Origin of the sequence: Croceicoccus sediminis (assembly GCF_007570835.1) — a bacterium.
In the GTDB taxonomy this organism is placed as follows: Bacteria; Pseudomonadota; Alphaproteobacteria; order Sphingomonadales; family Sphingomonadaceae; genus Croceicoccus; species Croceicoccus sediminis.
Genome location: NZ_SUNC01000004.1, coordinates 1 through 57,671, shown reverse-complemented (window position 1 = coordinate 57,671; position 57,671 = coordinate 1). Strand labels below are relative to the sequence as shown.

Here is a 57,671-nt window from a genome sequence, read left to right as displayed (position 1 = left end):
AGATAATCAATAAATAGAAATTTATTATCTGCATTTAAAAACTGCACATACTTAAATTCTTAGAATTAAAATAAATATAAAAATAATCTATTGAAATAATGTAATTACAAAAGGGATGGGGAAGATGAACCGATTAGGTGTTAGTGCTTTGTTGGTTGGTGTTGCGGCATCAGCTTTTCTGAGTTCCAGCCCGGTGATGGCGCAGGCTGTCTCGCTCAATGGCTCCGACGAAAATGGTCAGGGCGAAATCATCGTTACGGCACGCAAGAAGTCGGAACGTCTGCTCGACGTTCCTGTTGCGATCACCGCCCTTGACGGCGAAGCGCTTGCTGAAAAGGGCATTTCGGACCTGTCGGCCGTGGGCACTCTGCTTCCGCAGGTTCGGTTCGAAACTGTTGGCGGCGGCGGTAACGGGGCAACCTTCGCGATCCGCGGCATCGGTTCGGCGTCGGGCGACAAGGGCATCGAGCAGACGGTTGCCGTCAACATCGATGGCGTCCAGTCGAGCCGTGGACGCATCTCGGTCCTGTCCTTCTTCGACGTGGAGCAGGTCGAGGTGCTGAAGGGGCCTCAGGCGCTTTATTTCGGCAAGAACAGCCCGGGCGGTGTTATCTCGGTCAAGACAGCCGGGCCGGGCGATGTCGTCGAAGGGTATGCCCGCGCAGGATACGAGTTCAACGCGGATGAGCGCTTTATCGAAGCCGCGGTTGGCGGCCCCATATCCGATGCATTCGGGGTTCGCGTTGCGGCGAGGGCGTCGAAGACCGACGGCTGGATCAAGAATGTCGCGCAGCCAATCGATAGCCCATTCGATCCCGGTGTCATCCTGCGGCCATCGGCCGACAAGCTGCCGAGCAGCCGACAATACCTTGGCCGTATCACTTTGGCTCTCACGCCCAGCGAAAACTTCGATGCGTCGCTCAAGATTTTCGCCGCAGATGTGAAGCAGAACAACGAACTTGGCCCCATGGAGACGGTCTGCACCGGGGAACACGCCTCGTCATATGGCGTGATTGACCCGTTCAGCGACTGTAAGCTGGATGGCCGAACGTCCAACGGCGCTTTGCCATCTGCATATGCAGGCGATGGCTGGCCTGGATCGCGCGACGGGACGCCGTACAACGATACCAAGGCCTACCTGTCGTCTCTGACCATGAATTACTATGGCGAGAATTTTACAATCACGTCGGTGACCGGTGCCTACAAACTGGATTCCAAGGGGTTCGATAACTACGACGGCACGATCTACGCGCGCCTTACGGGATACACTTTCGAAGATACGAAGGCCCTGTCTCAGGAGCTTCGTGTTTCGACCGATTTCGAATCCAGTGTGAATGCTACTGTCGGTGCGTTCTTCGAAACGCAGAAACGATCATCGGGTGGTGTCGGCGGTGCGGGTTTGAATAGCGCCGATTCCAACGGCTTCTACGCGCTATGGGATCGGACCGAGGAAGCCAGGGGCAAGACGTATTCTGCATTCGGCCAGATCGATTGGGAAATCACCGACGCGCTCGAGCTGTCCGGCGGCGTTCGCTATACCAAGGAGACGAAGAAGGGCGCGGTCACCAACGACTATGTCAACCAAGATCAGATGCTCGGCCCGAATTTTCCGGCCTCGGCAATTCTCCTTCCGGAGGGCGTGACTTTGCGTCCCAAGCGTACCGACGACAACTGGTCGCCGGAGGTATCGCTTACCTACAAACCCAATACCGACCTGATGATCTATGCGGCCTATCGCACCGGCTTCAAATCCGGCGGTATCTCCGCAACAAGCGTGTTGGGCGCTACATCGACCGCCGAAAATCTGGTCTTCAGGCCCGAGAAGGCGAAGGGCGGGGAAGTGGGCATGAAGGCTCAGCTCCTCAACCGCAAGCTCACGCTGATCGGTGCAATCTATCGGTATACCTTCACCGACCTTCAGCAGGCCACTTTCAATGCAGGGCCTCCCGCCACGTTCTCGATCAATAACGCCGGTCGGTCGAGAACGACCGGTGTCGAGCTGGAAGGCAACTTCCGGGCTACTTCCGACCTGACCCTGTCCGGTGCAGTCGCTTATAACGACGGCAAGTATCTCGAATTCCTCGGAGCGCCTTGTTACGCCGGGCAGACGGCCCAACTGGGATGTGTCGGCGGTCAACAGGACCTGAGCGGTGCGCAGCTTCCCTACAATCCCAAGTGGAGCGCGAACGCGGGATTTCAGCTCGACAAGCCGGTGAGCGACACCATGATGGTCGGCTTCAGTGGGCGGGCGACGTACAATGGCAAGGTCTGGGCAAACACGACCAACAATCCGCTCGCTCGCCAGGATGATTACATCCGTCTTGATGGTGGTCTGAAGCTCTATCCCGATGGCAAGCGGTGGGAGCTTGCTCTCATTGGCCGCAATCTCACGAACGAGCGATATGCAGTCTACGCGACGGACAAGCCTGGCGGTCCGGCCAGCGGCGGGGAAATCCTCGCTGTTACCAACCGTCCGCGCGAAGTGATGCTGCAGGGCACCGTCCGTTTCTAGCGATGATCGTGGAGGGTCGGTTGGATCGCATGATCGAGCCGACCCTCTTCATGGTGCAGGTATCTACACGTAGGGCGATGCTGCACTAATCTGCATAGGTGCGGTCGGGTATGATATCGCCCCGTTCGAATTCGAACGATGGCAGCTTCTTCCCGTGGACCGACATATCTTGAAGCTGCGGATTGAGGCGCGTGGAATGCTGTCGGCTGCAAGGGTACCCAAATTGCCGGTTCCTGCCAGATTTCTTGTGGCATTTCTGACTTGCCTTGACGAACCGGCGCATGACAAAGGCCATCGGTGGCGGATGCGTGAAAACTAGGGGCCAATGTGAAAGCTAGCGATACGAAGCAGTCGAAGCAAAAGGCGGACGACGATGGGAACGTTGAACGTCGTCGCCCCTATGCGCGGACTTTCGACAAGCGTCGGCGAGAGATCCTGTCGACGGCCTGGACGATGATCGCGGAGGCCGGTGGCTCCGAATTCACGCTGCAGGAGTTGAGTGAGCGATGTGACGTGGCGCTTCGCACGATCTACAATGCATTCGGTGACAAGGATGGTGTCGTCGCGGCAGCGGCTGCTGCTCATCACAGTGACACGCTCGAAGTCTTCGAGTTCGATGATCGAGAGGTCTGGAGCCTGTCCGAGGCCATCTGCATGACGCGGCGCATCGCACAGGAGACGGTCCGCTTTCCGGGGTGGTCGCAAGTCACTTCGGAAATGTATTTCTCTCCGCGGGGCCCGGTGAAGCTCTTCGCCTCGCTTCAGCAGATGCCAACATCGATTCTGAGGGCGTGGCTGCGTTCCGACCAGGTAGACTTGAAGCTCTTGCGCGCATTCGGGCAGCAGGCGCTTGAGGCGTCGCACGCCGACGCGCAGTGGGGGGTAGTGGCGAACTGGTGCGCGGGCAGGATCGACGAAGCGCAGGTCGAAGACCTCATGGTCGATAACTTTCTCGTCGTCGCAATGTCGTTCGGCAACCGCGCTGGTCGCTCTCTCGCGAAAAAGATGGTGCTCGACAAATAATCATATTGGCTTGGGCGGGGCGTGTGATCGCAGCCTGTGAGCCGGGGCCTTGATTGTCGTTTCCGTTGAGCTTGCTCTTTCGGGCAGTGATTAGCGGGAAAAATCCCAGTTTTGCTCGACGTCGTGTACCGGAAAGCCAACTGCTTTTCCGATCGATTCCGCCTTTCCGTCAAATTAAACGAACAGCCCATGTCGGGCAGGGAAGATGCATGTCTGTGTAATATAGGTTGCATGTCCATGCAAAAAATATACAGTTGCCCACACGGTCAACACGCAGTGCGTCGGCGCTCGATGCGGCTTCTGCTGACGTCTGACTGAATGAGAAGAACAAAAGTGGGAGAAGATAGATGGTAGGGATCTGCCGCGAAGTCGCTTGCGTGCGCTATGCGAAGCATCTGCTTTTATCGACTGTGGGTTTGGTGGGCCTGACGGCATCGCCTGCCTTGGCGCAAAACTCGGATCCGTCGGTTATCGAGGATGGAAGCGGGGACCTTACGGAAATCATCGTTACCGCGCGTCAGAGGGGGGAAACCCTCATCGAAGTTCCCGTGGCCGTTACGGCCATCGGTGCAGACGAGCTTCAGCAGTTCGGTACGACCGACATCCGCGACATTTCAAAGCTCGCCCCCTCGTTGAGCATCGACAGGAGCGGTAGCGGCAATGGCGGTATCGTATCGTTGCGCGGGGTCAGCACGTCGAGCGGGCAGGTCGGTTTCGATCAGGCGGTTGCCATCGCGGTTGACGGGGTCATGGTGGGCCGTGCGCGCATCCTCGCCCAAGGGCTTTTCGATGTCGGCCAGATCGAAGTGCTGAAAGGGCCACAGGCGCTCTTCTTCGGCAAGAACAGCCCCGGCGGCGTAATCTCGATCAAGTCGGCCGGACCGACCGATACGCTGTCGGGCTATGTCCGCACCAGTTACGAATTCGTGGGGGACGAAGCGCTCGTCGAAGGGGCTGTCGGCGGCCCGCTTTCGGAAGAACTGGGCGCCAGGGTTGCCCTCCGCTATCGCAATCTGAAAGGGTATTTTTTCAATACCTCCGAAGGTTACACCGATGCGACTTACCCGTTCGCAGCGGTCACTCCGCCGCCGGGACCGGGTAAGGACCGTGCCGGCGAAAGGGAAGTGCTGGGCCGTGTCACGCTTCGTTACGAGCCTGCCTCGACCGATCTCGACGCGACCTTGAAACTGTCGATCGCGGATCAGTCTGGCGATGGTCCCGCCTATGGCGCACAGCCGTTCTATTGCGATGGTGCAACTACGGGCATCACTTACGGCGCAGCCGACTCCTATGGCGAATGCAAGTTCGACAAGTACTTTTCGCGCAGTTCGTTCAATCCCCTGATCGCCGACACGATGCCCATGCTGAAGGTGGACCCCTTCAACGATATCGAGATGTACCTGGGCTCGCTCGCGGTGAACTACAGTTTTGCCGATCTGACGCTAACATCGGTTTCGGGGTATTTCGATTATACATCGCGCACCGCCGACAACTACGATGCTACCTCGTTCAATCAGCTCTATTCTGCAGAGGACGAAGGGTACAAGGCATTCAGCCAGGAGTTCCGGCTGCTGAGCGACTTCGCAGGGCCGCTGAATTTCCTCTTGGGCCTGTATTATCAGGACACCAGCCTCGATTTTGATACCAGTGTCGGCATCCTCGGCCTCGGTCCCGATCCCGAAGGGCGGTATTACAGCTGGCAGCGTCAGGGTTATACCGACGGCAAGACCTATTCCGCGTTCGGCCAGCTGGTTTTCGACATTACCGATCAACTCGAACTGGCCGGCGGCGTACGCTATACGAGCGAAAAGAAGGTTTCGAGCATGCGCCACATCTACGCGCGGCCCGAACTGGCCGGTACGCTTCTGGCGCCGACGAGCAGGGTATTCTCGGACGTCTTCAAGGATGACAATTTCTCGCCCGAAGCGACCTTGAGTTTCCGGCCCAATTCCGACCTGACGGCCTATGTCGCCTACAAGACGGGCTACAAGTCGGGTGGCTTCGGTTTGAGTGTCTCGCTCATCCCGGCGACGATCACTGAAGACGCGATCACGTACGATTCGGAAAAGGTCAAAGGGTTCGAGATTGGGCTCAAGTCGCAATTGCTTGATCGTCGTCTGACCCTCAATCTTGCCGCATACAATTACAAGTACGACAATCTGCAGGTGAACTCGTTCAACGCGGACACGACATCCTTCACGATCAACAATGCCGCGTCCGCAAGAGTGAAGGGCATCGAGGCGGAGGCACAGTTCCGCGTCAACGACGTGCTCAGAATGTATGCTGCGGTGGCGTACAACCACGCCCGGTATCTCGATTACGTGACAGGGTGTTACAACACCCAGGGCTTTGACGACGGCTGTAATGTTCCCGTCGCGAACGGTGCGGACGGGATTGCGGGAACGGCCGACGATGTCTTTGGCCAGGACCTTACCGGCGCACCCCTTTCACGCGCACCGGATTGGGCGATCAGCACGGGCTTCGATGCGACGGTTCCCCTGTCGTCCGATTTCAACTTCGTGCTGGCGGGCAACGCGCGTTACAGTGATAGTTACTCCGGCGTCGAGAACGGAAACCCGCGCGGCGTTCAACCCAGCTTCTGGCTGTTCGATGCCAGTGCGCGCCTCGTTTCCGAAGCCGATGGATGGAACATCGGTGTCATCGGCAGGAATATCGGAAACGAATTCTACAGCGGTGGTTACCTGTTTGAGAAACCCGGCGCATCCGGTTTGAACCAGATTGCCGGAACCCCTGCGCGAGGGCGGCAGATTCTCGTCGAACTGGGTTTCGATTTCTAACGATGATGAAGGTCAGCGACGAAGGGCAATTTGCCCCTCTGTTCGATCCGATCGCTCTGGGCGGTGTCATGCTTTCCAACAGGATATGCATGGCGCCGCTCACGCGCCACCGATCCGGGCTGGACGGGGTGCCAAGCGATCTCAATGTCGAACATTACCGGCAACGAGCAAGCGCTGGGCTGATCGTGACCGAGGGTATCTATCCGGCACCGATGGGTCGGGGCTATCTCTTCACGCCGGGCCTGCACACCGACGCCCAGGAGCTTGCCTGGTCCAAAGTGACAGCCGCGGTACACGAGGCGGGCGGCAAGATCTTCGGTCAGATCATGCATGTGGGTCGATTGTCCGATCCGCTCCTGCTTGACGGCGAACTACCGCTGGCGCCCTCTGCGGTGAGGCCCGATCCAACGGCGCGGCACTATACGGTGAACTGCCCACGACCCAAGCGGCCTTACACCACGCCGCGTGCCATGACGCATCGCGAAGTCCTGGCCGCTATCGACGAGTTTGCGAACTGTGCGGTCCGAGCCCGTAGAGCGGGTTTCGACGGAGTGGAACTACACGCCGCATCTGGTTACCTGCCCATGCAGTTCTTGTCGCCCAATACGAACCGGCGCGATGATGAATGGGGCGGCACTGCTGAGAAACGGTGCAATTTCGTGTTGGCCTGCGTCGATGCGATGATTGCCGTGACCAGTTCCGATTTCGTGGCGGTGAAGATAGGCCCCGGCTGGACCTTCCATGACGTGTTCGATGACGATCCGCTCTCAACGTACAGCCATCTCGTTCGCGCGCTTTCAGCGCGGTCGATCGCCTATCTGCAGATTGCCGATTACGGGATGGACTGGGATGTCTATGGCTCGTTGAGGCCCCTGTTCGACGGGCCGGCCATGTACTGCGCAGGCTTTACCCGGTCGAGCGCCAAGACCGCGCTGCAATCCGGTGGAGCCGATCTAATCGCGTTCGGGCAGGCATTCATTTCGAATCCCGACCTTGTCGATCGCTATCGTCATGGCTGGCGCATTTCACGGCCCGATCTTGCCACCTACTATACGCAAGGGGCGGAGGGTTACACCGACTATCCGAACTTCGCGGACTGCGACCCCCGCGATCTACTGCCGGTGGACTCCGCCCCGATACCCATATCGGCCGAAACGACCGGTTGATGGCAGAGCCCAGACCGGCTGGCGAATGTCACGTCTATCCGCAGTCAGCCGCCTGGTTCGCGGTCGCAAGCCTTGCCGCGCTCTACATCATCTCGATCGTGGACCGGATCATCTTCGTCATCCTGGCGGACAGGATATCGGTGTCGCTCGCGCTGAGCGATGCGCAGATGGGGTTGATACTCGGCCTGGCATTCGCAGTCGTCTATTCCCTTGCCGGATTACCGCTCGCCCATTGGCTGGATACCCGGCCGCGAAAGCTGCTTGTGGCGGGGGGTGTGGTGTTCTGGGGCGGCATGACGCTGCTCTCGTCGTTTGCAAACGACTTCTGGACGCTGCTCTTGTGCCGGTCGGGCCTCGCCTTTGGTGAAGCTGTGCTGACGCCCGCAGCGATCTCCCTGATCGGAGACATGTTCTCGAAAGAGCGGCGGACATTGCCAACCTCCATCTATGCCTCGATCGGAGGCATCTTCGGAACGGGCGCATTCACGATAGGCGCGGTGGTCGTGGCAATCGCAGCGTCGCTGGCGATCACGACGGGATGGGAGGTTTGGCGCACGGCCCTCATAATCCTGTCGGCACCCACGATCATGATGGGGGTATTCTTTTATCTGACGGTGAAGGAGCCACCGCGGCAGACCGGTCGCGCTGGCACGACGACAGCGGGTATGCGGGAGTTCCTGCAATTTCTCTCCCGGAACCGGACTTTCTATTTTCCCTTTTACGCGGGGTTCGGACTTGTCTGTTGTTTCAATTATGGGCTGGTGTCTTGGGTGCCCACGATCTTTCTACGTGAATATGACGTGGACCCGACGGAGAGCAGCTTCGTTTTCGGCCTGCTCGGTATCGTCGGTGGCGGCATCGGGGCGTTGATCGTGCCGCAGATCGCCATGCGGATCGAGCGCCGGTGGCCGGGGAAGGGGATAACGGCGACGCTCTTTCTGCTTAGCGTCTTCCTGGCACCGGTTGCGACACTCATGCCGATGACGAACAGCGCGCTGATGCTTTATGCCTGCGCGTTCTTTTCGGTGCTGTTTTCGTCGACATGGTTCGTACTGGGTGCTTTGGCGATCCAGTTCTATGCAGCAGGTGCCTATACCGCGCGTCTCATGGCGCTCTACCTGCTTGCATCCAGCCTTTTCGGATTATCGCTTGGACCCGTCGCGCTCATCGCTTTTGCCGAGGGGTGGGACTGGGGCGAACGCCCACTCAGTCACGGCCTTGCAGTGCTGGGTTTTTGCACCATTCCTGTCGCAATCGCGATGCAGGCCTTGGCCCATCGCGCGCGTTCACAGGTGACTTGAATTGAGGCTCTATTCCAGTTTGGCATGGCGATGCCGGGGCGACGGCCTGGTCGCCGCCCCGAATGCCTCATTCACCCCGCCGATGTCGTCGCAGGATCCCAGACCAACTTCACTTCGTCGACCGACGCCGTAATGCCGCCAGTGATGGTCGTGGCCATTCCGGGATCGAGGTCGAATTCCGGAATGCGTTTCAGCCATTCCTCAAGCGCGATGCGCATTTCGGTCCGCGCAAGCAGCGCGCCGGGGCAACGGTGCGGACCGGTGCCGAAAGTCACATGCCGCGCGCCGTGGCGATTGAAATCGACCTTCATCGGTTCCGGATTAGCTTGTTCGTCGAGGCCGCCGAGTACGGTTGCCAACGCCACCATCTCGCCGCGCTTCAGTTCGGCGCCGTGATAGTTCATGTCCTTCGCCACTTCGCGCCCGATGGTGACCAGGGGGAAACGCCGGAACAATTCCTCGACCCCGGCAGGGACGAGCTCGGGATTATCCACCAGCTGTTTCCGGTGAGAGGGATTGCGGGCCAGAAACACGATCGCGAAATCGAGGAAATTGACCACGGTGTCGACGCCTGCGATCAGGACTTGCACGGCCAGCTGATTGGCTGCGTCAACCTCGATGTCATTGTCGCCAACCTTGCCATTCGCAATCCTGCTCAACAGGTCGTCTTGCGGATTTTCTCGCCGCGCCAGGACATGGACGATCATGTATTCCTTCAGGCGGGCGATGCCGTCTTCCATCGTGATGCTGCCATCGGGCCGGGTCAGGTCATCGGACCATTTCTTGAGCTTGGCAGAATCTTCGAGCGGCAGGCCGAACATCGTCATGAAGACCTGGATCGGAAGGATGCCGGCAAACTCCTTCTGGAAGTCGCAGTGGCCTTTCAGGCGAAACGCCTCGATCAGATCGGCCGTCAATTGCCTGATGTCGGATTCTAGGTGCCGGATCGCGCGTGGCGCAAAGCCGGAATTCAGCACATTGCGGTATCCGCGATGCTCCGGCGGATCGAGAGTCGTGGGCAGCAGCCCCTTGTGCTGCTCACCGACTTCCTTGGGCAGGAGGATGACGCGGCTCGAGAACAAGTCATGGTCGGAGAAAATCTCGTCCAGGAGGTCGATGCGGGTCGCGATCCAGTGTCCGCCATTGTGCGGGGTCCAGACCATTTCGGGCAGACCGTCGGCGTGCAGCTTTTTCCATGCACCGTAAAAGTCCTCGCGCCCGCCCTCGGGTGCGAAGACGTCGAAGTCCACGATCTGCTCTGGTCGGACGTTTGACGGATAATCCACGTTTGCTGTGGCCACGTTCATTTGTCTTCTCCCAATTTCTGTTGCTGCCCGACTGCGACCGTTCGTCACGGCGATCGGGCAAGTGCATTCACTCTTGCGGCGGTAGTTCGACGATCAGTCCGTCCATCTCCGCCTTGAGTTCGATCTGGCAGGAAAGGCGCGAGTTGCTGCGCTTGCACTCGGAGCTTTCGAGCAGCTCGCTTTCCATTTCGTTCGCTGTACCGGTCACGGGGAGCCATTGATCCGCGATATAGACGTGACAGGTGGCGCAAGCGCAGGCGCCGCCGCATTCGGCCTCGATTTCGTCGATGTCGCCCTGGACCGCCGCCTCCATCAACGTGAGGCCGCCGAATGCGGTGATCGTGCGATCCGGCTTGGTGTCCGATTTGAATGTGATCTTCAAGAAACCCCTCCAACATCTGAGCTTCGTTTTTGTTATTTTTCAGGAGTGCCTGCTCTGCGGCAATCAATCGAAACCCGCAGGTTCCGTTAGGTGAAAGCTATGCCAGATCGGGTGTCGAAACAAGCAATTTTGCTTAAAAACTTTCTGGAAATTGCCGGAAATCTTGCTCTTATGCAAGAATATAGCAAGCTGAAAAATTTATAAAATCGTTTTTAAATAGATAGATAAGCTCTAAAGGTAGGAAAATTCGCAATCTGATGCACCCTTCAAAAAGGTGCACTATCATGCAATCTCTTGACCTGTGCTGTCAGGGGCCGCATAACTGGCTTCGATAATTGATGGGGCGGGGTTCAGCCGCGCCTCCGAAGTTTTGTTATGGGTGAGGAATCAATGCAGCCGCAGACGCGAGAACGGATCAACGCGCAGATCCGCGACGAGATGGAACGGGACCACTTTCCCGAAGGATTTCCCACTCTCCCGGAAATACCGGGCGGACGTTACACCGACCCGGATTTCTACGATCTCGAGGTCGAGCATCTCTGGAAGAAGTCGTGGCTTTGCGCGGTTCGTGCGGACGAGATTCCAAATACGGGCGATCACACCCTGTTCGAACGGATCGGCGCTTCCGTCGTCATCGTTCGTGGCGAAGACGGTAAGGTCCGCGCCTTCCACAACACTTGCCGCCATCGCGGTGCACCGCTTGTCGAGGCCGCCGGCTCGCAAAAGCGTCTGATCTGCCGCTACCATGCGTGGTCCTACGATCTGGCCGGGAATCTGAAAACGGTTCCGGAAGAATACGACTTCGGCGATTTCGACAAGTGCGCCCGCGGCCTCCTGCCGGTGTCATGCGAAGTCTGGGATGGTTGGGTGTTCATCAACTTCGATACCGAGGCAGGTCCATTGATGGACCATCTTGCCTCGATCCATCCCGATCTGCGGGATCTGTCGATGGACAATCTGCGGGTGAAGGGCCGGCTGAACTATCGGATCAGCTGCAACTGGAAGGCCGCATACGACGCCTTTCTGGAGGCGTATCACGTTAAGGCGATCCACCCGAAAACGGTCGCGATGCTTCTCGATCCGGCCGGGACGGCGATTGGCCTGTTTACCGGAGGCCATACCAGGATGGCGCTGCCAAAGCGGTTCAATCGCGGTGGCGGGACCTGGGGGACCGAGGCCGACAACTACGACATTCCCACCGTGCCGGAAGTGTTCAGGGAGAACAACGTTGCCTACGGCATCTTTCCCAACACAGTGAGCCCGTTCGATTCCGCCGGCTTCCCGCTCATCTCGTTCTGGCCGGTAAGCAAGGACGAATGCGAGTGCGAGCTGATCTTCATCGGCGCAGGCTCCGAAGACGAAAACTCGGAAAATTCGGAATACTGGAAGGAGTTCGTGAAGAACTACGACATCATCCAGATGGAAGACTTCCAGTTCCTGTCCGGCATCCAGAAATCCCTGAACTCAGGGGCCTTCACCGGCATGCAGCTCTGTTATCAGGAGCGACGCATCTACTGGTTTCACGAGCAGATCGATCGAGCCATCGGTGAAGACCGTATCCCGGAAAATCTCCGGGTCGAGAAGCTCCTTTCCGATTTTGTCGAACGTTAGGATGGCTCGCGCCGTCCACCATCCTGCCGCTCGATGCCGCAAGGTGTCCAAGGCGTTGCTTCCCTGCGTTGGGAAGGGAGCGGCTTGTCGTTCTGAATCAGGGCTGATGCATCATGATTGAAGGTATCCATCACATCGGAATCGGCGTTCCAGACCTTGATGCCGCGATTGCCTTCTACTGCGATGTCTTGGGCATGGAGGATGAATGGGGTGCCGATATTGATGGCACCGACGTTCAGTCCGATGCCGTTATCGGCCTGCCCAACGTCACGGCCCGTATGCGGATGGTGCGAAGCGGATCATGCCGTGTCGAGTTATGGGAATACGCCAATCCGGCGCCCGCGTCGTTCGATCAAAGCTATCCTGCGTCCAACCGGGGCATCACCCATTTCTGCCTACAGGTTTCGGATATTGCGAGCGAACACGCCAGGCTCAGCGCCGAGGGAATGACTTTCGCCGGACCGCCCGTGGCCATGGAAGGGATGACTGCCGTCTACGGCCGCGACCCCTTCGGAAACATCATCGAGATATACGAAGAAACCGGCGCAGGCTGACACTTGCCAGCGCCAAGAGGGAAGAGGGATATCACTGTGGGTAGACTGCAAGGAAAGACGGCACTGGTCGTCGGCGCAGCCGGTGCCGGAAATATGGGCCAGTGCATCGCCAGGCGCTTTGCGAGCGAAGGTGCGACGGTTGCCGTTGCGGGGCGTAACAAGGAAGAGCTTGATCAGCTTGCCGCCGATATCGATGGAAAAGCCATCTATTGTGATTTCTCCGACCATGACAGCATCGCTCAGATGGTCTCCGCCGCCAAAAGCATGGACGGGGGCCTGGACATAGCGGTGAATGCAACGGGCTGGGGCCTGTTGAAGCCTTTTCTCGAGACGACGGATGAAGATCTCGACCGCATGTACAAGTTGCAGCTTCGCGGGCCTTTCCAGTTTCTTCAGGCTCTCGTCACGGCGTTCAACGACAACGGATCTTTCATCCAGATCAGTTCTGCGACGGCAAGCATCATGTTCCACGATCACGCGGCCTACATGGCGACCAAGGCGGGAACCGATCATCTGGTGCGTACGGTCGCGAACGAGTTCGGCGACAGGGGCCTTCGCTTCAACAGCGTTTCTCCGGGCGTAACTGCGACCCCGATGACGGCCAGTGCGCAAGAGGTTCCCGGTTTGATGGAAGCGTTCGAGGCATCGTACCCAACCGGTCGATACGGCACCTCCCAGGACATCGCCGCCGCCTGTGTTTTTCTGGCCAGTGACGAGTGTTTCATGACGGGCGAGAACTTGCAGGTAAACGGCGGCCTGTGCCTGCGCGGCAATCCCAGCAAGGCGGAAATCGAGCGTTCGGTGGCCGAACACGCCTGAAGGCTAACATCCGTCCAATAACGACATAAGATAACGGAGAGCGAACATGATCAAACATATCGGACTGCTGAAGCGCAATCCCAATCTGTCTCACGAGGAGTTCCGGAACCACTACGAAAAGGTACACGCCAAGATCGGCGAAAAGTACCTGAAGGGGCGGGTCGAGCGTTACCTTCGGCGCTATCTCACTCCTTTGGTCGACCCGACTTATGGCGTTACCGAAGACCAGCCATACGACATCGTAATGGAACTCTGGTTCGCGGACGAAGCTGCCTACCAGGATACCCTGGCGCATATCACTACGCCTGAAGCCAGCGCGGAAATCATCGCGGACGAGGAATATCTTTTCGATCGCTCCGCCAACAGGTTCTTCACCGTCACCGAGACGGAATCAGAATTCGCATAAGGGAGGATGAGAATGAGCCTTCCCGATCTGCCGCCGCGCCAGATTGCCTATTTCGTCGAGGATGCGAAGGCTGCGGCCATTCGGCACCATCGCATGTTTGGTTCCGGGCCCTATTACCTTTCCGAGCATATACCTCTGGCCACCTCCCTGCACAGGGGTGTTCAAAGACCGCTCGACCACACTTCCGCGTATGGTCAGTGGGGCGAAGTGATGATCGAGTTCGTGCAGCAGAATAACGCCGGGCCGTCGGCGTTCCACGATATGTATCCCGAGCGATCGGGCCGGTTCGGCCTGCACCACGTGGCCTTGTTCGTGGATTCGATCGAGCAGGAGATCGGTCGCTTCGAGGCAGAGGGATATGCAATCGCTCTCGACGCAGCGATGAATGACGGGTTCCGGTTCGCTTTTGTCGACACTTCGGCTTCGCTTGGCCACATGCTCGAGCTCTATGAACCGCAAGACGTGCTGACGCAGTTTTACGGAATGGTTGCTCAGTCTGCCGGTGATTTCTCCAAAGGTGAAATCATAGATATCAGCATGGCTTGAGTAACTAGGTTTCGTTTGAGCGCTGCGCTGAAAACCACAATGCCACAGAGCTAGCTCAGATTTCCTGCCTCTTGCTCTCCCTTGAGGCAGACTGCCCGGCCAGCACAACTGTGCTGGCCGGGACTTTTCCCTTAATGTCAGATATCGAATAGCGAAAACTGGGACACGCTGCGACGACATCCGGCAAGGAACTGGACGTCGAGGCTTATCGCGCGTCGCGCATGATTTCCGGGCCCTTCCACCTGTTCAATTGCAGCTGGGAGAACGACGGGGCAGGCGTCCTTATCCTCACCAGCGCGGAACGTGCGCGCTATCTGCGCCAGAAGCCGGTGATGCTTGCAGGTGCCGCGTTGGCCCTGCCGGGTGCCGCACTGCTTATCAGCACCCTCATATGGGTCCGCTCTGTCACTGGCTGGCTGGTCCTGCCCGCTGTTGGCATCGCAATCCCCGCGCTGGCGGCCCGCGGCCCAGTCGCCTGGCCACACTTTGGCATACAGTTTCTCGGCGTGCAGGCTTCGATCAGCGTCTGGCAGCAATTCGGCTACCTGTTCTCCACCGGCGGAGTCGGGCCCGGCCAGCTATCGGACACGGCGGCGGGATGGGCGTTACCAACCTGAGTGGGTGGCGGGTAAGCCGCGGGAAGCCAACCTCAACTCGATTTGGGTTCGGAATAATTGGACCTGACCAGTCACTCTGTGCTGGACGCACAGCAGGCTACATAGCATTCTAACCTAGACAGAAATTCAAGGTTTCCTGCGGTTTTCGATGCCGAAGGATGGGGGTTCGAATCCCTTCACCCGCTCCAGCGCCGCTGACTTCTGCGAGGATCGCGAGCGGGTTGGCCTGCGCGATTTTTCCCCGTCGCTCTATTTCTGGGTGTTGATCAACCGGTCGACGAGGTTCTTGTCCGACACCTCTTCGCCGGTCAGTGCCATGGCCAGCAGTTCGCCGCCCACGATCGTCGGGGCAAAGACGAAGTCGGGCTGAACTCTGCGAACCTTTTCGAGATTGCGCGTGTTGTTGACGGCGACCACCGTCTTCGGCGTGCCCTCCAGCTCTTTCGCGGCGAGCACCACGAAGGCGTTGGTTGCATCGTCTTCGCCCAGGGCCATGATCGCTTCGGCAGTTGCGCCGGAAGCATTTTTCAGCGTGTCGATATCGGTCGGATTGCCGACAATGACATCGGCATCGTCGGGAATGTCGTCGCTCTTGGCGTCGAGAATGAAAAGCACGTTCTTTCCGCGCTTGTGCAGCTCGCGATAGGTGTTGATCGCCAGGTTGGATCGGCTGGCGATGACGTAGTGGCCCGACATCTTCATGGTTCGTTTCTTTCCAACGAGGAAGTTACGCATCCGGTTCTGCAGGAATGGGAGCAGCACCGTGCTGATGGCAGTGGCGAATACCGTGAGGCCCAGGATGATGAGCGAAATGACATAGAGGCGCGCGCCAGATGTCGTCGGGTAGATGTCGCCGTAACCCACCGTCGACATGGTCACGATGGTAAAATAGAAGGCCGTGCCCAGATCCTTGATCGGCTCGGAAAACTGGGTTCCCATCATCACGCTGCCCAGAACGCCGTAGGCGATCACGAGCACGAGGCTGCCCACAGAGAAGATCGACGCTGCGGCGACGCTGGTATGGTTGAACTGGCCCCGGAAGACATAGAGGGCGACGAGCAGCACCACTTCCAGCAGGCCGAGCAGCACATGCGTGTCTAATGCGGTGAGCCATAGCGCGATATTGATCGCCATCAGCAGCGTCACCACCACCCACGCCAGGCGCGAGCGCAAGGCGAGGCCGATCGACATGATCACCATGAAAACGCCCGATACCGTCCGGTGCGCTCCGCTCAGCAGGTCGGACAAGAGTATGTTCGACAGGTTCTGGAGGTTTGCGATGGACAGGCCGTTCACACGCAGGTCGCTCCACAAGCTGCCCAACTGGATCAAGCCCATCGCCAGTACGCCAGCCGCGATCAGAAAATGCGATAATTGCCGGAATCGCGCCGTCATTCCCGAGGGGGCGAGAGGCGATCGCTGCATGAGCTGTTCGTGTCCGTCGCTCACGCGCAATTCTACTCCACCCGACATCGCGTCATTGCGATCTGCCTATTCGAGCCTCACCCACCGCGCCGGGGGCCGGTGGAGCAGCTACGCGCCCTGCTTAGCTCAAAACCTGACGGGTCGGAACCGCCACGGGGCGCGAGGTTCGGCACAATCCCCGGACGATGCATCTTTCCGAAAAGATCACCGCCTGTCGCGGGCCAGCAAAGGAAGTTTGACCGCCACGCTACGAAAGAGGCATGCGTTGAAGATGAGGCTGGCAGGGTGACGCGAATTTGATCGATCTGGACACGACCCAATGGATGATCGTCGTGGCGCTTCATCTCGCCGTGATCTTCAGGGCGATCCTGCTCGACGGGCGCGATTCCTATGCACGAGCGGCGTGGTTGCTGCTGCTGATTTCCGTTCCCGTGGCAGGCGTCGTTCTTTACCTTCTTTTCGGCGAGCCATGGATTTCGAAAAGCTTCCGACAGCGTTGCAAACGTATCGAGGAAGAGCTGCAATCCTTCGCCCCTCGCTTGGCCCAAGGCGGCGGGGCGACCGGCTTGACCGCCAATGCGTTCCGGACGTTCGAGGCGGCATCCGGCTGGCCGGTTTCTACCGGGAACACGGCACGTCTTACTCCCGATTCCGACACGGCGATCGACATGCTCGTGGCGGATATTGATGCGGCGGAAGACAGGGTTCACCTGTCGTTCTATATCTGGCTTGGTGACAACAACGGCACGAAAGTGGTGGAGGCGGTCTGCCGCGCTGCTCGGCGAGGCGTGACCTGCCGTGTTGCGGCCGATGCGATCGGTTCGCGCGCATTGATCCGCTCCGCCCACTGGACATCGATGCGCGAGGCCGGCGCGCATCTGTGCAGCTTGCTCGAAGTTCCTCTTGGGCTGGGCATCCTGGTGGGGCGCCGCACCGATCTGCGTAACCACCGCAAGATCGCGGTCATCGACGGGCGCATCACTTATGGCGGAAGTCAGAACTGCGCCGATCCTGCCTTCCTCGTCAAACGACGCTTTGCCCCGTGGGTCGATATCCTCGTGCGCTTCGAAGGGCCCGTGGCGCGGCAGGCCGACCTTATCTTCGCTGCGGCATGGACCCTCGAAACGGGGGAGGATCTGCGTCCGGTCATGGGCAGTGATCCACCGGCGCCATCGGCCGACGGGTTCGCCGCCATCGCGACCGGCACGGGGCCGCTTTCGTCGCGCGGTACGATGACCGACATGTTCGTGTCCGTGCTCGCCGAAACTCAGGCCAAGGTGACTATCACGACCCCCTATTTCGCGCCCGATCCGCCACTGATCGCCGCGATCGTCGCGGCTGCGCGGCGCGGTGTCGAGGTCCGCATCATCTTCCCGCGTCGGAACGACAGCCGGATCGTCGGCGCGATCAGCCGGGCCTATTACCCGGTGCTCGCGCGGGCCGGGGTTCGCATCTTCGAATATTGCGGAGGAATGCTGCACGCCAAGACGCTCGTCTCCGATGGGAGTCTCGTGCTGATCGGTTCGTCCAACATGGACCGCCGCAGCCTCGATCTCAATTTCGAGAACAGCATCCTTTGCCAGTCTGCCGACCTTGCCGCACAAGTGCTGGATCGTCAGTCTCGCTGGCTCGAAAATGCAGTCGAGATCGACCGCGATGCCGCCACCGGTCGCCCGATCCCGCGCCGGTTTGCCGACAATTTCCTGACGATCGTCGCGGCGGTATTCTAAAGCGGCCTTGCCGATGGCTCGAATTGTTGCCGGGTCGATCTAGCACGATCCGGGTTTCAGCCCCCCCCCCCCCCGAAGATAATTTTCCTTGTTGCAGACACCGGGCACAGTTTATCGCACCGCCATATGGCTCTTGAATTGATCGCGACCCAGAATACCCCCGCTGCGAAAGCGACAACCGCGGCATCGGGTGCGGGTGGGCCGCCGGTGCTGAGCGATCTGACCGGTTTTTTCAACGCCAGCCATTTTTGGGGCGCCTTCGCGCTCGGCATCCTGTTCCTGGTGTTCGGCTTCGTCTTGCGCTGGGTCGTGCGCCGAGCGCTCGTCACGGTGATCGATCACGATCCGAAGGAGCGGATCGATCGCATGACGATCAGCTTCGTCCAGCACCTTGCGACTTTCATCATGTGGGTCGTTCTGGCGCTGTTGTACTCGCATCTCGTCCCCTCGCTGAACAAGTTGACCACATCGCTTCTTGCAGGGGTCAGCATCGTGTCGGTCGTGATCGGATTTGCCGCGCAGTCGACGCTGGGCAATCTGGTTTCGGGCATCAGCCTCGTCATCTACAAGCCATTCCGCCGCGGCGACCGGTTGCAGCTGACGACCCCGACGGGGCTTGAAACGGGGATCGTGGAGGATCTGTCGCTCGGCTACACCGTGCTGCGAACTTTCGATAATCGGCGGATCGTCATTTCCAACGGGACGATTTCGAACCAGATCATGATCAACCTGACTTCGATCGATCTCAGGGTCATGATGTCGCTGCCATTCTCGATCGGCTACAGCTCCGACATCGACAAGGCCCGCCAGATCGCCCTTGAACTGGCGCAGGCGCATGGTGACGTGCAGGAGATCGTCGGGTGTCCGGTGATCAACCTCGGCGGGTCGAGCGTGGACCTTTCTCTTCGCGCGTGGTGCCCGGATGCGGGAACTGCCGCATCGGTCGAACACGACTTGCTCGAACAGATCAAGAAACGGTTCGACGAAGCCGGGATCGAAATCCCCTATTCCTATCAGAACGTCGTGTTGAGCGGACAGCTCGACGCAACGGATGCACCGTCGAGTGAAACGCCTCCGCCGGTTTCGGATCGGTGAGCCTGTTCGCTGGCGCTGCCTTCACTTTCCTGACCGGGATTATCGCATCGCGCGGATGGAAATCCGGGGGAGGGCATGAACCGTCCCGATGCAGATAGAACAATTTCTTGCGCAATATGGCCTCTGGGCGCTTGGCGCAGGTGCGGGGCTTGAGGGGGAAACGGCCACCATTCTTGGCGGAATGCTGGTGCACCGGGGTCTGTTCTCGTTCATCCCGGCCGTTCTTGCGGCATCGCTTGGTTCGTTTCTGGCAGACCAGTTCTTCTTCACCTTGGGGCGCCGTTTTCGCGACTCCGCTTACGTTCGCAAGGTGAGTGCAAGGCCGGGCTTCAAGCGGGCGCTGTTGGTGTTCGAACGGCATCCGGTGGGTTTCGTTTTCGCTTTCCGCTTTCTTTACGGCCTGCGCACGATCAGCCCTTTGGCAATCGGTACGACCAACCTTCGTGGATCCCGATTTGCCATCATCAATGCAGCGGCCGCTCTGTTGTGGGGCGTGATCTTTGTTACGCTGGGGTATTTTTTCGGGCAGGCGATCGAAGCTCTGTTCGGGCGGGTGCATTTGTCATTTGTCGTTCTCGCAGTCCTCGCCGCGCTCGCTTTGTTCGTCATGGCACGGAGTATCGTCCGTCGCATGAATGCGCGGCGCCGTTAGGGGTAGTCCAGTCCCCCATCAAGGAACGCGACCCCCGCGCCCGGCAAAACTGACAATTTAGCGCCCTATGAATTTTCTCGTTCTCATTTAAGTTTGCGGAGAAGGGCGCGGCGTGCGTCTTTCGACTTGAGCAGGGAGAGGGGAGAACTTCCGTCCGCAATGGATAACGAGCGAGCGAGAGATGAAGGTATTGATCACGGCGCTGCCGTCGAAGATCTTTCGCGCCGTTATCACGGGGCGCTCCTGCGCTATTTCGCAAGACGCGGGATCGACCCCGAAAGCGCGCACGATCTGGTTCAGGAAGTGTTCGCCAGGCTGGTCCGCCATGGCGCGCTTGACGGCGTTGCTAATCCGCAGGGGTACCTGTTCGCGGCGGCGGGCAACATCGCCATGGACTATTTCCGGCGCAGAAGCGTGCGGCGCGAATACCTGCAGACCGCTCAAGGCGAAGCACAGGCCAACAATGACGAGTTTACCCCGGCACGGATCGCAGAGGGGCGCGAGGAGCTGGGCGCGGTGGTTTCCGCGCTCAACGAAATGCCGACGCGGATGCGCAACGTCTTCATCCTCGCGCGGCTGGAAGACATGCCGCGAAGCGCCATTGCCGAACAGCTGGGTATCTCGAAGCGGCTTGTCGAACTCCAGATCACACAGGCAACCGCATGGCTTGCCGAAAAGCTTGAGCGAATGAGATGAGCGCGGTGCAGATCAGGCGTCCGGGACGACCGGCCGAGGCCAGCAATACGGCGGCGAAATGGGTCTTGCTGCAGGAGCAGAGCCCGCTCAGCACAGCGGATCAGGACCGGCTGGCAAACTGGCTGGGCGAGGATGAGGCGCACATCGTCGCCTATGACAATGCCCTGCACGCGTTGGACGCGATGGCACGGCATGCTGGTGAGCCTGAACTGCTGGAAATGCGGCAGTCGGCCCTGGCGGCCAGCGGCGGGGGGCAGCAAACCGTCCGCAGGTGGGTGAGCGCGATTACCGCGATTGCGGCATCGGTCGCGCTATGGGCGATCTGGGCCGGTCACCAGCAGCCCTTGGTCAGCACGCCGAAGCCCGAGATCGGCCAGGTGGTCCATGCCCCGGTCGATGTCTATCGCACGGCGCTGGGCGAGCGGAAATCGATCGTCTTGCCGGACCGGTCGGTCGCGACACTGGACACCGGAAGCGAGTTGCGGGTCGATTTCGGCGGCACGGCGCGCGCGATCCATCTCGTGAAAGGCCAAGCCCTTTTCGAAGTGGCGCATGGCGATCCGCGCCCGTTCGAGGTCTATGCCAAGGGCCAGTTGATCACGGCGACGGGCACGACTTTCAATGTGCGTATCGAAGGAGAGGACGTGGAGGTCGCGATGATCGAAGGCTCGGTCCGCGTCCGCGCCGCGCCGGGGCCTGACGCCGCGAAGGTCGGACAGCCGATCCGCGAACTTTCGCTGTCGGCAGGGGAATCCCTGGTGATCGAGCCGATCGGGCCGCTTGCCGTCACGCCGATTGACACGCGGCAGGTGGCGACCTGGAAAGGCGGGTTGCTGGTATTCAACGACACGCCGCTTCACGAGGCGGTGGCGGAGGTCAACCGCTACACCGCAAAGCCGATCACGATCGCCGACCGCAAGATCGGCGATTACCGCGTGACAGGTGTTTTCCAGTCGAACGATCCCGAACATTTTTCGCAGGCCCTGCGCGAAATGTTTCCCATCGAAGTCATGCACGCCGAAAACGGAGCGCCGCGCCTTACCCTGCGCAATTAGGCCGAGACCTGGCCAGATGAATTTGGTGACGTTGTTTTGCCGAGGCTTCCCTGAAGCTTCGAGCCGATATCAAGAATAAAAAAGTCAGGAAGATGATGCAGGCGAAATCCAAGCTACTCGGAGCGCTCTGGTACTTTCAGATCGTCAATTACATCGACCGCATCGCGATCAGCTTTGCCGCGCCGGCGATCATGGTCGGTATGGCGCTGAGCTACGAGGAGTTCGGGCTCGTGCTGTCGTCGTTCTCTATCGGTTACATGATGGGCCATCTGCCGGGCGGCATGTTCGCGGATCGCTGGGGCGTACGGCCTGTCCTGATCATCACCCCGATCCTGTGGGCTCTTTTCACCGGCCTCACCGGCCTTGTCGCGACGCTTGGTGCCTTTGTCTTCGTCCGGCTGCTGTTTGGGCTTTCGGAGGGGCTGTCCAATTCCAGCGTGTTCAAGGCAATCGGTGATAATTTCACTTCTGTAGAGCGTAGCCGCGCGCTGGCGTTCTCTACGTCTGCACTGGCGATTGCGCCGATGATCGCCGGGCCGATCGTCGGCTTCCTTCTGGGAATTCTGGATTGGCGGTGGTTATTCGGATTTCTCGCCATTCCGGCCCTGATCGCGTGTGCGATCAACTACTTCCTCATCCCGGCCCAGCGCACGGTCAGGCCGGTCGCTAATTCGGAGAATGGCGCGAGCTTGCGTCAAATCGCCATGAATCGGCACCTCTGGATTATCGGCGGCATGTTCGTGTTCTTCAATATCGCCTATTGGGGATACCTCGGCTGGATGCCTTCCTACCTTTCTTCCGCGCATGGCATCGAGATCAAGGAGCTGGGTCTGCTCGGTTCGGTGCCGTATTTCTTCGCGCTGGTCGGACTGCTGGTGTCGGGCTGGCTGGGAAGCGCGATCCTTTATCATTACAGGGCGCACATGCAGATCGCATGCTACCTGGGTGCGGCCCTGTCGCTGTACCTGGCCTACTCCGCTCCGAGCCTCGCCATATCGGTTGCCGGGCTCTCGGGCGCGGCATTCTTCCTTTATGGCAGCTTCACTTCGCTGGGCGCTATCGTCCTGGAACTGGCACCTGAAGGGGGCAACGGTGCCTTTATCGGGGCGATAAATACAATGGGCCAGTTTGGCGGCGCGCTCGCCCCTTGGATAATCGGGCGCCTGGTCAGTTCGACCGGCAATTTCGCATGGGGATTCACATTCATGGCCGCCGCGCTGGTGCTGGCCGCGGCCTTGCTGGCGACCCTCATTCCCTCTCTGCGCGCGAGGATGGCGGTTGCTGCATAGCGGCTGCGCGCTGCACTGTATTCGCCTGACACGATGAGGTGCCGCGACGGCGCGGCGGCTTTGACACGCCTGCGATGCGGGGGGTATCAATTTTCTTTGCGGTCCGGCCGCCGTCATGCGTCGTGTCATGCAGTCCAGAGAAAACTCGGACTTGAGGGAGAGGAATGATGAGGTTCACCAAAGACAACCTCCGTATGCGCGCCGCTTTCATGGCAGCGTGCGCCAGCCTGGCAGTTGTTCCGGGTGTCGCCAGTGCGCAGCAGGCCGAAAGGCGGGTCAGCTACACCATCGCGGCACAGGATCTAGGCACGGCGCTGACCGATCTGGCGCGGCAGAGCGGGAAGGAAATTTACTTCCGAAGCGACCTGACACGCGGCATGCGGGCAAGGGCGCTCAACGGCACGATGACGGTCGAAGAAGGTTTGTCCCGCCTGCTTCAGGGAACGGGCCTCACCTACCGCAAGACAAGCGCCGGATCGATCGTGGTCGAAGCGATGCAGGCCAGTGTCGCAGCGCCCGCTCCGACAGCGTCCGAGGCCGAGCCGGTCATCGGGCGCGAGATCATCGTCACCGCGAACAAGCGCGAGCAGCGCCTGAACGACGTCGGCCTGACCGTGCAGGTGCTTTCAGGCGAAACACTGCGCGAGCGTCAGGTGACTTCGCTGCAGGACATCGCGAACTCGGTGCCCGGTCTTACTTATGCGAACACCGCGACGAATACGCCGGTCTTCACCTTGCGCGGCGTCGGCTTCAACGAAGCGTCGATCGGCGCGATTGCCGCGGTTACCGTCTATCAGGACCAGGCACCGCTGGCGTTTTCGGTGCTCGCCAGCCACTCGGCCTACGATCTTGAGCGGATCGAGGTGCTGAAAGGGCCGCAGGGAACGCTTTTCGGTCAGAACTCGACCGGCGGTGCCATCAACTACGTCACGGCCAAGCCGACCAACAGCATGGCCGCCGGAATGCAGGTCAGCTACGGCCGCTTCAACGAGGTGAATGCCGAGGGTTATGTCAGCGGGCCCTTGACCGACAAGCTGAAAGCCCGGCTCGCCATGCGGACCGAGCAAGGGGATGCCTGGCAGGTCAGCCGCAGCCGTCCCGATGGCCCTGACGGTCGCAACGGCAAGACCCGCAACGTCATGGGCCGCCTCCTGCTCGATTTCGAGCCTTCGGAAACCGTGCGCATTCAGGCGAACGTCAATGGGTGGATCGACGACAGCGACCCGCTGGCGGCACAGTTCATCGGCCTCCACATCACCCGTCCGCCGGGATTTGGTTTCATCACCGATTATGCCGACGCCTATCCGGTGACAGACAATCCGCGAGACGCCGACTGGGACGTGGATTCGATTTCCGGCCGGACGCGGATGGCGCACGGATCGCTGCGCGCCGATATCGAGCTGGGCGGCGACGTCACGCTGACCTCGCTCACTTCGGCTGCGACCTACAAGACGCACAAGGTGGTCGATTACGACGGCACCCCGTTCTCTGCGGGTCAGTACGACCAGGTCGGGCACATCAAGACGATCAACCAGGAACTCCGCCTCAGCAACGGTGGTGCATCGGACGTGCGCTGGATCGTGGGCGGCAATGCCGAGCGTTCCAAGACCGACCAGAGCGGCGACGGTGACTTCTCCGCCTCGTCCAACACCCTGTTCCTTGGCGCGGTGCTGGGATATCCGATCAGCCAGTCGACCTTCAGCAATACCCAGAAGATCACGAACCTCGCGGTCTTTGGAAACGTGGAATACGACGTCGTGCCCACGGTCACCCTGAAGGGCGGGTTGCGCTATACCGACAGCAAGAACAAGGGCCGGACCTGCAACGCCGATTTCTCAGGTGAGCCGAACAATACTGGCGGCTTTTTCTACGACATCGTTCTGGGCGGCGCCTATGGCACCTATCCGGTCGGCACGTGCTTTCTGGCCAACGATCTTGGCGAGACGATTAACGGGGTAGAGCCCGGCGCGCCCGGCGAATATGCCGACACGCTGCACGAGGATAACCTGTCGTGGCGGGCCGGTATCGACTGGAAACCCAGCCGTGACCTCCTGTTCTATGCCAACGCGGCAAAGGGCTACAAGGCGGGGTCCTTCGCGACCGCTTCGGGAAGTTCGTTCCGCAACATGCTGCCTGTGCGGCAGGAGTCGCTGATGGCTTACGAAGGCGGCTTCAAGGCAACGCTGCTGGACCGTATTCTCCAGTTGAACGGTGCCGCGTTCTATTACGACTACAAGGACAAGCAGGTCCGCGGAAAGTTCATCGCACCGCCGTTCGGCACGCTCGACGCGGTGCTGAACATTCCAGAGGCTTCGATCCGGGGCGGGGAGCTTGAGTTGAGCTTCCGTCCGGTGGAGGGGCTGACGATCGATAGCGCGGTCACTTATGTCGACGGCAAGATCGACAGCTACACCGGCATCAACGGCGCGAACGTCGCCGGCGATTTTGCCGGGACGCGGCTTCCGTTCACGCCGAAATGGCAGTTCAGCATCAACCCGACCTTCAACGTTCCAGTCTCCGATGCCACGTCGCTCTACGTAGGCGGCAGCGTCAACTACAAGTCCGACACCACGACCGTCATCGGCGGCGACGAAAACCCGGTCAATGCCGATCCGGCAGACCTTATCCAGAACCGCCTGCCAAGCTATACGCTTGTCGACGTTCGTGCCGGGATGACGTTCAATGATGGGCGTTTGCGCATCGGTGCCTATGGCAAGAACATATTCAACGAATATTACGTTCTGAACGTGCGAAACGCCTCCGATACGGCGGCGCGGTATCTTGGCAAGGCGAAGACTTACGGGGTCCAGCTCAGCTACACCTACTGACCGAAAGGCGCGCGCTCATCGGGCCGGTAACGGACCGAAGGCTTGAACGGCTGGCATGCACGATACCGGTGCATGCCAGCCCTATCGGGAGATCGATGAATGGACGCAGCATCCGTGCGCGAACTGGCCCGGCGCTTTTTCGATTGCATAGAACAGGGCGACATCGAGGGCTTTGCCGCCTGCTACGCGCCGGACGTCGAAATCTGGCACAACACGGACGGGGAGACCCAGAATCTCGAGGCCAATCGCGTTGGCATCACCGGCATGGTGTCGCGGATTGCGGACCGCGTTTACGACGATCGCCGGGTCGAGGTGTTTCCCGGCGGTTTCGTGCAGCAGCACGTCCTGCGCGGCACGCGCGTGCATGATGGCGCAAGGTTGAATATGCCGGCCTGCGTCGTCTGTGCGGTTGCCGATGGCAGGATCACCCGCGTCGACGAGTATTTCGATTCCGCGCAGCTTGCCGAGTTCCGCAAGGGGGTCTGAGGGGACCGGCGGACTTTGTCCAGGCGGGCAGGGCAGGGCGGGGGCAAGCGCGTCGCCACACACCTGCCACCCCGTGCCAGCCCGTTATTTTTTCAGCGCTTCCAGAAGCTTTTCAGCCGCCGGTTCACTGGAAGGCGGGTTCTGCCCCGTGATCAGCAGTCCGTCCTGCACCACGTAAGGCTCGAAAACGCCTTGCTTAGAAAAGGTGCCACCCTGTTCGATCAGCACGTCTTCGAGCAGGAAGGGGACGACATCGGTAAGGCCGACGGCCTCTTCCTCCTGGTTCGTGAAGCCGGTGACCTTGCGCCCCTTGACGATCGGATCACCACTGGGTGCGGTGACGTTTTTCAGAACGGCGGGCGCGTGGCAGACAAGCGCGACGGGTTTGTCCGCGGCGAGGGCATTCTCGATAATGGCCTTCGAAACCGGGCTTTGCGCAAGGTCCCATAGTGGGCCGTGACCGCCCGGATAGAAGACGCCGTCGAATTTCGAGACGTCGATGGTGTCGAGCTTTTCGGTCGAGGCGAGTTGCGCCTGTGCGGCCTCGTCATTCTTGAAACGGTTGGTGGCATCGGTCTGCGCGTCGGGTTCGTCGGACTTGGGATCGAGCGGCGGCTGACCGCCCGCCGGACTGGCGAGCGTGATCTCGTGGCCTGCGTCCTTGAGGACATAATAGGGTGCAGCGAATTCTTCGAGCCAGAAGCCGGTTTTCTTGCCCGTGTCTCCCAGCTTGTCGTGGCTGGTCAAAACCATCAGGATTTTCATTCGCTCGGTTCCTTTTTGTCGGGCTGGGGCATGGGTTGCATAAGCGCCCCTTGCCTGACGAACCCTTGATCGGGCCTGCGGTTTCCGCGTTTCGATATTATCCCCACCGAAACCGAAAGGGAGTGGGCGAAAACGGCGGTACCGCCCTGCGTGGCGCGCCGGGGTTGCGTTCGCTAAGCGGGCGTTGTTCCGCCACGCCTTGGCCAGTTTGTCCTCGCCGTCCGGATAGAAACGGATGTCCCGATCGTTAGAGGGGCAACCAATTCAGGAGATCATCATGAAAATTCTCGTCGCAGGGGCCGCCGGCGCCATCGGAAACAAGCTGGTTAAGGAGCTTGCCGATGGCGGTCACCAGGTGACCGGCCTCGTCCATTCCGAGGATAAGGTCGCGCGTGTCAGGGACGCTGGGGGCGTTCCGGTCGTCGCCGATATTACGGACAAGTCGACGCTGCGCGAACCCGTTTCGAATGCTGATGTCGTCGTTTTCGCTGCGGGCAGTGGCGGCAAGGCGGTCGGGGAAGTCGATCGCGATGGGGCGATCAATCTGGTCGACGCGGCGCAAGACGCGGGCGTCGGGCGCTTCGTGATGCTGAGTTCGATGGCGGCGGGAGAGCCTGACCGCGGACCGGACGAACTGCGCGATTATCTTGTCGCCAAGGGCGCAGCCGACGATTACCTGAGAGCCAGTTCGCTGCGCCATGTAATCGTGCGCCCCACAAGCCTGACCGATGATGGCGGAACCGGAAAGGTCAGGATCGCCGCCACGGATAAACTGCCGAGCGGAGAGATCGCGCGCTCCGACGTCGCCGCGACGCTTGCTGCCTGCACGACGGACGATGCTCCAGAAAATCTCACGTTCGAATTGATCGCGGGCGAAGAGCCGATTGTCTCCGCCGTCTCGTCGCTTGCTGATTAGAAGGGGCGCGGCGGGGCCAGAGGATGGCGGATGTGCCGCCCTGTCGCTCAGCTCGATCGGCGCGTCGAAGATAGTTACAGAAAAAACAAAATAATCTTGCACGTAGAGTAGCGGGATAGCATTCCTGCTTCCAGCGTTGGAGAGGCGCAGCATGGCTTTGTACGCACGGGTCATGCTGCGATCAGCTGAAAAAGAAGGAGCGAAGGATGGCGGACGATATGGCGGATGAAACCAAGGATCTTCCCCACGCTCCTGGCCCGGCGGGTGGCTGGGGATCGATGAAAGGCATCGCCAGTATCTACGGCGAAACCTGGGCATCGCCCGGTGCGCTGGACAGCCTGCGCCGCCTGAACAAGCCGAAGGGCGTCATGTGCGTTTCCTGCGCGTGGCCGAAGCCTGCAAACTACTCGGCCTTCGAATTTTGCGAGAACGGCGCCAAGGCGACCTTGTGGGAAGCGACGCATGATCGCTGCACCCCGGAATTCTTCGCAGCAGAGGGGCATACCGTCGCCGAACTTCGCGAGTGGTCCGATCACGAGCTGGAGCTTTCGGGCCGTCTGACGCACCCGATGAGGTACGACGCGGCATCGGATCGTTATGTCCCGATTGAATGGAACGACGCGTTTGCCCAAATCGGCGCGATCCTGCGCGACCTGCCGCGTGAAGACGTTGTCTTCTACGCGTCCGGACATGCGGGGCTTGAGGCGAGCTATCTCTATGCCTTGCTGGCGCGTGCCTATGGCAACAACAACCTGCCGCAAAGCAGCAACATGTGTCACGAGACCACATCGGTTGGCCTGACCAAGGTGATCGGTTCGCCGGTGGGCACAGTCACTTTCGACGACCTGGATCAGACCGACTGCTTCTTCTACTTCGGCCAGAACCCGGGCACCAACAGCCCGCGTTTCCTCCATAATCTCAAGGCCCTGAAGGATCGTGGCGGCAAGATCGTCACTTTCAACCCGGTGATCGAACAGGGCCTGGTCTCGTTCGTCGATCCGCAGAACCCGCTTGCGATGGTGACCGGCAAGGAGACGATCATCTCCGACCAGTATCACCAGTTGCAGTCGGGCGGCGACGTCGGCGCGATCCTGGGTCTGTGCAAGGTCGTGGTCGAGGCGGACGACAAGGCGCGGGCCGATGGCACGAAGGCGGTGATCGACCACGACTTCATCGAACAGCACACCACCGGTTTCGACGAATTTGTCACATTTTGCCGCGATGCGAAATGGGCCGATATCGAAAAGTCGAGCGGGCTGACCGAAGCGGCGCTGCGCGATGCGGCGCAGGTCTATATCGATTCCGAAAAGACCATCGGCGTCTATGGCATGGGCTTTACCCAGCACACGCACGGCGCGCTGAACATCGCGATGATGGTCAACCTGCTGCTGCTCAAGGGCAATATCGGCCGTCCCGGCACCGGGTGCTGTCCCGTGCGCGGCCATTCGAATGTGCAGGGCCAGCGTACCGTCGGCATCGCCGAAAAGGCGCATCTCGTGCCGCTCGACAAGTTGAAGCAGCTGTTCGATTTCGACCCGCCGACGAAGGACGGCATGCACGTCGTCGATGCGGTCCAGGGCCTGATCGATGGCAAGGTGCGCGGCTTCATCTCGCTTGGCGGTAATCTCGTGCGCGCGGTGCCGGATCAGAAGCGGATGGAGAAGGGCTGGGCCGCACAGGACCTGACCGTGATGGTTTCGACCAAGCTCAACCGCAGCCACCTCTATCCCGGCAAGGCGGCCTATATCCTGCCCTGCCTGGGCCGGTCCGAGATCGACGAGCAGGCGACCGGCAATCAGGCAGTGACCAGCGAGGACAGTTTCTCGATGATCAATGGCTCCATCGGGCATCGCCCGCCGGCTTCCGAACACCTGAAGAGTGAACTTGCCATCGTGACCGGCATTGCGAAGGCTGCGCTAGACCCCAATCCGAAGCTGAAGTGGGACGAATGGACCGGCGACTATTCGCTGGTGCGCGACCTGATCGAGGCGACATATCCCCATGACTTCCACGATTTCAACAAGCGCATGTTCGAACCCGGCGGTTTCTGGCGCGGCAATCCGGCGGCCGAGCGCGTCTGGAAAACGGACAGCGGCAAGGCGGTCATCACCACCCCGGCGCAGCTGACCTCGCTGGGCTTTGCGGACAAGCCCGGGCGTTATCGCCTCTTGACCATGCGGTCGAACGACCAGTTCAATACGACCGTCTACGGCTATTCGGACCGCTTCCGCGGGATCGAAGGCACGCGCGACGTGGTCCTGATGAACCCGGACGATATTGCCGAAGCAGGCCTTTCCGATGGCGATACCGTCCGGCTGGTCACCGATTACGACGGAGATGACGTGGAGCGGCAACTGGGCGGGCTGAAGCTCGTCGCCTACAAGCTGCCGCGCGGCACGATCGCGGGCTATTACCCCGAATGCAACGTGCTGGTCCCCATCACACATCACGACGAGATTTCGAAAACACCGGCCTCCAAGTCCGTCCCGGTGCGGATAGAAGCGGGCTGAGCCGCGGTTCTGAAAAGCCTTTAGGAAAGGGCCTGTCAGCGTGATTCCGTCAGGGGTACAAATGGCCGCCATCGGGCTGCTGGCGCTTGGCGTCCTATGCGCTGTCTACATGGTGCGGGAAATGCTGCGCCATCCGCCAAGCATGACGGTCATGCGCTTCGTATGGCCTCTGTGCGCCCTTTTCGGCGGGCCGCTTCTGATCTGGTTCTACCGGACTTATGCGGCGCCGGGGGGCGAAAAGGGGCCGTTCGCGGCGACTGTCGCCAAGGGCACACTGCATTGCGGCGCCGGCTGCGCGCTGGCCGATCTTTTCTGCGAAAACCTTGCCCACTACGTGCCGGGCGTGCTGACCTTTTTCGGGCTCGGCACGATCTGGTCGACCGAGATTTTCGCCCAGTGGACGCTGGACTACGTGGTCGCATTGCTGACCGGCATCGTGTTCCAGTATTTCGCCATCGTACCGATGCGCGACCTTTCACCGGGTGAGGGGATAAAGGCCGCAGCCAAGGCGGACGTCCTCTCGCTCACAAGTTGGCAGGTCGGCATGTACGGCTTCATGGGGCTGGCGCATTTCGTGCTGTTTCCCGCGTGGTTCGGGCAAAGTATCGATGCGGGAAGCCCGGTATTCTGGGCGGCGATGCAGGTGGCCATGCTGGCAGGCTTTGCCACCGCATATCTGCCGAATTGGTGGCTGATCCGGTCCGGCCTCAAGGAAGAGATGTAACCGCGCCGCTCTTGGGATCAGCCATGCTGCCTGAAACCTGCGGGATGGCCGTCCTGCGGACCTTCGGCCGGTTCCAGCTTGCCCAGTGCGTTGACGATGGACAACAAGCTGATGATCAGGGCCGGGATGAAAAGACCGGCATGCAGCCCGACGTTCAGGGTCAGCAGGCCCCCTGCCGCCGCCCCCGAAAGGATCGCGCCCCAGATGCTGAGCGGTTGAAGGACTTGCCGCCACTCCCCGCGCCCGGAGATGGCATCGGCAATATCCGAGGCGATCGTTACGATTGCGCCAGTCACAAAGGTAAGAACGGTATAGCCGTCACGCCCCTGAAGCGCCCGGTTGATCATCCCCATGCCCAGCGCCAAAAGCAGCAGGACCGGATAATCGGACCATCCGGCCAAAACTCCGGCAAGGGCGAACCACACGACACCGGCCACGCCCGCCAATGCCGCACTTTCCCGGCGGCGCGTGCCGTTGTTGATCAGGCGGGCGATAAAGGCTCCCGCCATGAAGGCCAGCACGACGACGGTCACCAGACGGGCCAGCGAAAAGTCGCCCGAAACGACGTCCGCGACCACTTTGGTCGAATTTCCACTCATGAAAGAGGGGAAGGCCCGGACCGCCCCGGCCAGCGCCAGAAAGCCAGCCGCGTCTACCCAGCCGGCCACGAAGTTCAGCGTGAAGACGGCATGACTGCGCGTGATCACGGATCGTGGCGATTAATGATTGGCGGCATCATGGGGCATCGCGCTGGTGCCAGGTGTGCCATGCATGCGGGCGCTCAGATCGGACATGATGTACCATGTGCCGCCCGCCATGATCGTCAGCAGCGCGGCCGAAAACAGCACGAGAAGCAGGTCTTCGCGGGACTGATTGCCGGAAAAACTGAGATGCAGGAAATTGCGCAAATGCGTGATGATCTGAAGCAGCGCGGCCACGCAGATCAGGACGATCGCTATCGTCGAGGGCAAGTCGGAAAGCACGGCCACAAAGGCCCCGGCGGTTAGCAGCAAGCTGGCTACGAAACCGACGGCGTAGCTCTTGATCTCCTCGCGGGCGCCCTGTTCCGGGCTGAGCTCTCCTGTGTTCGGTTTTGTCATGCGAGCGGCACCAGGAATACGAAGGAGAAGATCCCGACCCAGATCAGGTCGAGAAAGTGCCAGAACACGCCCAGCATCGAAAGGCGGACCTTCACGACATCGTCCAGCCCGCGGAACGCGATTTGCGCAACCGAGGTCAGGATCCAGAGAATCCCGGAAAAGACGTGAAATCCATGCAGGCCGACCAGCAACCAGTACGAACTGAGCCAGCCGCTGGCCTGCGGCACGCCGCCCTTGCCGGCCTGCGTGATGAAGTCCTTCACTTCAAAGAACAGGAAACCCGCGCCGAGCAAGGCACAAACCAGAAGCCAGGCGATGACTTTACCGCGGCCGTGTTCGTACTTCACGGCCAGCGAAACCCCGCCATAGGCGACGCCGCCAAACAGCAGGAACCCGGTCTGGATCGCCACGCTCTTGATGTCGAAAAGGTCGCTGGGGCCCGGTCCGCCCGCTATGCCGATGGGATCGAGGTACGAGGCATAGCTTGCGAACAGGATCCCGAAAATGATGAGATCGCTCATCAGGAAGACCCAGAAGCCGAACACCGTGCTTTCGGCCTGCTCGTGCGCTTCGGCGTGCCCGTCACCCAGGTTGAGGCCGGGATAAAGCTTGTTCTCACTCATCCGGCAAACTCCGAAATGTCGGGAACGCCTCTATTCCGCTCGCTTTCCTCCTCGGCACGCGTGATCGGGGCGAGGGTGGTTGCCAGATGGCGGAAACGCTGATCGGTTTCGCGCACCTCGGCAGCGGAGATGACTTTGGGTTCGATCACGCGCATGCCGCGAAGGGCAAGGACGCCGGGGATGGCAAGAAAACTCAGGATCACGAGCCACCAGATATGCCATATCGCCGCAAAGCCGAGGGCGAAGGCAGCGCCTGCAATCAGCAGGCCATGCGCGGTGTTCGCGGGCATTTCGATGTCGCAATATTGCTGGGGCGCCTTCCACGGGTCGCCCGCGCGCTTACGCTCGCCCCAGTCGTCTCGCGCCGCGACGTAGGGGATGCGCGGGAACGTCCATTCGGGGACGGGGGCAGGCGTCGACCATTCCAGCGTCGATCCGTTCCAGGGATCTCCGCCCGGCACGGCCAGCGCCATACGGTTGCGATAGCTGGTGAAGAACGTCCAGAACAGGCTGGTAAGCGCGCACAGCATCAGCACCGCGCCGAAGGCGGCAATATACATCCACGGCATGAAATCGGGGTTCTGGAACGTAGGGGAACGGCGCGGCATTCCCATCAGCCCCAGTACGTAGAGCGGCAGGAACGTGAACACGAAACCGCCCACGAACAGGAAGGCCGTACGCCGTCCCCAGGTTTCATCGAGCCGAAAGCCGAAGGCCTTGGGAAACCAGTAATGGATGCCCGCAAGCATCCCGTAGAGCACGCCCGGGATGATCACGTTGTGGAAGTGCGCGACCAGGAACGTCGTATTGTGAACCTGGTAATCGATGGACGGATTGGCGAGAATGATGCCCGACAGTCCGCCGATCACGAACAGCAGGAAAAAGCCCGTCAGGTAGACGATCGGCGCAGTGATCCGCACGCGGCCGCGCCACATCGTCGCCATCCAGTCGTAGATCTTCACGCCGGTCGGGATGCCGATGATCATCGTGGCAATGCCGAAGGCGATGTTGACCCCGGCGCTCTGCCCCATGGTGAAGAAGTGGTGCAGCCAGACGGTGAAGCTGATCACCGCGATGCTCATGCTGGCGATTACCAGCGAGGTGTAGCCGTAGAGCCGTTTGCCCGAATAAGTCGAACTGATTTCCGAAAACACGCCAAAGGCCGGCAGGACCAGGATGTAGACTTCCGGGTGGCCGAACATCCAGAAGATGTTGGCGTAATTCATCATGTTGCCGCCAGCAGCGTTGGTGAAGAAGTGGAAACCGGCATAGCGGTCCAGCATCAGCATCCCGCTCGACACCGTCAGCGCGGGCATGGCGTAGATCAGCATGATGGCAACGCACAGGCTCGTCCAGCAGAACAGCGGCATGCGCATGAAATGCATGCCCGGTGCGCGTTCCTTGAAGATGGTGACGGCGAAATTCATGCCCGTCAGCGTCGAGCCCATGCCCGATATCAGGATCGCCCAAAGCCAGTAATCGACCCCTTCGCCGGGGCTGAAATCGATGCCGGTATAGGGCGGATACATCGTCCACCCACCCGTGCCGAACTGGCCGATCAGCAGCGAGATCATGACCAGTCCCGCGCCCGCCGCGGTCAGGCCCAGGCTGACCTGGTTCAGGACTGGAAAGGCCATGTCGCGCGCGCCCAGTTGCTGCGGCAGCACGAAGTTGATGAGGCCGATCAACAGCGGCATTGCCACGAAAAAGATCATGATCGTGCCGTGCGTACTGAACAGCTGGGCAAAGTGGTCGGGCGCGACCAGGCCGACCTTGTGCTCCTGCGTCAGGGTGCCCAGCGCGGTCGCCTGTTGGGCGCGGATGACGAAACCTTCGATCACGCCGCGCGCCAGCATGACGAGGCCCAGCACGATATACATGATGCCGATCTTCTTCGCGTCCGGCGATGTCAGCCAGTTGCGATAGAGCGGCCCCCACCAGCGCATGTAAGTCAGCAGGGCCAGCGTCGCGATAGCGCCCAGCACGAGCACGCTGGCCGCGCCCGCACCGATTATCGTGCTGCTGTTCACGTCCCGCAAAAGATCGGTGTAGGGCGTGACGTTCCAGTTCAGGTTGCCGAAGATGGGGCTGGTATCCTGGCTCACTTTTCGCCCCCTCCGGTTCCCTCGGCGGGCAAACCGGTGCCGCCCCAGTCCGCGTGCCGCTTACCGTCGCCGCGCCCGTGATACTTGGCCACGATCTGATCGAATATGCCTTGCCGGCCCAATGTCATCATGACCGGCTGAGCGTTTCTTTCCAGCCCCAGTTCCTCACGCGCGTCGGCCAGTGCGGACTGTCGGCGCAGGATTGCGTAAGTCGCCTCGTCCAGCGTCAACTCGCTCGACCCGCCTGCAGCCCAAGCCGCATAATCGGCAGGCTCCAAAGCGCGAACGGTGAATTTCTGCAGGCCGAACCCATCGCCGTTGAACTGCGTATTCTCTCCCTCGGCGACACCCGTGCGGCTGGCGGAGAAATTCAGTTTCGTCGTCATGCCGGGCATCGCGTAAATCTGGCCGGTGAGCGATGAAATTAGCAGGCTCTGCATCACCGTGTCGGTCGTCAGTGTCAGTTCGACCGGGCGTCCGACCGGAACGGCCAGTTCGTTGACCGTGGCGATGCCTTCTTCGGGATAGATGAAGACCCATTTCCAATCGAGCCCGATCACCTGCACCTGCAAGGGGTCGGGCCCTTGCGCGCGATAGGGATCGAGCTTTTCGGTCGAATACCAGAGCCAGCTTGCCAGCACGAGGACGACCACCACCGGCACGCCCCAAAGGGCCCATTCGAGCGCCTTTGAAAATTCCCATTCGGGCGTGTAGTCGCCCTTCGGCTTCGCATAGCGATAGCGCCACAGGATGAAGGGCACGCCGATCAGCACGGGCAGGATCACCACCATGGTGATCCCAACCACGCGTAGAAGGTGGGAGAATTGCTCCTCCGCTACCGGGCCCATCGGCTGCAGGAAGCTTTGTTCCATGCCGGACGACGCATGCGCCGCGCCGGCCGTCATCATGGCAAGGCACAGGCCTGCAACGATCCTGCCGGGATGAAAAGAGCCCACTATCAAAGTCCTAAGCAGAGGCGGTGATCGATCGGGCCAGCGCCCTCGATCCCGCATCCCGGGAGGCCCCGGCCACTTAGCTGGCTGCGGGGGTTGCTGCCGAACCGGAAAGCTTGCTCTCGATCCGGGTTGCCGCTTCTTGCAGGCCTTCCATATCATTGGCGGTCAGCGCATCGCGTGCGGATGCGACGTCTTCGGAAAGACCGGCGCGCATGTCTTCGGGGAATTCGACGATGTTGTCGTTGATCACCCGGTCGAGGTCTTCGAGCGCGACCGCTGCTTCCGAAGACGCGAGATCGCCCGAGGCAAGCCGGAGGGCAAGTTCCTTCGCTTCGGCCTGTGCCTGACCTTGCGTAACGGGGCCGACTTCGACGCCGGGCTGATCGCTCATCGATGCGTCCGTTTCTCCCTGATCCTGCGCGGTGGGATCGCCGCAGGCGGCCAGCGAAAGAGCAAGCATCAGCGGCACGGCAATCGTGGCAGGTCGTAGGTTCCGAAACATTTTCATCATTTCCTCAGCTTGCGGACCGATGCCGCCTTCAGTTTTCAGCAAGGTTAGCGACGGGACAATTCATCGCAAGAAATTGTTCCGCAGCAGATCGACGACTTCGCGGGTGCGCCCATCGAGGACCGCCTTTATTCCGAACATCGCGGTCGAGGCAACCTGCGACGCCTCGATCTTGGGCGGCATCACCAGTTCCATCTGGTTGACCTTCACTTCCAGCAGTGCCGGGCCATCGTGCCGAAGCCAGCCGTCCATCGCCGCCTCTAGGTCGTTGGCGTTGGCGACATGCCAGCCCGCGATGCCGCACGCTTCGGCAAGCTTTGCGAATTCGGGATTGTGCATCCCGGTGAAGTGATCGACGAGACCTTCGACACGCTGCTCCATTTCGACGAAGCCGAGCGTGTCGTTGCGGAACACGACCAGTTTCAGCGGAATTTTTTCCTGCACCAGCGTCAGCAGGTCGCCCATCAACATGGTCAAACCGCCATCGCCGCACATGGCGATGACCTGGCGATCGGGATAGGCCAGCTTTGCGCCCATCGCCTGCGGGAAACCGTTTGCCATCGTGCCGTGCAACAGACTGTTGAGGAAGCGCCGCTTGCCGTTGGCCTTCAGGTGCCGAAGCATCCAGACCATGGCAGTGCCGACATCCGACACGAAGATGGCATCGCTGTCCGCTTTGTCGTCCAGCATGTTGGCGACGAACTGCGGGTGGATCAGTTCGGGATCGCTTTCCTTGCCCTGCTTCTGATAGCCTTCGAGGTCTTCCTGCCACTGTTTCTGGTGCGTCTTGAGATGCTCGTCGCTCGACTTTGCGGCGACCAGATCAAGCAGGGCGGCCATCGTCGTCTTCGCATCGCCGACCAGGCCCAGGTGGATGGCCGAGCGCCTGCCAAGGTGCGTGGGATCGATGTCGATCTGCGCGATCTTCTTCGATTCCGGATAGTACTGCGTATAGGCAAAGTCGCAGCCCAGCGTGATGACCAGGTTCGCTTCCTCCAGCGCCTCTACCCCGGCCTTGTTGCCGAGGATGCCGTTGACGCCGACGTTGAACGGATTGTCAGGCTCCAGGAATTCCTTCGCACGCGTGGTGTGCACCATCGGTGCTTTCACCTTGTCGCAAAAGGCGATGATTTCCGCGCGGGCGTCACGCGCCCCGATACCGGCATAGACGGACACCTTGTCCGCCGCATCGACCAACGCGGCCAGTTCGGCCATTTCCGCATCGCTCGGCCGGCAGACGGGCTGCGGGCGATAGACCTGCCAGTCCATCGCATCGTCGTCCGTTTCGGTGAACATGTCGCCGTTGACGATGACCACCGCAACGCCGCGCTTGGTAAGGGCGGCCTGCGCCGCCTTCGTCACGATCCGGCGGGCCTGCGAGGGGTGGGAGATGTATTCGCAGAAGTGCGAATGTTGTTCGTAGATCTTCTTCTGGTCCACTTCCTGCGGAAAGTTGAACCCGCTTTCCGTGCGGGCGACGTCGGACGCGATGAGCAGGACCGGCGCACCGTTGCGGTGGCTTTCGTAAATCCCGTTGACGAAGTGCAGTGAGCCGGGTCCGCATGTCCCGGCGCAAACGGACAGTTCGCCCGTCATATAGGATTCCCCGCCTGCGGCGAAGGCCCCGGCCTCTTCATGGCGCACACCGACCCAGCGCAAATCGCTTTTCGCCACCGCGTTGGTGAAGTGGTTGATCGTGTCGCCGGGAATTCCGTAGACACGCTTCGCGCCTGCCTTCTGCAGGGCATCCACCACGATTTGCGCCACGGTTTTCGACATAGAAATTCCCTTATCTTGAACGGCAGGCCTGGCTGCCACGGGTAGACTGCGGACGGTTCAGCCGGTTCGTCGGGCGACGATTGCCCCATCCTTCAGCGCTAAAGTCGTTCCTCGCGGGAGAGGTTCCCAGCCATCGGGGTTTAACGGCACAGACGCGAATAGGTGAAGCGGGCCGGAGATCTCCCCGATGCCGGCGCCCCGCGAATTCCAGCTGCTTCCGCAGTCCGAATGGTCGAAAGACCGGATGTTAAGACCGGGCTCACGCCGTTCGCTAAGGCCCGTCGGCGTTTCGAAGCGGCGCCTGTCGGCGTGGACGAACAGGTATTCGCCATCGAAGAACAGGAAATTGGCACTTCCCAATTCGCGCATATCGTCCGCGAACCGGGTGAAGACCGCGAACCGCGTGTCGATATCGGTTTCGGCCACGCTCAGGCGATCGAGCAGGAGCAGGAAAGCGAGTTCGGAATCGGTGTCGCCTATTCTTGTCGCGATAAGGGCGCGCGTGTCGGCGCGATCTTCGATGCCGGGCAATTCGCCATTGTGCGCAAAGGCGTTGCGCCTGCCGCTTACGACCCTGTCGAAAGGATGCGTGTTCGCCAGTTCCGGTTCACCCGCTGTTGCGCGCCGGACATGAGCCATCAGTTGCTTGCACGGGCGTTCGTTGCGCACGACCATGCGGGACAGTTCGCTGGTCGCCGCAGGGTCCGGTTCGCGGAAAAGGTAGGCGTCACGATCCTGCGCGAAAAGGATGCCCCAGCCATCACGATTGCGATGCTTCTCGCCGCCCTCTGCGGCAAACAGGTCGAGTTCGTAGCGGACCGTGTGCGGGGCCGACGCACTCATGGCAAAAAGTTCACACAAACAATCGACCTTCCGGAATTAGCCGGCAACAATCCGGTTTGGTCTGAAACCAATTTACGTAAAACTCAAGCAGAAAAATCCCCACACCCGATGGCCCTTGCAGGCGGCGAAGACGGGCAATAACCCTTGGTATTGCATAATTTTCAGACAGCGCGAATCGATCCGTCGCTGAAAGGAGTAGGACTATCTTGGGCAATCCGGCTGATGACATGGGCGCGCCGATAGAGCTTGGCGTGGATGCGAGCGATGTCGCGAGGGCGATCTTCTGGGCCAGCCAGACGATGTCGGTGGCCGGACGAGATGGGACGATTACGCTGACCCTGGCCAAGTGGCTGCCCGCCTATCACGCGCCGCGCGGGGCCATCGACCGGCTGGCCGGACTTGAGTTCAGGGCCGACGGAAAGATCTGCCGGTGGCAGCGCGATCCGGAAAATCCCTATTGCTTCGTCGTCGAACTGCCCGACGGTGCCCAGCGCCTGCAGATCACGCATCAATCGCTCTCTCCCACGCAGGGCAATCAGGGCCGCATCATGGTCAGCGACGAGATCGTGCGATTTCATTGGGAAGAATGCCTGCTCTATCCCGCCGACGCGCCGATCGACGATATCCTGATCGAGCCTTCGCTGAGATTGCCGGAGGGCTGGGACTGGGCCTGTGCGATGGCGACGGGCGGGCAGGCACGGACGGGGCCGGACAATTCGATGCTGCGGTTCCCGCCGGTGGATGTGCGTACCTTGGTGGATTCGCCGGTCCTTGCCGGGATGCATGCCCACCGCGAAAAGCTGGACGAGGATATCGAACTGCTGATCGTCGCCGACCGCGCGGACCAGTTGCCGCAAGGGACCGACGAGCTGGCCTGCCACCAACGCCTCATCGCCGAAGCCGACGCCCTTTTTGAACGACGGCCGTTCGGCAGGTATTACTTCCTCATGGCCTGTTCCGACTATGTCGGGAACATGGGGCTGGAGCATGAAAGCTGCAGCGAAGAGGGCGTGCGCGCCACCTATTTCAGCAACTGGCAAAGCTCGACGACAGAGCGCGACCTTTTGCCGCACGAATATGTCCACGCCTGGGTGGGCAAGTACCGCGTGCCGGCGGGCAACTACCAATCCGATTTCAGCCACATGAGCAACGAGCTCATGTGGGTCTACGAAGGGCTGACGCAGTATTACGGCCATGTGCTGGCCGCCCGGTGCGGGCTGATTTCGCCGGACCTGACCCGCGAGGCGTTCGCCCTGATCTTTGCCACGTACGACAATCGCCCGGGTCGCACATGGCGCCCGCTGGCGGATACCGACAACGACCCGATCTTCACGGCGCGCGAAGTGCAGCCCTGGCAGAGCTGGCAAAGGTCGGAGGACTACTACTCCGAAGGGCTGCTTATCTGGCTGGAGGTGGACACGATCATCCGCAAGGGCTCGGGCGGCGAACGCTCGCTGGACGACCTGATGCGCACCTTCTTCGCGCCGAAGGAAGAGAATTCCGGCAAGGAACGTATGAAGCCAGCGCCCTATCGGCGGGAAGAACTCGTTGCCGCGCTGAACGACCTGCACGATCATGACTGGGCCGCGTTCTTCGCATCCCGCGTGGATGGCATCGCGCCCCACGCACCTTATTCGGGGATCGAGAATGGCGGCTATCGGCTTGTCTGGACCGATCGCCCATCCGGCTGGCTATCCGACGATCAGATCCATCATTCCTACTTCGATTTCTCCTACTCGATCGGCGTCAAGATGGGCCTGGGAGCAAGAGTGCTCGATGTCTTGTGGGACGGACCCGCCTTTCAGGCCGGGATGGTCAAAGGCATGGAGATCCTTTCGGTTGGCGGGGTCGTCTATTCGCACGCTGCCATGCAGGACGAACTTGACCGCTGCGCCGACGGGGGCGGGCGCGTGGAGCTGGTCGTGAAACGCCTCGACACCGTCAAGACGCTCACCATCGAGTGTCCGACGGGGCAGCGTTATCCCACGCTTGAGGCAATCGGCGGCGAACCGCGCCTGCTCGACGCGATCCTGGCATCGCGGGCCGGGTAAACCTTTCGGGTTGATCCAGCTGGCCCGTGCGCGGCCGTCGGCGGGTGTAGCTACCCCGCCGCGCCATCACCCCACGGGCCGGAACGTATCGGGATCCGCCATGCGCCAGTATTCGGCGAAAGCGGTATTGTCCGGCTCGTGCAGCAACTGGCCCGGTGCCAGTTCATGGACGACCTGCGACCACGGGATCATTTCGGCATTGTTCTTCCACTGGCGCAAGTGGCGCGGCGTGAAATCGTCGGGGCTCTCAAGACCGCAGGCCACGACGATGTCGTGAAGGCTATCCAGCGTCTTCGACTGGAAATTGGCGACGCGCTGGGCCTTGTCCTCGATCACCAGGCCGCGCTGCCGCGCCGGGGAACTGGTTGCGACGCCGGTGGGGCAGGTCCCCGTGTGGCACCGAAGCGACTGGACGCAGCCCAGCGAGAACATGAACGCACGCGCCGCATTGCACCAGTTCGCGCCCAGCGCCGCGTTCATCGCGATGGACGAACCGGAGAAGACCTTCTCCGATGCGGCAAGCTTGATCTTGTCCTTCAGGCCCGTGCCGATCAGCGCGTTGTTGACATAGTACAGCCCGATGCGAAGCGGCAGGCCGACGTGGTCCGACAGTTCCAGCGGAGCCGCGCCAGTGCCGCCGCCGCCGCCATCGACGACAATGAAGTCGAGCGTGATGCCGCTGTCGAGCATGGCCTTGCAGATCGCGAAGATTTCGTGCGGCATGCCGACGCACAGCTTGATGCCAACCGGCTTCCCGCCCGAGAGTTCGCGCATCTTGGCGGCAAATTCCAGCATCTCGCGCGGGGTTGAAAACGCAGAGTGTCCGGGCGGCGAGAGGCAATCCTGGTGCGCGGGCACTTGCCGTGTATTGGCGATTTCCTCTGTCACCTTGGCTGCGGGCAGCAACCCGCCATGGCCCGGCTTTGCCCCTTGGCTCAGCTTGATTTCGGTCATCTTGACCTGTTCGTGCTGCGATTTCTCGCGAAAGGCATCAGGGTCGAAATTGCCGTCCTTGTCCCGCGCGCCGAAATAGCCCGAGCCAAGTTCCCATACGATGTCGCCGCCGTGTTTCAGGTGATAGGGGGAAAGCCCACCTTCGCCGGTGTCGTGATAAAAACCACCGATCTTCGCACCCATGTTCAGCGCCTCGATCGCGTGATTGCCAAGCGCGCCGAAGCTCATCGCACTGATATTGAGCCGGGCTGCGTCGTAGGGTTTGCTGCACTGATCGGTTCCCACTTTTACCCGCGTGCGTTTTGCCGCCTTGGGGTTGGGATTGATCGAATGGCAGAGCGCCTCGTACTCTTCGGAATAGACGTCCAACTCGGTGCCGAAGGGGTGGGCGTCCTCTTGGTTCTTGGCGCGTGCGTAAACGAGCGAGCGGGACACCCGGTCATAGGGCCGCCCTTCGAGCGGGCCTTCCACGATATAGCTGCGCAGGAACGGGCGAAGATCCTCGAACAGCCAGCGAAAGCGTGCGGTCAGCGGGTAGTTGCGCCGCAACGAATGGGTCGTCTGCACCATGTCATAAAGGGCGATCAGCAGCAGTGGCCCGACGATGACAAGGCCCCAGAAGAACGCGCTGTGTACCAGTAGGCCCAGCGCGAGAAGGGCGATGAGCAGGATAAAAGGTATCCAGAAGCCGAGATTTCGCTGAAGCCCGTGGTCTGCGAAAAGCCCTCTTCCGATCATGTCGTTACCTTCATCCTTGTTAGTCCGAGCGTTAACTAGCTGCTATTGGCCGGAAATAGAAGCCGGATGAGATTTTGGCCTGCGAAGCCATGTTCTGGCGGGTAAAAACCATCTGCTCCCCAAGACGGAACCGTTCTGATGACAGGAGCAATAAGGACAAGGGCCTAGCCTGTCATAGACCCCCGATTCGTTCGCGAGGACTAATCGAGGCCCTTCGGCAAGAGAAAGGACATGGCGATGGGCAGGCGCTGCCAGCAGCGGTGGGAAATTCGGGTGGCGGGTTGCTACCGCTCACCGGCGGGTGCCGACATGTTCGTATCGGTAACCGACATTTCGCAGCTGGGCTGTCGGGTCGCGAATCCTTCGCGTAACCTGTTCATCGGCGACAGGGTCACGATGTTCGTCGACGGGCTGGACCCGCACGAAGCCGAAGTGCGCTGGCTCGATCGCGGGGTCGAGGCCGGTTTCCGTTTTATGGAACCGGTCGACGATGAGCAGCTGCACCTGCTGGTCGCCCATTGCGCGGGCCGCGCGAAACTCGCCCCGCCGCAATGGCGGGACGATGCAGAGTGCGAGCGCGCCCCTTAACCGATCAGCGGATCGGGCAGTCCGGGTTCAGGCGGAAGTTGAGGTAATTGTCGACCGAGCGCATGAGATCGTCGAACTCATGCTCGAAAAAGTGGTTCGCGCGCGGAATCTCGTCGTGGTGGATCGTGATGTGCTTTTGCGTGCGAAGCTTGTCGACCAGCTTCTGTACGGCGCCGGGCGTGACGACCGTGTCGGCCGCACCCTGGATGATGATGCCCGAAGCGGGGCAGGGCGCCAGGAACGAGAAATCGTACATGTTTGCCGGCGGCGCGATCGAGATGAAGCCGCGAATTTCAGGACGGCGCATCAGGAGCTGCATCCCGATCAGCGCACCGAAGCTGACGCCCGCGACCCAGGTGACTTGCGCCTCAGGGTGGACGGTCTGAACCCAGTCGAGCGCCGCCGCGGCATCGGACAGTTCGCCGATACCGTTGTCGAAGCTGCCCTGACTGCGGCCGACGCCGCGGAAATTGAAGCGCAGAACGGCAAAGCCGCGCGCCGCGAAATCCTTGAACAGCGCCTGCGTGATACGTTCGTTCATCGTACCGCCGCCCTGGGGGTGCGGATGCAGGATCAGCGCCAGCGGTGCACGCGGGCGCGGAGCGGGATGGAAGCGGCCTTCAAGGCGACCTTCGGGACCGGGAAAAATGACGGAGGGCATGGAACCTCGTGAATTCGGGGCGATCTCCGGCACGCAGGAAAGGGCCGGAAGTGACAATTCGATGGTGCCTATATAGAAATCGCGGGCGTATTGACAATCTTGGTGACAATCACACCCGAAATAGACGTCGCCCTGTACGATCCCGGAGCAGTTTTTTCAGCAATGAAGCGCATTTATCTCGACCACGCGGCCACCGCACCGATCCTGCCGGAAGCGCGCGAGGCGATGTTGGCGGGCCTCGCGCTCGATGCCAATCCGTCGAGCCCGCATGCGGCGGGCCGCGCGGCGCGCCGTGCGCTCGAAAATGCGCGAGAGCGGGTCAAGGCAACGCTTGGCTGGTCCGGAGAGGTCATCTTCACCAGCGGGGCGAGCGAAGCGCTGATGCTGGCACTGACCCGCACGCATGCCCTGCGCCGTGCGGTTTCGGCGGTAGAGCACGAGGCCGTGACACGCCATGCCACGGGCGCGCGGGTGCTTGGCGTCGATCCGCGCGGGCTGATCGATGCCGATGCGCTGGGCGATGTGTCCGACACGCTTGTCGCCGTGCAGCAGGTGAACAACGAAACCGGCGTGATCCAGCCGCTGGGCTCCATCGCCGATGCGGTGCGTGCCTCTGGCGGCCTGCTCCTGGCCGACTGTGCACAGAGCGCGGGGAAGATCGCGTTGCCCGATTGCGACATGGCCGCGATCAGTGCGCACAAATTCGGTGGTCCGCCGGGAATCGGTGCCTTGCTGGTGCGGGATTTCGCACTTCTGGCCCCGACCGGCGGGCAGGAACGCGGCTATCGCGGCGGGACAGAGAACGTGGCTGGCGCGATGGCGATGGCCGCTGCGCTGGAGGCGGGAAACGCCTGGATGGGCGAGGCGCTGCGCCTGCGGGCAAAGCTGGAGGATGCCGTGATCGACGCAGGCGGACAGGTGATCGCGGCGGACAGCCCGCGCATCGCGACGATCGGGTCCATTCGTATTCCGGGCCTAGGATCGGCGGTTCAGCTCATCCGGCTGGACGGGGCAGGGATCGCGGTTTCGGCCGGAAGCGCCTGTTCGTCAGGCTCGCTCAAGGCAAGCCGCGTGCTGACGGCCATGGGCATGGACGAGAAAGCGGCCAGCGAAGTCATCCGCGTCTCGATCGGCCCCGATACGACGGAGGCACATATCGATGCCTTCCTGGAAGTCTGGACGAAGCTCGCCGCGCAAGTACGGACCAGCGCATGATCTATCTCGATTACCAGGCGACGACCCCGCTCGCTCCCGAAGCGCGCGATGCCATGATGCGCTGGCTCGACGGGCCGGACGGCACGGGTTTCGGCAATCCGCATAGCCCGCACCGGCTGGGCCGACAGGCGGCTGCCGCCGTCGATCTTGCGCGTGAACGCGTGGGCGCGCTGTTCCCACCGGGCGGGAAAGTCTTTTTCACCGGATCGGCGACCGAGGCGCTCAACACGGTCATTCGCGGGTGTGAGCCGGTAAGGGAAGGGGCGGGCATCGCCGTATCCGCCATCGAACATGCTGCCGTGTGGGACACCGCTCGCGCGCTTCCCAACGCCTTTCACGAGATACCTGTCGATCACGCGGGGCTGGTCGAACCCGAAGGCTCCTTGCCGGACGGCGTCGGCCTTGTCGCCGTCATGCAGGTCAATAACGAGATTGGTACGATCCAGCCGGTTGCCGAACTGGCCCGCGCGGCAAAGGCAGCAGGCGCTCTTTTTGTTTGCGATGCGGTGCAGGCGGCGGGGCGCATCCCTATCGCCCATGCAGACGCGATCGCGGTTTCCGCGCACAAGCTGCACGGGCCCAAGGGCATTGGTGCGCTTTGGCTGCGCGATGGGGTCGAGGTGGCGCCGCTGATCACTGGTGGGGGGCAGGAAGGCGGTTTGCGGTCGGGCACGCTCAGCCCCGCCCTATGCGCCGGGTTCGGCGCGGCGGCAAAACTCGCGAAAGAGCGCATGCAGGCCGATGCCGAACATATCGAGGCGCTCTGGCAGCGCGCGATGCAAGTGTTCGACGGCTGGACCCTGAACGGTAGTGCCGATGCGCGGTGGCATGGCAACCTGAACCTGCGGCGCGATGGGCTCGACGTTGCAAGACTAATGTCCGATGTCCGAAACGTCGCTTTTTCGGCAGGTTCCGCTTGCGCTTCCGGCTCTGGAAAGCCGAGCCGGGTCTTGCAGGCGATCGGATTGAGTGACAAACATGTTAAAAATTCGATCCGGCTGGGTTTCGGACGCTACACGGGAATGGATGACCTCGAAGAGGCGGCAGCATCAATCAACGCTGCAGCAACTGCGCAGGGAATTTGAACGCATGGTTCGGATCAATTTCACAACGGCAGAGGGCGAGAAGGTCGCCGCCGACGGCTCTGCGGGCGAGAGCCTGCTGACGGTCGCCCAGGTCGCGGGCATGCCGCTCGAAGGGACGTGCGAGGGCCAGATGGCCTGTTCGACCTGTCACGTGGTGGTCGCGCCCGATTGGTTCGGCAACCTCAAGCCCGCAACCGAGGACGAAGAAGACATGCTCGACCTCGCCGCAGGGGTGCAGGGGACGAGCAGGCTGGCTTGCCAGATCCTCCTTGACGAAACGCTTGACGGGCTGGAAGTCGCGATCCCCGCGCACGTTCACAACGTGCAGCGTTGACCTGCCGGGCGGACGTTTTTTCTTTATAATGTGAGATTGTTTTCACCGCTCACGCGCGTGATTAACTAAAATTGTCATGAGATCGGGGCTGTCGCTAGACGCTGCGACGGGCGCCTCCATCTTAAGATTCCTGCCGCTTGGGCTGGTTAACCGTCCGTTGAGAGCTGGTTCTGCGCCCGTTTGGTCGCCAGATTTCATTAACCAATCTGCGCAAGCATAAGCCGCAAGCATTCCTTGATCGCCTCCGGGCGAAAAGAGGAGCATGTTCAATGCGCCCTCTTGCAACGGTTCGAAAACCCTCGGCATTCTTGCCGCAGGTGCCGCCGTTCTGGCTCTCGCCACCCCTGGCGAGGCAGAGGCGCGTTCGGCCGGTTCCGCGATTATTGCCACCGCCGTCGCCAACGTTTCGCACGCGACCGGGTGTAACCGCTTTGCCGCCGCCAGCTATACGACGGCGCAAACAGCGGGCACCGCCGCACTGATCAGCCGCCCGCGCAAGCGTGCGATGACCGCGCTTGAAAAGATGCGCATGCAGCAGGCAAACCCGCAGCCCGCGGTGATGACCGGTAGCGTGACCCCGCGTCCGACCTACATGCCCGCGATCGCCATGCGTGCAAGCGGCATGGCCGCCCCCCAGAACGCCGCCGCGGCCAAGCCGGTTCCTGCTGCGGAATTCGGGATCAGCTGCGCGACGACTTTCGACGCCGCACGTCCCGGCATCGGTCGCAAGAGCTTCGATTTTCTCGAAAGCCGCATCCTGCCGATTTCCACCACGTCGTTCGACGCGGACTGGAACCGGGTGGCGGGCAAGGGTGTCGCCGCCGCATCGCTCGTTGCCGCAGACAGCGGTGCGGGTTCGATGGAAGACCGGATCGCGGGCGTGAACCGCTGGGTCAACCGCAAGGTCGCCTACGTTTCGGATGCCAAGCTTTACGGCAAGGCCGATTACTGGGCCAGCGCGCGTGAAACGCTGCGTGCCGGGAAGGGCGACTGCGAGGACTATGCCATCGCGAAGATGGAAATCCTTGCCGCCATGGGCGTGTCACGCGATGACATGTACCTGACGATTGCCCGCGACCTTGTCCGCCGCGACGATCACGCCGTCCTGATCGTAAAACTCAACGGTCGCGCCATCATGCTGGACAACGCCAGCGACGCGCTGCTCGATGGCGACCGGGCCAACGATTATCGCCCGATCATGTCGTTCAAGAAGAACGCCAGCTACCTTCACGGATATTGAGAACTGACCGCGTCGGTTTCGGCAGGGCTTACTTTTCGGTCAGGGCCGTATCGAGGCCACGCGTGATCGGCTTCAGCAGGTAGCGCAGGACGCTCTTGCGACCTGTGATAATCTCTACCTCGCAGATCATGCCCGGCATGATCGCCAGTCTCTGGCCGCCATGCGCGATATAGGCGCGATCGGTCTCGATCTGGGCGAGGTAAAAGCTTTCGCGCAGGTCCTCGTCATAGACGCTGTCCGCGCTGACTTGCCGGACTTTCCCGCGAAGACCGCCATAAATCGAGAAGTCGAACGCGGTCACCTTCACGTTGGCGGGATCGCCCACCTTGATGAAGGCGATGTCGGAGGGACGTATCTTCGCCTCTACCAGAAGCCTGTCGCCCGTAGGGACGACCTGCATGATCGTTTCGCCCGGTGACACGAAGCCCCCGACGGTCGAAACCTGCAAATCGTTGACGATACCGTCGACGGGGGCACGGAGCTCGTTGCGCGAAACGCGCGCTTCGGCGCCCTTTATCGACTGTTCGTTCACCGCGATGCGGGTCGCCAGTTCGCTGCGTTCGTTGAGAGCCTGTTGCTGAAAATCGAGCCGGGCACCCGACAGGTCCGCCTGGGCTTCGCTGACGGCGGCGCGGGCGCGTTGTACGCCCTGGCGCGCGGCGGCGAGGCGGCCCTGGATATCGACGACATCACGCTGGGCGGTGAGCAGTTCGGTCTGCGGAACGATGCCCTGCTTCGCCAGAGGGGCGAGCATGTTGACTTGCTGCTGCGCCAGCTTGAGATTGCTTTCCAGCGACTGTGCCGTGGCCTCGCCTTCGCGCAAGTCGCGGCGGCGTTGTTCTACCGCGGCGGACAGCGCCTGCTGGCGGCTGCGCGCGGCGGCCAGACGGACCTGTTGCAGGCGTTGTTCCTCTGCACAGACGCTGCCGGGTTGGCATCCTTCACCTTCGCCCGATGCTTCCTGCCGAAGCCGTTCGGAGCGGGCGGAGAGCCGATCGGTTTCCGTCAGGAGCTGGCCCAGCTGGCTTGCGCTTTCGCTGTCGTTCAGGCGGACCAGCAATTGCCCGCGCTTCACCTGTTCACCGTTCTGGACCAGGATTTCGTCGACAGTGGCCGGATCGGCGGCCTGCACGACCTGCACCTTGCTGTTCGGGATGACCTTGCCCTGGCCGCGGGTGATGTCATCAAGCGGCGCGAACGCGGCCCAGATGAGCAACAGGAAGATGCCGACCGCCGCTGCGACGATCAGCCTGCGGCTGGCATCGAGCCGTTCCCAGTGTGCCTTCATGTTGGAGATCATGCGCCTGGATCCGCGCTTTCCATATCAAGGTCGGTAACGAGACCGGGCTTGGCCAATGCGGCCGAGGCGGTCGGGGTTACCTCCGGCTTTTCAGCCGAATGTTCGTCCCCGTGCTTTGCCACCAATTGGCGATACTTGCCCGTCTTGGGCAGTTCGAGTCGCCAGCCCTTCGTCGTGTCCAGCCTTCCGCCGATGTCCATCTGGGCGTGGCGGTCCTTGACGTCCGGCGCGATGGTGAGGCCGTTTTCGTAGAGCCCGGTCGACGTGTCGAGACCTTCCTCGATCTCTGCCATCCGAACGCTCGGGATCGTTTCGCGCGCGCTGTACCGGGCGCTGAAAGCCTGAGAGCGGCCCAGCGAGCCGTTGAAGCGGTAGAAGATATGGCGGCCCAGTTGCCGCACCTTGCCCAGCGAATAGGCCCAGCGCGGGACCACATAATCGGCATGGTAGTGCGTTGCCGAACCCACGCTTTGTTCGACATGCCCGGCCAGCGCCGATCGCGCCACGCGGCCTGCCTGTGCCCATGCCCCTGCAGCGGGGCGACGGCCAAGCGATCCGTCGCAGGTAAAGCTGAACTGGCAGACGCGCTGATCCGAACCTTGATAGACGACGCCGCAGACCGAGTTGGGGTAGGCGGGATGGCTGACGCGGTTGAGCACGACTTGCGCGACGGCGCGCTTGCCCTCTTCAGGTTCGAAACCGGCTTCATAATAGATCGCTTGCGTCAGGCAGCGTTCCGCATTGGCGGGAACCGCTGCAGGCTTGAACCCGCGCATTCTTTCAACCGGAAGATCGGAGAAGCGGATTTCGGCGTTGCGTTCGATCGCGTTGTCACCCTTGGCGACAAGTTCGCTCCGGCTACCTTCGGTCAGTGCCGCGACGGCGCGTTTTTGCGCAGCGACACGGTCTGTTTTCAACGGGACAGCCTTGGCCTCACCCGTCAGTCCGCCGGGCATGAAGGTCGTGCCGCCCAGGAAGAGCAGCGGCGCAGCAGCCAGGACGCCAAGCAGCACTACGCGAACGCCCAAGCGGCGCGGCGCGTTTGGCTCGGCAGGGCCGGGCTTAGCTGCGGGTGTCGATACCGGCACTTTTGATGACCTCGTCTTTCTGGCCGTCGGCAACGATCTGACCATCGCTCACGACTATGACTCTATTGCAAAGTGCAAATAGCGCGGGACGATGGGTCGCCACAATAAGCGTCTGCGTAGGTGTCAGGCTTTGTGACAGTGAGTCGATAAACAGTTTTTCGGTCTGCGAATCCATGGCGCCTGTCGGCTCGTCCATGAAAAGCAGCTGGCTCGGCGCAACAAAGGCACGCGCAAGGGCAAGGAAATTGCGCTGCCCGCCCGAAAGCGAACGACCGCCTTCACCAACCGCGCGGTCGAAACCGCCGGCATCGCGCGACAGGAAACGATCTGCCCCGACCTTGCGCAGCGCCTCGATCAGTTGCTGTTCGGTGGCCCGGCTTCCGGCAAGGGCAAGATTGTCCTTGATGGTGCCGGAAAACAGGCTGGAATCCTGTGCGACGAACCGGAAATTGCGGCGAATGTCGTGGGGGCGGTACTGGCGTGCGTCGATCCCGTCGATCAACACCGCACCCTCGTCGGGCTGAAACAGGCCGCAAATCACGCGGCCCAACGTCGACTTGCCCGCGGCAACGCGCCCGATGATCGCAATGCGCTCACCCGGACGGATGGTGAGATTGACGTCCTTCAGGGAAGGTACGCTCGACCCCGGATAGGCGAAATTCACGTTCTGAAGCCGGATGTTCGCGCTGCGCACCTGTGGGGGCAGGGCGCTGCTGCCCATCTTGCGCTCATCCTGGCCGTCCCAGAGATGTTCGATGGAATCGAGCGTCTCGCTCGCCTGTTTCCAGCGAGTGAGGAGGTAGGCAAGCTGCCCGGCAGGGGCGAGAGCGCGAGAGGCGAGCATGACGATGGCGATGATCGCGCCCATCGAAATGACGCCTGCATCGAACAGGTAATAGCCGCCGATCACCAGCGAGATGGTCGAAATCTGCTGAAACGTGGAGGCGGCACCGATAGCGGTTGCGTTCACTTCGCGCAGGCGTTTTTGCGAACGGCTGGCCATGTCGGAAATGCGGCGCCAACGGCCAAGCATCTCGCCTTCGCCCGCGATGCTTTTAAGAGTTTCCAGACCGGCGATGGATTCGACCAGCTGGGTCTGCTGCAGGCCGTAATCGGCCTGGGCGTCACGCGCGCTGTCAGTAATTTTCCGTTGAAGCCGAATGCCGAGCAGGATCATGCCGGTGATGATAACCAGCGGGATCAGGGCAAGCGGTCCAGCGATGATCGCAATGAAGCCAATGAAAATGAACAGGAAAAAGACGTCGACGAACAGGACGATCGTCGTCGATGCGAAGAAATCGCGAACGACGGCATATTCGCTGACCCGCGCGACGAGGTTGCCGGTGTGTCCGGTCTTTGACGCCAGGGGCATCGACATGACGCGCGAATAGATTTTCTGCGACAAGCTGATGTCGAGGTCGCGGCTGATCTCGTCGAGGACGTTCGTGCGCGCCTTGCGCAGCGCAAACTCCAGCGCGAACGCGATGAACACGCCGATGGCGAGGACCCACAGGCTTGCTGTCGCCTGGTTCGGGATCACGCGGTCGTAGACGTTCATCGTGAAGATCGGCAGCGCGACCGCAAGCAGGTTGATGATGACCGAAGCGGTTATGACCGGCCAGAATTCCCGGCGGCGGCGCGCGATTTCGGACCAGAACCAGTGGCTCCGGGCGCGTTGGTGCCAAGGCTGTCCCGCGTCGCGCAGGGTGGCCGGATCGCCTTCGACCGAAAGGATGGTGAAGGGGCCCGAAGCCTTGAAATCGCTTACGGGCCGCCAGGTGTCTTCAGTTTCGCCAGGATGCCAGGCAAGAACGTCGTCGCCTTCCCTGTCGAGCAGGACGGTGAGTTCTTGCGCTGCATTGCGCAGGATCATTGGGTAATAGGATTTCGCGACGGGCAGGCGCTTTGCCGAGCTTTCGTCGTAATTCAGTCCGAGCAGGGCGAGCGCAGGCTGTGCCTGGTGCCAGGGCAGCGTGCCATCAGCCGCAAAGGCCAGCGACGAGGCCAGCGTTGCCGGGGCGAAAGGCGTGTCGAAATGACGGGCAAGCCGGGCCAGGCAGACGATCAGAGGATCGACCTGCCTGGCCTGCTTTTCCCCGGCGGATTGCGGGGGCAATTCAAACTTCTCCGGCGCAGCGGAATTCATCGAAAACCTCGATCCCGGAAACTGCGCGCGGCAGTTCCCTTACTTCGGATATACGCGGCTCTCGCGTTCGGCCGGAATGTGCGGGCCGTAATCGAAACGCTCACGTTCATTTTCACCTGCACCATAGTGCGGCGGAACCGAAAGCGCTTCAAGGAAGCGATTGGTAGCTGCCAGAGTTTGGTACTGTGCGAAAATTTCCGAGAAACGGGCGGTCTCAAGACGGACCTGCACGTTATAACGGGTGTTCTGCGCGTCGAGCACGTCGAGCAGCGAACGGCGGCCGACGTTGAACTGGCTCTGATACGAATCCAGCAGGTTGTCGGTCACCGTGCTCTGCGTGGCGAGTTCGCCGACGATGCGGCGCTGCGTTTCAAGGCCGTTCCAGGCCATGCGAACGTCTTCTTCGGCTTCGCGTTCACGCGTGTGCAGGCGGAAGCGTGCCTCGCTCGAACGGCGGACCATTTCCTGGTACTTGGCATGGTTGATGCCGCCGTCGAAGATGTTCCAGCGCAGGTATGCGCGGGCCATCAGGTCGCTGGTATTGCCGCGGAAACCGTCGATGTCTTCACCCGTGCGGGCATAAGCTTCGACCCCGATGGTCGGGAGCAGGTCGCCCTTGGCGCTATCGGCCAGGGCACGCGCTGCATCGACGTCGGCCTTCGCCTCAAGGACGAGGGGGTTGCGCGTGCGGGCAAGTCCGATGGCGTCCGCTTCGCTCGACGGCAGCATGGCCGACAGGTCGGGCGGGGTCATCACGTTGTCGATCGACAGGCCGGTCAGCGACTGCAGGCGGATCTTCGCGTTCTGAAGCGTTTCGGCTGCCTCTGCCTCACGGATGAGAGCTGCCTGAAGGCGTTCTTCGGCCTGCTGACGATCGGCGATGGAGATCGAACCCTGCTCGACGCCCTGGTTCAGGCTGCCGACGAGTTCGCGATGGAACATGGTGTTGTCCATCGATGCCGCCATGACGCGCTGTTGAAGCATGACGTCGAGATACTGGCGTGCGATCTGAAGTCCGACGAATTCGGAGCGTTCAAGAACGCGCAGCGATGCACCATCGACGCGCGATGCCTGGCGGAGCAGTTCACCGCGGCGGCGGCCGAAGTCGATCACCGTCCAGTCGACGCGTACCTGAGCCTCCTTGGGGTAAAGCCAGTCGTCCGAAATGCCGAGCGAACGGCGCGTCGGGTTTTCCAGCTTGCGTGCACCAATGTTGCCCTCGATGTCGACGCGCGGAGCGTAGAGGCCCTGTGCCTGCTTGCGCTCGAACTGGATGGCTTCCTTGTTCATCTGCGCCTGGCTGATTTCCGGGTTGGAATCGACGCCGACGGCGACGGCTTCGCCAAGCGAGATCGGTGCACCCTGTGCAAGGGCAGTGCCGGACACCGAGGCGCTGAGAAGGCCCGCGGCGACGGCGGCGAACTTGAGATAGGTCTTCATGTCCGTCCCCCCTTACTGGACGTTGATTTCGACGCGGCGGTTCTGAAGCTCGCGGACACCGTCCGCGGTCGGAACGCGCAGGTTCGTTTCACCGAACGCGGAGCTCGAAATGGCCGAGTCCATGATCCCGCGCGAGGTGAGATAGGCATTGACCGCGTCGTTACGGCGACCGGCGAGGCCCATGTTGTAGCCGTCCGAACCCGAAGTGTCGGTATAGCCGCCAAGCTCGACCGAGACCGAGGCGCAGTCGGAGAGGCCGGCGATCGCACTGTCGAGCGTGTTGGCCGCCTCGGGCGTGATTTCGGACGAATCCCAGTCGAAGAACACGATGAAGCTGCCGGTGTTGCAGACGGCCGGCGGCGGCGGCGGGGGAGGCGGCGGCGGCGGAGCCGGCGGCATCATCCAGCGCATGTAGGCCGCATCGCACTTGCGGATCGAATCCGCGTCGCGAAGGTCGTTCTTCATGAAGCCGATCGCGATCGCACACTGCACTTTCGCTTCGGACGCCCACATGTAGCGGGTGTCGGTCGAATTGACGATGGCCGGATCGAGCGTCGCGGCAAGCGACGCATCGTAGCGCATCTCAAGCTCGGAGCGGAGCGTGTCGTCGTCCAGCGTTTGAAGGTCGACAGCTTCCTGCGCGAAGGCAGGCATGGATACGACCGTTGCCAGAACGGATGCGCCCGCCAGGACTTGCCAGGTTTTCATTTTTTAAGGCCCCCTATTACCTTAGGAACTTAATCAGGCTGCTGCGACTGCGAGGTGGGCGGCATCATCCGCACCATCCGGCAGTGCCGCCATCTGGAAGTGCTGCCCTGCAACCCCACTGTTCAGCAGCGCTTCCATGATCTCGGTTCCTACCGGAGCGGCGTGAGCCGATTCCGAAGCGTTGTCAACAACATGGTTCACCAGAGCAGAGATGTCGTCGGTAGCCGTGACTTCCTGCAATGCAACGCGCACCGCATCCATCGAACCGGTGTGCTGGACACCTTCCGAACCATCATCGGCAGGAACGCCGATGTTGAGCAGTGCGTCGAGTACAGCCGCGCTGACACCGCCGGCCGCCGCGTGATCCGCGCCGCCGAAGTCGGCACCCGCTTCCGACGACTGGCCGAGTTCGGCAGCTTCCATCTTCGGCGCGTCGTTTGCCGCTTCGAAAGTGGAGTGCGAAGCCGCGGCGGCATCGTCGGAGATGTGGTTGCTGTGTTCGGGCATTGCCTTGCTCGCGCTCTGTTCGGGCATGTTCGCCATGGGCGAGACATGTGACAGATCGAGGTCGACTGGAGTGATGGCGTTCACAGCCATGGCGAAATCGATGTCCGTTGGCTCGAAATTAACCATTTCCGGGCCATCGAAAAGCGGCGTCGTGTCGAGTGCGGTCGAAACCAGCAGGCCGGGCACGGCTGCGGCAAGCAGCGCGGCTTCGGCCTGGCGGGTCTGGCTGTCGCCCGGCTCGCCCTCGTAATCGGAGGACGTTGCGAAGCCCACGTCGGCCAGCAGGTGCTCCTCGCCGTCCATGACGAAGCTGCCTTCGCCGAACACGATCGCATCGCCGTCTGCCGTGCGATAGCCCTGGCTATCCGTGGTCAGCGAAATTTCGGTGATACCGAGATCCCCGACCGGGACAGCGTCGCCGTTGGCCATCCAAACGCCGAAGCCGTCAAGCTCGTCGCCGGACAGAACGCCGTCGTCATTGCCGTCGTATTGGACTGCAATCGCCGCAAGGTCGGTCACGCCGTCGCTGCCGAAGACGAACTCTTCCGCGCCGGTGACTTCGCCATCGCCGTTGGTGTCGTGGAACAGGATGCCGTCGTCGCCGGCAACCCAGGCCGTGGCGACAGTGCCTTGGCCGTAGTCGTAAGTCATGCCGCCTTCGAGGCCGGTCAGTTCGATGCCGTCACCGTCGAGGTCGAGCACGACGGGCGGAACGACTTCCGGGTTGACGAACAGGGTCTGGCTGAAGCTGTCGCCATCGCTGTCGGTGACGGTCACGTCGAGGTCGAGCGACAGCGATTCCGAATTCTCGGTCTCGCGGATGACGCCGATGTCGAGGATCTTCAGAACGTCGTTGTCGTTCGTGCGGCTGTTGTTGGCAGTCGTGTAGGACGCCGCTGCGGTATCGAATGCATCGAGATCGCCGTTGAACTCGTACGCACTGCCGCTCAGCCCTTCGGTCGAAGTGACAAGCTGCACACCCACGATCTGATAGTTATCGGGGATGCCTGGCAGGTTGATGTAGTCGTCCTGTTCGATGACGATCAGGGCCTGGTTGCCTGACACCGTCGGGTACGGCGAACCGGCCTGGTCGCCCGGTGTAAAGATGTCGACCGCATCGACGATGAGCGAGACCGTCTGGTAAGAGCCGGGGTTTGCCGGATCGGCAAGCTTCAGCACGACAACGACATCTTCACCGTTGTACTGGTCAAGCAGGAAGTAGGTGCCGATCGCCGTCGTCAGCGTGTTGTTCGCCCCCGGTACGTTGCCCGGATCGGTGTTATAGAACGTGAAGTCGAGCACTTCGCCCGGCTGCACTGCGTTGCCGTTCACACCGATGGCGGCGGACGAAATTGCGACATAGCCGGAAGTTCCGCCGAATTGCCCGTCGGATTGAACTGTGATGTTGTTGTAGATGCTCGTGAACTGCGCATAGAAGTCGGTGTCGAACTGGGCGTTGGCCACTTCGAACTGACCGGCGCCGTTGAACGGGTTCGTCGGGCTGTTGTAGAACGCGATCGTAGAGTCCGACTGGACAGTATCGATCGAGTAGCTCTGGATCGGAGCGTCCAGAACAACCGAATATTCACCATTCGCCTTGTCGAACGTGACCGTCGCGTAAGTCGAGACGTCGTTGTCACCGGTCTGCGGATCGTCCGGGTTCGGCGCGTAGCTGAAGTACACGTTGTACACTTCGGTATTCGCACTGGCCGAGATGAACTGGATACCATCGGCATAGACCGATTCGTCGATCAAGATCGCGCCGCCGCCGACGGTGCCGCTGAACGCGGTCAGGTCGATCTCGAAGTTTTCGATCGTGTCGTAGGTGTTGTATTCGTCGGCGCCGATCGAATATTCGAACGAGCCTGTGAACGTATTCGGAGCGTTGTCCGGATCCGTCCGGAATGCGGCGGTCTTGCTTTCGAAGACCGGGATATCGTCATCGAACGTGATCTGAAGCGTGCCGCCAGCGGTGTCGCCATCGTTGTCGGTGGCAGTAAAGTTGAGCGTCGCGGTGGCGTCATTCTCCGTATTGCTGCCGTCGTCGATGTGAAGGACGTTCTGCAGAAGCTGCACGGCGAAGTCGCCCGTATCTTCGTTCAGCGTGACCGAGAACAGGTTCGTGCCGATGCGGGTTGCATCGTCGCTGGTCGTGATCTCTGCGTAGAGCACACCGTTGGCGAAGTTGTAGGTGACGGTTTCCTGACCGATGGCGGCACTTTCGCCATCCATGTCATCGAAGAAACTGACATATCCGCCGTCGGCGCCGAAGCTGACGTCCAGGGTGCCTTCGAACAGAGTCTGGTCGCCATCCGAACCGCCGACATCATCGCCCGCAGCGTTGTCGTCTGCAGCGGCGGTGAGGCCGTCGTCATCCACGGTCGCGGTCGCGTTCGTGACCGAGGGGCCATCATCGAAGAAGGTGACCGCATCGCCGACCTGGACAGTGCCCTCGTCGGTATCGCCGTCGTTGTCGGTGATCGTGACCG

Annotated in this window: 47 protein-coding genes and 1 pseudogene; 28 read left to right on the top strand and 20 right to left on the bottom strand. The window is 61.1% G+C overall.

What is annotated here, in order from left to right; genetic code table 11:
- Positions 1-196 precede the first annotated feature (196 nt).
- The 5 genes from FAX90_RS13395 to FAX90_RS13375 all read left to right on the top strand — a co-directional run bounded on the left by FAX90_RS13395 (position 197) and on the right by FAX90_RS13375 (position 8,800).
- Positions 197-2,512: a TonB-dependent receptor gene (locus FAX90_RS13395; protein WP_170234986.1), complete on the top strand. Its 2,316-nt coding sequence runs from the start codon at positions 197-199 to the stop codon at positions 2,510-2,512.
- A gap of 327 nt (positions 2,513-2,839) precedes the next feature.
- Entirely contained in the window at positions 2,840-3,535 is a 696-nt protein-coding gene (locus tag FAX90_RS13390; protein ID WP_144097933.1) for a TetR/AcrR family transcriptional regulator, read from the top strand.
- Positions 3,536-3,945: 410 nt separating this feature from the next.
- The gene (locus FAX90_RS13385; protein WP_170234985.1) at positions 3,946-6,333 is read left to right on the top strand and encodes a TonB-dependent receptor; all 2,388 of its coding nucleotides are present in this window, start codon (positions 3,946-3,948) and stop codon (positions 6,331-6,333) included.
- A gap of 5 nt (positions 6,334-6,338) precedes the next feature.
- A complete protein-coding gene (locus FAX90_RS13380; protein WP_144098216.1) occupies positions 6,339-7,499 on the top strand; it encodes an alkene reductase in 1,161 nt (386 codons plus the stop codon).
- Complete coding sequence (locus tag FAX90_RS13375) at positions 7,499-8,800, top strand: MFS transporter (RefSeq protein ID WP_144097931.1); 1,302 nt, start codon at positions 7,499-7,501, stop codon at positions 8,798-8,800. The genes FAX90_RS13380 and FAX90_RS13375 overlap by 1 nt, the downstream gene beginning before the upstream one ends.
- A 71-nt stretch (positions 8,801-8,871) precedes the next feature.
- Here the strand turns inward: FAX90_RS13375 and FAX90_RS13370 are convergent, their stop codons facing one another.
- Together FAX90_RS13370 and FAX90_RS13365 are read right to left on the bottom strand one after the other, a co-directional pair.
- On the bottom strand, positions 8,872-10,107 hold the full coding sequence (locus FAX90_RS13370; RefSeq protein WP_144097930.1) for a cytochrome P450: 1,236 nt from the start codon (positions 10,105-10,107) through the stop codon (positions 8,872-8,874).
- 67 nt (positions 10,108-10,174) lie between these two features.
- The gene (locus tag FAX90_RS13365) at positions 10,175-10,489 is read right to left on the bottom strand and encodes a 2Fe-2S iron-sulfur cluster-binding protein (RefSeq protein ID WP_240704914.1); all 315 of its coding nucleotides are present in this window, start codon (positions 10,487-10,489) and stop codon (positions 10,175-10,177) included.
- Positions 10,490-10,879: 390 nt separating this feature from the next.
- Between FAX90_RS13365 and FAX90_RS13360 the strand changes: the two genes are divergently transcribed.
- From FAX90_RS13360 to FAX90_RS13335, 6 genes are all read left to right on the top strand, one after another.
- A complete protein-coding gene (locus FAX90_RS13360) occupies positions 10,880-12,100 on the top strand; it encodes an aromatic ring-hydroxylating oxygenase subunit alpha (protein WP_170234983.1) in 1,221 nt (406 codons plus the stop codon).
- 113 nt (positions 12,101-12,213) lie between these two features.
- Positions 12,214-12,654 carry a VOC family protein gene (locus FAX90_RS13355; protein ID WP_144097928.1) on the top strand — a complete coding sequence of 147 codons (441 nt, stop codon included), beginning with the start codon at positions 12,214-12,216 and terminating at the stop codon, positions 12,652-12,654.
- A 36-nt stretch (positions 12,655-12,690) separates the two neighbouring features.
- Positions 12,691-13,473 (top strand): SDR family NAD(P)-dependent oxidoreductase, encoded by a 783-nt coding sequence (locus FAX90_RS13350; RefSeq protein ID WP_144097927.1) that lies wholly within the window; start codon positions 12,691-12,693, stop codon positions 13,471-13,473.
- A 46-nt stretch (positions 13,474-13,519) separates the two neighbouring features.
- Positions 13,520-13,879: an EthD domain-containing protein gene (locus FAX90_RS13345; RefSeq protein WP_144097926.1), complete on the top strand. Its 360-nt coding sequence runs from the start codon at positions 13,520-13,522 to the stop codon at positions 13,877-13,879.
- A 12-nt stretch (positions 13,880-13,891) separates the two neighbouring features.
- Positions 13,892-14,425 (top strand): VOC family protein, encoded by a 534-nt coding sequence (locus FAX90_RS13340; protein ID WP_144097925.1) that lies wholly within the window; start codon positions 13,892-13,894, stop codon positions 14,423-14,425.
- Between the two features lie 221 nt (positions 14,426-14,646).
- Positions 14,647-15,042 (top strand): M50 family metallopeptidase, encoded by a 396-nt coding sequence (locus FAX90_RS13335; protein ID WP_144097924.1) that lies wholly within the window; start codon positions 14,647-14,649, stop codon positions 15,040-15,042.
- A 249-nt stretch (positions 15,043-15,291) separates the two neighbouring features.
- On the opposite strand, the gene FAX90_RS13330 is transcribed toward FAX90_RS13335, so the two are convergent.
- Positions 15,292-16,491 carry an NAD-binding protein gene (locus tag FAX90_RS13330; protein ID WP_170234982.1) on the bottom strand — a complete coding sequence of 400 codons (1,200 nt, stop codon included), beginning with the start codon at positions 16,489-16,491 and terminating at the stop codon, positions 15,292-15,294.
- Positions 16,492-16,763: 272 nt separating this feature from the next.
- Between FAX90_RS13330 and cls the strand changes: the two genes are divergently transcribed.
- From cls to FAX90_RS13290, 8 genes are all read left to right on the top strand, one after another.
- Complete coding sequence (gene cls / locus FAX90_RS13325) at positions 16,764-18,197, top strand: cardiolipin synthase (RefSeq protein ID WP_144097922.1); 1,434 nt, start codon at positions 16,764-16,766, stop codon at positions 18,195-18,197.
- Between the two features lie 126 nt (positions 18,198-18,323).
- Entirely contained in the window at positions 18,324-19,292 is a 969-nt protein-coding gene (locus FAX90_RS13320) for a mechanosensitive ion channel family protein (protein ID WP_170234981.1), read from the top strand.
- A gap of 88 nt (positions 19,293-19,380) precedes the next feature.
- The gene (locus FAX90_RS13315; RefSeq protein ID WP_144097921.1) at positions 19,381-19,944 is read left to right on the top strand and encodes a DedA family protein; all 564 of its coding nucleotides are present in this window, start codon (positions 19,381-19,383) and stop codon (positions 19,942-19,944) included.
- 159 nt (positions 19,945-20,103) lie between these two features.
- A complete protein-coding gene (locus FAX90_RS13310) occupies positions 20,104-20,640 on the top strand; it encodes a sigma-70 family RNA polymerase sigma factor (RefSeq protein WP_144097920.1) in 537 nt (178 codons plus the stop codon).
- Positions 20,637-21,695 (top strand): FecR family protein, encoded by a 1,059-nt coding sequence (locus FAX90_RS13305; RefSeq protein ID WP_144097919.1) that lies wholly within the window; start codon positions 20,637-20,639, stop codon positions 21,693-21,695. Before FAX90_RS13310 ends, FAX90_RS13305 begins: the two co-directional genes overlap by 4 nt.
- Before the next feature lie 92 nt (positions 21,696-21,787).
- Positions 21,788-22,984 carry an MFS transporter gene (locus tag FAX90_RS13300; RefSeq protein ID WP_144097918.1) on the top strand — a complete coding sequence of 399 codons (1,197 nt, stop codon included), beginning with the start codon at positions 21,788-21,790 and terminating at the stop codon, positions 22,982-22,984.
- 167 nt (positions 22,985-23,151) lie between these two features.
- Positions 23,152-25,812: a TonB-dependent receptor gene (locus tag FAX90_RS13295; RefSeq protein WP_170234980.1), complete on the top strand. Its 2,661-nt coding sequence runs from the start codon at positions 23,152-23,154 to the stop codon at positions 25,810-25,812.
- Positions 25,813-25,911: 99 nt separating this feature from the next.
- Entirely contained in the window at positions 25,912-26,298 is a 387-nt protein-coding gene (locus tag FAX90_RS13290; RefSeq protein ID WP_144097916.1) for a nuclear transport factor 2 family protein, read from the top strand.
- Positions 26,299-26,382: 84 nt separating this feature from the next.
- Here the strand turns inward: FAX90_RS13290 and FAX90_RS13285 are convergent, their stop codons facing one another.
- Entirely contained in the window at positions 26,383-27,063 is a 681-nt protein-coding gene (locus FAX90_RS13285; RefSeq protein WP_144097915.1) for a type 1 glutamine amidotransferase domain-containing protein, read from the bottom strand.
- 277 nt (positions 27,064-27,340) lie between these two features.
- Here FAX90_RS13285 and FAX90_RS13280 point away from each other — a divergent pair, with 277 nt between their 5' ends.
- The 3 genes from FAX90_RS13280 (at position 27,341) to FAX90_RS13270 (ending at position 31,213) form a co-directional block, all read left to right on the top strand.
- On the top strand, positions 27,341-27,979 hold the full coding sequence (locus FAX90_RS13280) for an SDR family oxidoreductase (RefSeq protein ID WP_144097914.1): 639 nt from the start codon (positions 27,341-27,343) through the stop codon (positions 27,977-27,979).
- Between the two features lie 206 nt (positions 27,980-28,185).
- On the top strand, positions 28,186-30,489 hold the full coding sequence (locus FAX90_RS13275) for an FdhF/YdeP family oxidoreductase (protein ID WP_205700699.1): 2,304 nt from the start codon (positions 28,186-28,188) through the stop codon (positions 30,487-30,489).
- 61 nt (positions 30,490-30,550) lie between these two features.
- Positions 30,551-31,213 (top strand): DUF4396 domain-containing protein, encoded by a 663-nt coding sequence (locus FAX90_RS13270; protein ID WP_144097912.1) that lies wholly within the window; start codon positions 30,551-30,553, stop codon positions 31,211-31,213.
- Positions 31,214-31,230: 17 nt separating this feature from the next.
- On the opposite strand, the gene FAX90_RS13265 is transcribed toward FAX90_RS13270, so the two are convergent.
- The 8 genes from FAX90_RS13265 to FAX90_RS13230 form a co-directional block, all read right to left on the bottom strand.
- A complete protein-coding gene (locus FAX90_RS13265; protein WP_144097911.1) occupies positions 31,231-31,920 on the bottom strand; it encodes a YoaK family protein in 690 nt (229 codons plus the stop codon).
- A gap of 12 nt (positions 31,921-31,932) precedes the next feature.
- Positions 31,933-32,313 (bottom strand): cytochrome o ubiquinol oxidase subunit IV, encoded by a 381-nt coding sequence (locus tag FAX90_RS13260; RefSeq protein WP_144097910.1) that lies wholly within the window; start codon positions 32,311-32,313, stop codon positions 31,933-31,935.
- A complete protein-coding gene (locus FAX90_RS13255; RefSeq protein WP_144097909.1) occupies positions 32,310-32,936 on the bottom strand; it encodes a cytochrome c oxidase subunit 3 in 627 nt (208 codons plus the stop codon). Before FAX90_RS13255 ends, FAX90_RS13260 begins: the two co-directional genes overlap by 4 nt.
- Entirely contained in the window at positions 32,933-35,041 is a 2,109-nt protein-coding gene (locus tag FAX90_RS13250; RefSeq protein WP_144097908.1) for a cbb3-type cytochrome c oxidase subunit I, read from the bottom strand. Before FAX90_RS13250 ends, FAX90_RS13255 begins: the two co-directional genes overlap by 4 nt.
- The gene (locus FAX90_RS13245) at positions 35,038-35,949 is read right to left on the bottom strand and encodes a cytochrome c oxidase subunit II (protein ID WP_205700698.1); all 912 of its coding nucleotides are present in this window, start codon (positions 35,947-35,949) and stop codon (positions 35,038-35,040) included. Before FAX90_RS13245 ends, FAX90_RS13250 begins: the two co-directional genes overlap by 4 nt.
- A gap of 124 nt (positions 35,950-36,073) precedes the next feature.
- Positions 36,074-36,499 (bottom strand): hypothetical protein, encoded by a 426-nt coding sequence (locus FAX90_RS13240; protein WP_144097907.1) that lies wholly within the window; start codon positions 36,497-36,499, stop codon positions 36,074-36,076.
- 69 nt (positions 36,500-36,568) lie between these two features.
- Positions 36,569-38,284, bottom strand: a complete 1,716-nt coding sequence (locus FAX90_RS13235; protein WP_144097906.1) for a thiamine pyrophosphate-dependent enzyme — start codon at positions 38,282-38,284, stop codon at positions 36,569-36,571.
- A 57-nt stretch (positions 38,285-38,341) separates the two neighbouring features.
- Positions 38,342-39,145: a class II glutamine amidotransferase gene (locus tag FAX90_RS13230; RefSeq protein WP_144097905.1), complete on the bottom strand. Its 804-nt coding sequence runs from the start codon at positions 39,143-39,145 to the stop codon at positions 38,342-38,344.
- A gap of 188 nt (positions 39,146-39,333) precedes the next feature.
- Here FAX90_RS13230 and FAX90_RS13225 point away from each other — a divergent pair, with 188 nt between their 5' ends.
- Entirely contained in the window at positions 39,334-41,178 is a 1,845-nt protein-coding gene (locus FAX90_RS13225) for a M61 family metallopeptidase (protein WP_144097904.1), read from the top strand.
- Positions 41,179-41,244: 66 nt separating this feature from the next.
- On the opposite strand, the gene FAX90_RS13220 is transcribed toward FAX90_RS13225, so the two are convergent.
- Positions 41,245-42,870, bottom strand: a complete 1,626-nt coding sequence (locus tag FAX90_RS13220; protein WP_144097903.1) for an FMN-binding glutamate synthase family protein — start codon at positions 42,868-42,870, stop codon at positions 41,245-41,247.
- A gap of 237 nt (positions 42,871-43,107) precedes the next feature.
- Here FAX90_RS13220 and FAX90_RS13215 point away from each other — a divergent pair, with 237 nt between their 5' ends.
- Positions 43,108-43,458 carry a PilZ domain-containing protein gene (locus tag FAX90_RS13215; protein ID WP_170234979.1) on the top strand — a complete coding sequence of 117 codons (351 nt, stop codon included), beginning with the start codon at positions 43,108-43,110 and terminating at the stop codon, positions 43,456-43,458.
- Between the two features lie 4 nt (positions 43,459-43,462).
- Here FAX90_RS13215 and FAX90_RS13210 read toward each other — a convergent pair whose 3' ends face one another.
- Positions 43,463-44,119 (bottom strand): alpha/beta hydrolase, encoded by a 657-nt coding sequence (locus FAX90_RS13210; RefSeq protein WP_144097901.1) that lies wholly within the window; start codon positions 44,117-44,119, stop codon positions 43,463-43,465.
- Between the two features lie 162 nt (positions 44,120-44,281).
- Between FAX90_RS13210 and FAX90_RS13205 the strand changes: the two genes are divergently transcribed.
- The 4 genes from FAX90_RS13205 to FAX90_RS13190 all read left to right on the top strand — a co-directional run bounded on the left by FAX90_RS13205 (position 44,282) and on the right by FAX90_RS13190 (position 47,993).
- Positions 44,282-45,334 (top strand): cysteine desulfurase family protein, encoded by a 1,053-nt coding sequence (locus tag FAX90_RS13205; protein ID WP_144097900.1) that lies wholly within the window; start codon positions 44,282-44,284, stop codon positions 45,332-45,334.
- Positions 45,331-46,419, top strand: coding sequence for a cysteine desulfurase family protein (locus FAX90_RS13200; protein WP_144097899.1), 1,089 nt, complete (start codon positions 45,331-45,333; stop codon positions 46,417-46,419). The genes FAX90_RS13205 and FAX90_RS13200 overlap by 4 nt, the downstream gene beginning before the upstream one ends.
- A gap of 4 nt (positions 46,420-46,423) precedes the next feature.
- Positions 46,424-46,753 carry a 2Fe-2S iron-sulfur cluster-binding protein gene (locus FAX90_RS13195; protein WP_144097898.1) on the top strand — a complete coding sequence of 110 codons (330 nt, stop codon included), beginning with the start codon at positions 46,424-46,426 and terminating at the stop codon, positions 46,751-46,753.
- A 262-nt stretch (positions 46,754-47,015) separates the two neighbouring features.
- Positions 47,016-47,993 carry a transglutaminase-like cysteine peptidase gene (locus FAX90_RS13190; RefSeq protein WP_144097897.1) on the top strand — a complete coding sequence of 326 codons (978 nt, stop codon included), beginning with the start codon at positions 47,016-47,018 and terminating at the stop codon, positions 47,991-47,993.
- A gap of 28 nt (positions 47,994-48,021) precedes the next feature.
- Here FAX90_RS13190 and FAX90_RS13185 read toward each other — a convergent pair whose 3' ends face one another.
- The 6 genes and pseudogenes from FAX90_RS13185 to FAX90_RS16630 form a co-directional block, all read right to left on the bottom strand.
- The gene (locus FAX90_RS13185; RefSeq protein WP_240704913.1) at positions 48,022-49,281 is read right to left on the bottom strand and encodes an HlyD family type I secretion periplasmic adaptor subunit; all 1,260 of its coding nucleotides are present in this window, start codon (positions 49,279-49,281) and stop codon (positions 48,022-48,024) included.
- A gap of 8 nt (positions 49,282-49,289) precedes the next feature.
- Entirely contained in the window at positions 49,290-50,306 is a 1,017-nt protein-coding gene (locus FAX90_RS13180) for a cell wall hydrolase (RefSeq protein WP_240704912.1), read from the bottom strand.
- Positions 50,307-50,355: 49 nt separating this feature from the next.
- Positions 50,356-52,527, bottom strand: coding sequence for a type I secretion system permease/ATPase (locus FAX90_RS13175; protein ID WP_144097894.1), 2,172 nt, complete (start codon positions 52,525-52,527; stop codon positions 50,356-50,358).
- A 39-nt stretch (positions 52,528-52,566) separates the two neighbouring features.
- Positions 52,567-53,967, bottom strand: a complete 1,401-nt coding sequence (locus FAX90_RS13170; protein ID WP_144097893.1) for a TolC family protein — start codon at positions 53,965-53,967, stop codon at positions 52,567-52,569.
- Positions 53,968-53,979: 12 nt separating this feature from the next.
- Positions 53,980-54,363, bottom strand: a pseudogene (locus FAX90_RS16845) (OmpA family protein); the annotation flags it as partial.
- A gap of 345 nt (positions 54,364-54,708) precedes the next feature.
- Positions 54,709-57,671, bottom strand: a 2,963-nt coding sequence (locus FAX90_RS16630) for a hypothetical protein (protein WP_170234978.1), incomplete at its 5' end; no start/stop codon positions are given.

What these genes read in the sequence shown, in the direction of transcription:
- FAX90_RS13395 (WP_170234986.1), top strand. Translation starts at nt 197, where the DNA reads ATGGCGCAGGCTGTCTCGCTCAATGGCTCCGACGAAAATGGTCAGGGC.
- FAX90_RS13380 (WP_144098216.1), top strand. Translation starts at nt 6,339, where the DNA reads ATGAAGGTCAGCGACGAAGGGCAATTTGCCCCTCTGTTCGATCCGATC.
- FAX90_RS13375 (WP_144097931.1), top strand. Translation starts at nt 7,499, where the DNA reads ATGGCAGAGCCCAGACCGGCTGGCGAATGTCACGTCTATCCGCAGTCA.
- FAX90_RS13370 (WP_144097930.1), bottom strand. Translation starts at nt 10,107, where the DNA reads ATGAACGTGGCCACAGCAAACGTGGATTATCCGTCAAACGTCCGACCA.
- FAX90_RS13360 (WP_170234983.1), top strand. Translation starts at nt 10,880, where the DNA reads ATGCAGCCGCAGACGCGAGAACGGATCAACGCGCAGATCCGCGACGAG.
- FAX90_RS13355 (WP_144097928.1), top strand. Translation starts at nt 12,214, where the DNA reads ATGATTGAAGGTATCCATCACATCGGAATCGGCGTTCCAGACCTTGAT.
- FAX90_RS13345 (WP_144097926.1), top strand. Translation starts at nt 13,520, where the DNA reads ATGATCAAACATATCGGACTGCTGAAGCGCAATCCCAATCTGTCTCAC.
- FAX90_RS13340 (WP_144097925.1), top strand. Translation starts at nt 13,892, where the DNA reads ATGAGCCTTCCCGATCTGCCGCCGCGCCAGATTGCCTATTTCGTCGAG.
- FAX90_RS13335 (WP_144097924.1), top strand. Translation starts at nt 14,647, where the DNA reads ATGATTTCCGGGCCCTTCCACCTGTTCAATTGCAGCTGGGAGAACGAC.
- FAX90_RS13320 (WP_170234981.1), top strand. Translation starts at nt 18,324, where the DNA reads ATGGCTCTTGAATTGATCGCGACCCAGAATACCCCCGCTGCGAAAGCG.
- FAX90_RS13315 (WP_144097921.1), top strand. Translation starts at nt 19,381, where the DNA reads ATGCAGATAGAACAATTTCTTGCGCAATATGGCCTCTGGGCGCTTGGC.
- FAX90_RS13310 (WP_144097920.1), top strand. Translation starts at nt 20,104, where the DNA reads ATGGATAACGAGCGAGCGAGAGATGAAGGTATTGATCACGGCGCTGCC.
- FAX90_RS13305 (WP_144097919.1), top strand. Translation starts at nt 20,637, where the DNA reads ATGAGCGCGGTGCAGATCAGGCGTCCGGGACGACCGGCCGAGGCCAGC.
- FAX90_RS13300 (WP_144097918.1), top strand. Translation starts at nt 21,788, where the DNA reads ATGATGCAGGCGAAATCCAAGCTACTCGGAGCGCTCTGGTACTTTCAG.
- FAX90_RS13295 (WP_170234980.1), top strand. Translation starts at nt 23,152, where the DNA reads ATGAGGTTCACCAAAGACAACCTCCGTATGCGCGCCGCTTTCATGGCA.
- FAX90_RS13290 (WP_144097916.1), top strand. Translation starts at nt 25,912, where the DNA reads ATGGACGCAGCATCCGTGCGCGAACTGGCCCGGCGCTTTTTCGATTGC.
- FAX90_RS13285 (WP_144097915.1), bottom strand. Translation starts at nt 27,063, where the DNA reads ATGAAAATCCTGATGGTTTTGACCAGCCACGACAAGCTGGGAGACACG.
- FAX90_RS13280 (WP_144097914.1), top strand. Translation starts at nt 27,341, where the DNA reads ATGAAAATTCTCGTCGCAGGGGCCGCCGGCGCCATCGGAAACAAGCTG.
- FAX90_RS13275 (WP_205700699.1), top strand. Translation starts at nt 28,186, where the DNA reads ATGGCGGACGATATGGCGGATGAAACCAAGGATCTTCCCCACGCTCCT.
- FAX90_RS13270 (WP_144097912.1), top strand. Translation starts at nt 30,551, where the DNA reads ATGGCCGCCATCGGGCTGCTGGCGCTTGGCGTCCTATGCGCTGTCTAC.
- FAX90_RS13260 (WP_144097910.1), bottom strand. Translation starts at nt 32,313, where the DNA reads ATGACAAAACCGAACACAGGAGAGCTCAGCCCGGAACAGGGCGCCCGC.
- FAX90_RS13255 (WP_144097909.1), bottom strand. Translation starts at nt 32,936, where the DNA reads ATGAGTGAGAACAAGCTTTATCCCGGCCTCAACCTGGGTGACGGGCAC.
- FAX90_RS13245 (WP_205700698.1), bottom strand. Translation starts at nt 35,949, where the DNA reads ATGATGACGGCCGGCGCGGCGCATGCGTCGTCCGGCATGGAACAAAGC.
- FAX90_RS13240 (WP_144097907.1), bottom strand. Translation starts at nt 36,499, where the DNA reads ATGTTTCGGAACCTACGACCTGCCACGATTGCCGTGCCGCTGATGCTT.
- FAX90_RS13235 (WP_144097906.1), bottom strand. Translation starts at nt 38,284, where the DNA reads ATGTCGAAAACCGTGGCGCAAATCGTGGTGGATGCCCTGCAGAAGGCA.
- FAX90_RS13220 (WP_144097903.1), bottom strand. Translation starts at nt 42,870, where the DNA reads ATGATCGGAAGAGGGCTTTTCGCAGACCACGGGCTTCAGCGAAATCTC.
- FAX90_RS13215 (WP_170234979.1), top strand. Translation starts at nt 43,108, where the DNA reads ATGGGCAGGCGCTGCCAGCAGCGGTGGGAAATTCGGGTGGCGGGTTGC.
- FAX90_RS13210 (WP_144097901.1), bottom strand. Translation starts at nt 44,119, where the DNA reads ATGCCCTCCGTCATTTTTCCCGGTCCCGAAGGTCGCCTTGAAGGCCGC.
- FAX90_RS13205 (WP_144097900.1), top strand. Translation starts at nt 44,282, where the DNA reads ATGAAGCGCATTTATCTCGACCACGCGGCCACCGCACCGATCCTGCCG.
- FAX90_RS13200 (WP_144097899.1), top strand. Translation starts at nt 45,331, where the DNA reads ATGATCTATCTCGATTACCAGGCGACGACCCCGCTCGCTCCCGAAGCG.
- FAX90_RS13195 (WP_144097898.1), top strand. Translation starts at nt 46,424, where the DNA reads ATGGTTCGGATCAATTTCACAACGGCAGAGGGCGAGAAGGTCGCCGCC.
- FAX90_RS13190 (WP_144097897.1), top strand. Translation starts at nt 47,016, where the DNA reads ATGTTCAATGCGCCCTCTTGCAACGGTTCGAAAACCCTCGGCATTCTT.
- FAX90_RS13185 (WP_240704913.1), bottom strand. Translation starts at nt 49,281, where the DNA reads ATGAAGGCACACTGGGAACGGCTCGATGCCAGCCGCAGGCTGATCGTC.
- FAX90_RS13175 (WP_144097894.1), bottom strand. Translation starts at nt 52,527, where the DNA reads ATGAATTCCGCTGCGCCGGAGAAGTTTGAATTGCCCCCGCAATCCGCC.
- FAX90_RS13170 (WP_144097893.1), bottom strand. Translation starts at nt 53,967, where the DNA reads ATGAAGACCTATCTCAAGTTCGCCGCCGTCGCCGCGGGCCTTCTCAGC.